Source organism: Paenibacillus monticola (assembly GCF_009664975.1).
In the GTDB taxonomy this organism is placed as follows: domain Bacteria; phylum Bacillota; class Bacilli; order Paenibacillales; family Paenibacillaceae; genus Paenibacillus_AQ; species Paenibacillus_AQ monticola.
This window is the reverse complement of record NZ_WJXB01000020.1, coordinates 1-55,683: the sequence shown is the minus strand read 5'-3', so window position 1 is coordinate 55,683 and position 55,683 is coordinate 1. Positions and strand designations below refer to the sequence as shown.

Annotated in this window: 73 protein-coding genes and 1 other annotated feature (1 of these 74 only partly in view); of the genes, 70 read left to right on the top strand and 3 right to left on the bottom strand. The window is 44.8% G+C overall.

Features of this window, described 5'->3' with window-relative positions; all coding sequences use genetic code 11:
* Positions 1-785 carry the 3' portion of a DNA integrity scanning diadenylate cyclase DisA gene (disA, locus tag GJB61_RS29670; RefSeq protein ID WP_154122629.1) on the top strand. It extends 292 nt beyond the left edge of the window, so the window shows 785 of its 1,077 coding nt (coding positions 293-1,077); its start codon lies beyond the left edge, outside the window; it ends in the stop codon at positions 783-785.
* A 65-nt stretch (positions 786-850) separates the two neighbouring features.
* Entirely contained in the window at positions 851-1,588 is a 738-nt protein-coding gene (gene pssA, locus GJB61_RS29665; RefSeq protein ID WP_154122628.1) for a CDP-diacylglycerol--serine O-phosphatidyltransferase, read from the top strand.
* Between the two features lie 85 nt (positions 1,589-1,673).
* Here the strand turns inward: pssA and GJB61_RS29660 are convergent, their stop codons facing one another.
* Positions 1,674-2,069 carry a nucleoside triphosphate pyrophosphohydrolase family protein gene (locus tag GJB61_RS29660; protein WP_154122627.1) on the bottom strand — a complete coding sequence of 132 codons (396 nt, stop codon included), beginning with the start codon at positions 2,067-2,069 and terminating at the stop codon, positions 1,674-1,676.
* A 211-nt stretch (positions 2,070-2,280) separates the two neighbouring features.
* Here GJB61_RS29660 and GJB61_RS29655 point away from each other — a divergent pair, with 211 nt between their 5' ends.
* The 64 genes from GJB61_RS29655 to GJB61_RS29340 all read left to right on the top strand — a co-directional run bounded on the left by GJB61_RS29655 (position 2,281) and on the right by GJB61_RS29340 (position 50,853).
* Positions 2,281-3,369 (top strand): PIN/TRAM domain-containing protein, encoded by a 1,089-nt coding sequence (locus GJB61_RS29655; protein WP_154122626.1) that lies wholly within the window; start codon positions 2,281-2,283, stop codon positions 3,367-3,369.
* Positions 3,370-3,462: 93 nt separating this feature from the next.
* The gene (ispD, locus tag GJB61_RS29650; protein ID WP_154122625.1) at positions 3,463-4,161 is read left to right on the top strand and encodes a 2-C-methyl-D-erythritol 4-phosphate cytidylyltransferase; all 699 of its coding nucleotides are present in this window, start codon (positions 3,463-3,465) and stop codon (positions 4,159-4,161) included.
* On the top strand, positions 4,158-4,646 hold the full coding sequence (gene ispF / locus GJB61_RS29645) for a 2-C-methyl-D-erythritol 2,4-cyclodiphosphate synthase (RefSeq protein ID WP_154122624.1): 489 nt from the start codon (positions 4,158-4,160) through the stop codon (positions 4,644-4,646). Before ispD ends, ispF begins: the two co-directional genes overlap by 4 nt.
* Before the next feature lie 51 nt (positions 4,647-4,697).
* Positions 4,698-6,161, top strand: a complete 1,464-nt coding sequence (gene gltX, locus GJB61_RS29640; protein ID WP_154122623.1) for a glutamate--tRNA ligase — start codon at positions 4,698-4,700, stop codon at positions 6,159-6,161.
* Positions 6,162-6,666: 505 nt separating this feature from the next.
* A complete protein-coding gene (gene cysE / locus GJB61_RS29635; protein ID WP_154122622.1) occupies positions 6,667-7,359 on the top strand; it encodes a serine O-acetyltransferase in 693 nt (230 codons plus the stop codon).
* Between the two features lie 51 nt (positions 7,360-7,410).
* A complete protein-coding gene (gene cysS / locus GJB61_RS29630) occupies positions 7,411-8,817 on the top strand; it encodes a cysteine--tRNA ligase (RefSeq protein WP_154122621.1) in 1,407 nt (468 codons plus the stop codon).
* The gene (locus GJB61_RS29625) at positions 8,814-9,251 is read left to right on the top strand and encodes a Mini-ribonuclease 3 (RefSeq protein WP_154122620.1); all 438 of its coding nucleotides are present in this window, start codon (positions 8,814-8,816) and stop codon (positions 9,249-9,251) included. Before cysS ends, GJB61_RS29625 begins: the two co-directional genes overlap by 4 nt.
* Positions 9,252-9,283: 32 nt before the next feature.
* A complete protein-coding gene (rlmB, locus tag GJB61_RS29620) occupies positions 9,284-10,048 on the top strand; it encodes a 23S rRNA (guanosine(2251)-2'-O)-methyltransferase RlmB (protein WP_154122619.1) in 765 nt (254 codons plus the stop codon).
* A 2-nt stretch (positions 10,049-10,050) separates the two neighbouring features.
* Positions 10,051-10,569: an NYN domain-containing protein gene (locus GJB61_RS29615; protein WP_154122618.1), complete on the top strand. Its 519-nt coding sequence runs from the start codon at positions 10,051-10,053 to the stop codon at positions 10,567-10,569.
* A gap of 161 nt (positions 10,570-10,730) precedes the next feature.
* Positions 10,731-11,375 (top strand): RNA polymerase sporulation sigma factor SigH, encoded by a 645-nt coding sequence (gene sigH / locus GJB61_RS29610; protein WP_239714392.1) that lies wholly within the window; start codon positions 10,731-10,733, stop codon positions 11,373-11,375.
* 354 nt (positions 11,376-11,729) lie between these two features.
* On the top strand, positions 11,730-11,879 hold the full coding sequence (gene rpmG, locus GJB61_RS29605; protein WP_154122616.1) for a 50S ribosomal protein L33: 150 nt from the start codon (positions 11,730-11,732) through the stop codon (positions 11,877-11,879).
* Between the two features lie 20 nt (positions 11,880-11,899).
* A complete protein-coding gene (secE, locus tag GJB61_RS29600) occupies positions 11,900-12,091 on the top strand; it encodes a preprotein translocase subunit SecE (RefSeq protein WP_239714393.1) in 192 nt (63 codons plus the stop codon).
* 27 nt (positions 12,092-12,118) lie between these two features.
* Positions 12,119-12,652, top strand: a complete 534-nt coding sequence (nusG, locus tag GJB61_RS29595) for a transcription termination/antitermination protein NusG (RefSeq protein WP_154122641.1) — start codon at positions 12,119-12,121, stop codon at positions 12,650-12,652.
* 74 nt (positions 12,653-12,726) lie between these two features.
* The gene (gene rplK, locus GJB61_RS29590) at positions 12,727-13,152 is read left to right on the top strand and encodes a 50S ribosomal protein L11 (protein ID WP_154122615.1); all 426 of its coding nucleotides are present in this window, start codon (positions 12,727-12,729) and stop codon (positions 13,150-13,152) included.
* 78 nt (positions 13,153-13,230) lie between these two features.
* A complete protein-coding gene (gene rplA / locus GJB61_RS29585) occupies positions 13,231-13,923 on the top strand; it encodes a 50S ribosomal protein L1 (RefSeq protein ID WP_154122614.1) in 693 nt (230 codons plus the stop codon).
* Positions 13,924-13,990: 67 nt separating this feature from the next.
* Positions 13,991-14,144 (top strand) — a sequence feature (ribosomal protein L10 leader region).
* Between the two features lie 61 nt (positions 14,145-14,205).
* The gene (gene rplJ, locus GJB61_RS29580) at positions 14,206-14,709 is read left to right on the top strand and encodes a 50S ribosomal protein L10 (RefSeq protein ID WP_154122613.1); all 504 of its coding nucleotides are present in this window, start codon (positions 14,206-14,208) and stop codon (positions 14,707-14,709) included.
* A gap of 66 nt (positions 14,710-14,775) precedes the next feature.
* Positions 14,776-15,135, top strand: a complete 360-nt coding sequence (rplL, locus tag GJB61_RS29575; protein WP_154122612.1) for a 50S ribosomal protein L7/L12 — start codon at positions 14,776-14,778, stop codon at positions 15,133-15,135.
* 148 nt (positions 15,136-15,283) lie between these two features.
* Entirely contained in the window at positions 15,284-15,880 is a 597-nt protein-coding gene (locus tag GJB61_RS29570; protein WP_154122611.1) for a class I SAM-dependent methyltransferase, read from the top strand.
* A 425-nt stretch (positions 15,881-16,305) separates the two neighbouring features.
* Positions 16,306-19,851, top strand: coding sequence for a DNA-directed RNA polymerase subunit beta (gene rpoB, locus GJB61_RS29565; protein ID WP_154122610.1), 3,546 nt, complete (start codon positions 16,306-16,308; stop codon positions 19,849-19,851).
* Positions 19,852-19,965: 114 nt separating this feature from the next.
* On the top strand, positions 19,966-23,577 hold the full coding sequence (rpoC, locus tag GJB61_RS29560) for a DNA-directed RNA polymerase subunit beta' (RefSeq protein WP_154122609.1): 3,612 nt from the start codon (positions 19,966-19,968) through the stop codon (positions 23,575-23,577).
* 180 nt (positions 23,578-23,757) lie between these two features.
* The gene (locus GJB61_RS29555) at positions 23,758-24,009 is read left to right on the top strand and encodes a ribosomal L7Ae/L30e/S12e/Gadd45 family protein (RefSeq protein WP_154122608.1); all 252 of its coding nucleotides are present in this window, start codon (positions 23,758-23,760) and stop codon (positions 24,007-24,009) included.
* Positions 24,010-24,148: 139 nt separating this feature from the next.
* Positions 24,149-24,568 carry a 30S ribosomal protein S12 gene (rpsL, locus tag GJB61_RS29550; protein ID WP_154122607.1) on the top strand — a complete coding sequence of 140 codons (420 nt, stop codon included), beginning with the start codon at positions 24,149-24,151 and terminating at the stop codon, positions 24,566-24,568.
* 44 nt (positions 24,569-24,612) lie between these two features.
* A complete protein-coding gene (rpsG, locus tag GJB61_RS29545) occupies positions 24,613-25,083 on the top strand; it encodes a 30S ribosomal protein S7 (RefSeq protein ID WP_154122606.1) in 471 nt (156 codons plus the stop codon).
* A 39-nt stretch (positions 25,084-25,122) separates the two neighbouring features.
* Entirely contained in the window at positions 25,123-27,201 is a 2,079-nt protein-coding gene (fusA, locus tag GJB61_RS29540; RefSeq protein ID WP_154122605.1) for an elongation factor G, read from the top strand.
* Between the two features lie 107 nt (positions 27,202-27,308).
* Positions 27,309-28,499, top strand: a complete 1,191-nt coding sequence (gene tuf, locus GJB61_RS29535; protein WP_154122604.1) for an elongation factor Tu — start codon at positions 27,309-27,311, stop codon at positions 28,497-28,499.
* 295 nt (positions 28,500-28,794) lie between these two features.
* A complete protein-coding gene (locus GJB61_RS32655) occupies positions 28,795-28,965 on the top strand; it encodes a methyl-accepting chemotaxis protein (protein WP_154122603.1) in 171 nt (56 codons plus the stop codon).
* A gap of 538 nt (positions 28,966-29,503) precedes the next feature.
* On the top strand, positions 29,504-29,812 hold the full coding sequence (gene rpsJ / locus GJB61_RS29525; protein ID WP_036652923.1) for a 30S ribosomal protein S10: 309 nt from the start codon (positions 29,504-29,506) through the stop codon (positions 29,810-29,812).
* A 43-nt stretch (positions 29,813-29,855) separates the two neighbouring features.
* On the top strand, positions 29,856-30,479 hold the full coding sequence (gene rplC, locus GJB61_RS29520) for a 50S ribosomal protein L3 (RefSeq protein ID WP_154122602.1): 624 nt from the start codon (positions 29,856-29,858) through the stop codon (positions 30,477-30,479).
* Positions 30,480-30,504: 25 nt separating this feature from the next.
* Positions 30,505-31,128: a 50S ribosomal protein L4 gene (rplD, locus tag GJB61_RS29515; RefSeq protein WP_154122601.1), complete on the top strand. Its 624-nt coding sequence runs from the start codon at positions 30,505-30,507 to the stop codon at positions 31,126-31,128.
* Positions 31,128-31,421: a 50S ribosomal protein L23 gene (gene rplW / locus GJB61_RS29510; RefSeq protein WP_154122600.1), complete on the top strand. Its 294-nt coding sequence runs from the start codon at positions 31,128-31,130 to the stop codon at positions 31,419-31,421. The genes rplD and rplW overlap by 1 nt, the downstream gene beginning before the upstream one ends.
* Before the next feature lie 27 nt (positions 31,422-31,448).
* A complete protein-coding gene (gene rplB, locus GJB61_RS29505) occupies positions 31,449-32,279 on the top strand; it encodes a 50S ribosomal protein L2 (RefSeq protein WP_239714401.1) in 831 nt (276 codons plus the stop codon).
* A gap of 76 nt (positions 32,280-32,355) precedes the next feature.
* Entirely contained in the window at positions 32,356-32,634 is a 279-nt protein-coding gene (gene rpsS, locus GJB61_RS29500; RefSeq protein WP_154122598.1) for a 30S ribosomal protein S19, read from the top strand.
* A gap of 33 nt (positions 32,635-32,667) precedes the next feature.
* Positions 32,668-33,000 (top strand): 50S ribosomal protein L22, encoded by a 333-nt coding sequence (rplV, locus tag GJB61_RS29495; RefSeq protein WP_036680546.1) that lies wholly within the window; start codon positions 32,668-32,670, stop codon positions 32,998-33,000.
* A gap of 14 nt (positions 33,001-33,014) precedes the next feature.
* Positions 33,015-33,680 carry a 30S ribosomal protein S3 gene (gene rpsC / locus GJB61_RS29490; RefSeq protein ID WP_239714402.1) on the top strand — a complete coding sequence of 222 codons (666 nt, stop codon included), beginning with the start codon at positions 33,015-33,017 and terminating at the stop codon, positions 33,678-33,680.
* 2 nt (positions 33,681-33,682) lie between these two features.
* Positions 33,683-34,117, top strand: a complete 435-nt coding sequence (gene rplP / locus GJB61_RS29485; RefSeq protein WP_087918342.1) for a 50S ribosomal protein L16 — start codon at positions 33,683-33,685, stop codon at positions 34,115-34,117.
* The gene (rpmC, locus tag GJB61_RS29480) at positions 34,107-34,304 is read left to right on the top strand and encodes a 50S ribosomal protein L29 (RefSeq protein WP_019908232.1); all 198 of its coding nucleotides are present in this window, start codon (positions 34,107-34,109) and stop codon (positions 34,302-34,304) included. The genes rplP and rpmC overlap by 11 nt, the downstream gene beginning before the upstream one ends.
* A gap of 43 nt (positions 34,305-34,347) precedes the next feature.
* Complete coding sequence (rpsQ, locus tag GJB61_RS29475; RefSeq protein WP_154122597.1) at positions 34,348-34,614, top strand: 30S ribosomal protein S17; 267 nt, start codon at positions 34,348-34,350, stop codon at positions 34,612-34,614.
* Positions 34,615-34,653: 39 nt separating this feature from the next.
* Positions 34,654-35,022: a 50S ribosomal protein L14 gene (gene rplN / locus GJB61_RS29470; RefSeq protein ID WP_036680556.1), complete on the top strand. Its 369-nt coding sequence runs from the start codon at positions 34,654-34,656 to the stop codon at positions 35,020-35,022.
* 50 nt (positions 35,023-35,072) lie between these two features.
* Entirely contained in the window at positions 35,073-35,426 is a 354-nt protein-coding gene (rplX, locus tag GJB61_RS29465) for a 50S ribosomal protein L24 (RefSeq protein ID WP_229522524.1), read from the top strand.
* A 31-nt stretch (positions 35,427-35,457) separates the two neighbouring features.
* Complete coding sequence (rplE, locus tag GJB61_RS29460; protein WP_154122596.1) at positions 35,458-36,000, top strand: 50S ribosomal protein L5; 543 nt, start codon at positions 35,458-35,460, stop codon at positions 35,998-36,000.
* A gap of 51 nt (positions 36,001-36,051) precedes the next feature.
* Positions 36,052-36,237 (top strand): type Z 30S ribosomal protein S14, encoded by a 186-nt coding sequence (locus GJB61_RS29455; protein WP_154122595.1) that lies wholly within the window; start codon positions 36,052-36,054, stop codon positions 36,235-36,237.
* A gap of 32 nt (positions 36,238-36,269) precedes the next feature.
* On the top strand, positions 36,270-36,668 hold the full coding sequence (gene rpsH / locus GJB61_RS29450) for a 30S ribosomal protein S8 (protein WP_036652964.1): 399 nt from the start codon (positions 36,270-36,272) through the stop codon (positions 36,666-36,668).
* 30 nt (positions 36,669-36,698) lie between these two features.
* Positions 36,699-37,241: a 50S ribosomal protein L6 gene (gene rplF / locus GJB61_RS29445; RefSeq protein ID WP_154122594.1), complete on the top strand. Its 543-nt coding sequence runs from the start codon at positions 36,699-36,701 to the stop codon at positions 37,239-37,241.
* A gap of 84 nt (positions 37,242-37,325) precedes the next feature.
* Entirely contained in the window at positions 37,326-37,694 is a 369-nt protein-coding gene (gene rplR, locus GJB61_RS29440; protein ID WP_154122593.1) for a 50S ribosomal protein L18, read from the top strand.
* A 27-nt stretch (positions 37,695-37,721) separates the two neighbouring features.
* Positions 37,722-38,219 carry a 30S ribosomal protein S5 gene (gene rpsE / locus GJB61_RS29435; protein ID WP_154122592.1) on the top strand — a complete coding sequence of 166 codons (498 nt, stop codon included), beginning with the start codon at positions 37,722-37,724 and terminating at the stop codon, positions 38,217-38,219.
* Between the two features lie 14 nt (positions 38,220-38,233).
* Complete coding sequence (rpmD, locus tag GJB61_RS29430; protein ID WP_154122591.1) at positions 38,234-38,419, top strand: 50S ribosomal protein L30; 186 nt, start codon at positions 38,234-38,236, stop codon at positions 38,417-38,419.
* Positions 38,420-38,460: 41 nt separating this feature from the next.
* Entirely contained in the window at positions 38,461-38,901 is a 441-nt protein-coding gene (gene rplO, locus GJB61_RS29425; protein ID WP_154122590.1) for a 50S ribosomal protein L15, read from the top strand.
* Entirely contained in the window at positions 38,901-40,199 is a 1,299-nt protein-coding gene (gene secY, locus GJB61_RS29420; protein WP_154122589.1) for a preprotein translocase subunit SecY, read from the top strand. Before rplO ends, secY begins: the two co-directional genes overlap by 1 nt.
* A 95-nt stretch (positions 40,200-40,294) precedes the next feature.
* Complete coding sequence (locus tag GJB61_RS29415) at positions 40,295-40,939, top strand: adenylate kinase (protein WP_239714407.1); 645 nt, start codon at positions 40,295-40,297, stop codon at positions 40,937-40,939.
* 4 nt (positions 40,940-40,943) lie between these two features.
* Complete coding sequence (map, locus tag GJB61_RS29410; RefSeq protein WP_154122588.1) at positions 40,944-41,696, top strand: type I methionyl aminopeptidase; 753 nt, start codon at positions 40,944-40,946, stop codon at positions 41,694-41,696.
* 11 nt (positions 41,697-41,707) lie between these two features.
* Positions 41,708-42,016, top strand: a complete 309-nt coding sequence (locus GJB61_RS29405) for a KOW motif-containing protein (protein ID WP_338116195.1) — start codon at positions 41,708-41,710, stop codon at positions 42,014-42,016.
* Between the two features lie 2 nt (positions 42,017-42,018).
* Complete coding sequence (gene infA, locus GJB61_RS29400; RefSeq protein WP_036652996.1) at positions 42,019-42,234, top strand: translation initiation factor IF-1; 216 nt, start codon at positions 42,019-42,021, stop codon at positions 42,232-42,234.
* 53 nt (positions 42,235-42,287) lie between these two features.
* On the top strand, positions 42,288-42,401 hold the full coding sequence (gene rpmJ / locus GJB61_RS29395; RefSeq protein WP_026688601.1) for a 50S ribosomal protein L36: 114 nt from the start codon (positions 42,288-42,290) through the stop codon (positions 42,399-42,401).
* 19 nt (positions 42,402-42,420) lie between these two features.
* Positions 42,421-42,789, top strand: coding sequence for a 30S ribosomal protein S13 (gene rpsM / locus GJB61_RS29390; RefSeq protein WP_154122587.1), 369 nt, complete (start codon positions 42,421-42,423; stop codon positions 42,787-42,789).
* A gap of 19 nt (positions 42,790-42,808) precedes the next feature.
* Complete coding sequence (gene rpsK, locus GJB61_RS29385; RefSeq protein ID WP_154122586.1) at positions 42,809-43,204, top strand: 30S ribosomal protein S11; 396 nt, start codon at positions 42,809-42,811, stop codon at positions 43,202-43,204.
* A 131-nt stretch (positions 43,205-43,335) separates the two neighbouring features.
* Positions 43,336-44,280, top strand: a complete 945-nt coding sequence (locus GJB61_RS29380; protein ID WP_239714411.1) for a DNA-directed RNA polymerase subunit alpha — start codon at positions 43,336-43,338, stop codon at positions 44,278-44,280.
* Positions 44,281-44,313: 33 nt separating this feature from the next.
* Positions 44,314-44,679, top strand: a complete 366-nt coding sequence (gene rplQ, locus GJB61_RS29375; protein WP_154122585.1) for a 50S ribosomal protein L17 — start codon at positions 44,314-44,316, stop codon at positions 44,677-44,679.
* Between the two features lie 214 nt (positions 44,680-44,893).
* Positions 44,894-45,676, top strand: coding sequence for a tRNA pseudouridine(38-40) synthase TruA (gene truA, locus GJB61_RS29370; protein ID WP_154122584.1), 783 nt, complete (start codon positions 44,894-44,896; stop codon positions 45,674-45,676).
* Between the two features lie 220 nt (positions 45,677-45,896).
* A complete protein-coding gene (gene rplM / locus GJB61_RS29365; RefSeq protein ID WP_154122583.1) occupies positions 45,897-46,334 on the top strand; it encodes a 50S ribosomal protein L13 in 438 nt (145 codons plus the stop codon).
* A 20-nt stretch (positions 46,335-46,354) separates the two neighbouring features.
* On the top strand, positions 46,355-46,747 hold the full coding sequence (gene rpsI, locus GJB61_RS29360; protein ID WP_154122582.1) for a 30S ribosomal protein S9: 393 nt from the start codon (positions 46,355-46,357) through the stop codon (positions 46,745-46,747).
* 180 nt (positions 46,748-46,927) lie between these two features.
* Entirely contained in the window at positions 46,928-47,620 is a 693-nt protein-coding gene (locus tag GJB61_RS29355) for a phosphoadenylyl-sulfate reductase (RefSeq protein ID WP_154122581.1), read from the top strand.
* A 38-nt stretch (positions 47,621-47,658) separates the two neighbouring features.
* Complete coding sequence (gene sat / locus GJB61_RS29350; protein ID WP_154122580.1) at positions 47,659-48,828, top strand: sulfate adenylyltransferase; 1,170 nt, start codon at positions 47,659-47,661, stop codon at positions 48,826-48,828.
* Positions 48,829-48,904: 76 nt separating this feature from the next.
* Positions 48,905-49,645: an N-acetylmuramoyl-L-alanine amidase CwlD gene (gene cwlD / locus GJB61_RS29345; RefSeq protein ID WP_154122579.1), complete on the top strand. Its 741-nt coding sequence runs from the start codon at positions 48,905-48,907 to the stop codon at positions 49,643-49,645.
* Positions 49,646-49,740: 95 nt separating this feature from the next.
* Entirely contained in the window at positions 49,741-50,853 is a 1,113-nt protein-coding gene (locus GJB61_RS29340; RefSeq protein ID WP_154122578.1) for an Mrp/NBP35 family ATP-binding protein, read from the top strand.
* A gap of 76 nt (positions 50,854-50,929) precedes the next feature.
* Here the strand turns inward: GJB61_RS29340 and gerD are convergent, their stop codons facing one another.
* Entirely contained in the window at positions 50,930-51,619 is a 690-nt protein-coding gene (gene gerD, locus GJB61_RS29335; protein WP_154122577.1) for a spore germination lipoprotein GerD, read from the bottom strand.
* 125 nt (positions 51,620-51,744) lie between these two features.
* Between gerD and GJB61_RS29330 the strand changes: the two genes are divergently transcribed.
* Both GJB61_RS29330 and GJB61_RS29325 read left to right on the top strand, forming a co-directional pair.
* Positions 51,745-52,335, top strand: coding sequence for a KinB-signaling pathway activation protein (locus GJB61_RS29330; RefSeq protein ID WP_154122636.1), 591 nt, complete (start codon positions 51,745-51,747; stop codon positions 52,333-52,335).
* Between the two features lie 178 nt (positions 52,336-52,513).
* A complete protein-coding gene (locus GJB61_RS29325) occupies positions 52,514-53,335 on the top strand; it encodes a PPK2 family polyphosphate kinase (RefSeq protein WP_154122576.1) in 822 nt (273 codons plus the stop codon).
* Between the two features lie 57 nt (positions 53,336-53,392).
* Here GJB61_RS29325 and pdaB read toward each other — a convergent pair whose 3' ends face one another.
* Positions 53,393-54,196, bottom strand: a complete 804-nt coding sequence (pdaB, locus tag GJB61_RS29320; protein WP_154122575.1) for a polysaccharide deacetylase family sporulation protein PdaB — start codon at positions 54,194-54,196, stop codon at positions 53,393-53,395.
* A gap of 114 nt (positions 54,197-54,310) precedes the next feature.
* Between pdaB and GJB61_RS29315 the strand changes: the two genes are divergently transcribed.
* Together GJB61_RS29315 and GJB61_RS29310 are read left to right on the top strand one after the other, a co-directional pair.
* Positions 54,311-54,922: a stage II sporulation protein M gene (locus GJB61_RS29315; RefSeq protein WP_154122574.1), complete on the top strand. Its 612-nt coding sequence runs from the start codon at positions 54,311-54,313 to the stop codon at positions 54,920-54,922.
* 171 nt (positions 54,923-55,093) lie between these two features.
* Entirely contained in the window at positions 55,094-55,324 is a 231-nt protein-coding gene (locus GJB61_RS29310; protein ID WP_154122573.1) for a hypothetical protein, read from the top strand.
* Positions 55,325-55,683: the final 359 nt, after the last annotated feature.

Genomic DNA, 55,683 nt, shown 5'->3' with positions numbered 1-55,683 from the left:
TCTCTTCGATTGAGACAGGTATTCGCCATCGTACGGCGGAGCGCGTTGCCAAGCAGACTGGAAAGTTGGTTGTTTCTATTTCCCAGCGCCGCAATATTATCACCCTATATCAAGGGACGATCCGGTATGCTTTGAAGGAAATTGGTGCTATTCTAGCTAAGGCGAATCAGGCGATTCAAATGCTTGAGAAATACAAAGCAGTACTTAATCAGGGATTGACCAATCTCTCTGCTTCCGAATATGAGGGGATTGTAACTGTAGCTGAAGTGGTCGGTGTTATCCAACGTGTGGAAATGGTGCTGCGCATCAAGATGGAGATTAAACGTTATATTAATGAACTAGGCAATGAAGGACGACTAATCAGCATGCAGATGGAAGAACTGGTCGGAAATACAGAGGAAGAAGCATGGCTTTTATACAGAGACTATGCAAGGGAAGAAGACGAGGACAAAATTCGCGATATTATTGCAGGGCTTAAACGGACGAGTGATGATGATCTGATGGATGATAATCATATTGCCCGTCTGCTAGGATTTTCCGCTACAGCCATTGTTTCCGAAGAAGTGGTAACACCGCGTGGCTATCGCCTGCTCAACAAAATTCCGCGGCTCCCGAATGTTATTATTCACAATTTAGTAGAGCGTTTCGAAATATTGCCTAATTTATTACGGGCGACTATAGCTGAATTGGATGAAGTGGACGGAATAGGTGAGGTACGGGCTCGCAATATCCAGGATGGACTTAAACGTCTGCAGAAGCAAGTTCTTATTGACAGACAAATGTAAATATCATACAATCACGTAATATTGGAGAACATTAAAGGCCAAAGTGAAGATATAGAGGTGAAGAAATGATACAAAAATCAATTCCAAGTCTGTTTACAATAGGTAACCTGATGCTTGGAATGTTTGGTATCATGCTGGCGTTTGATGGAAAGCTTAACATGGCCGCCATCATGGTTATTATTGCGATGCTGTTAGACGGGCTTGATGGTCGTGTGGCACGTGCCCTTAAATGTGAGAGTGAATTTGGTAAAGAACTGGACTCGTTGTCGGATGTCGTTTCTTTTGGAGTAGCGCCAGCTTTAATTATGTACATTACAAGCCTTCATGATCTAAATTCTGCGCTGGGAATGACCGTAACTGCAATTTTCCCTGTGTTTGGAGCACTTCGCTTAGCCCGTTTCAATGTTCGTCCAGGAATTCCTGGCTATTTCGTTGGATTGCCAATCCCTGCAGCTGGTGGTGTTTTGGCCACATTGGCTCTTTTTCATAAAGATGTTTCTGCACCTTTCATGATAGTTGCTACATTGCTCTTGTCTTATCTGATGGTCAGCACCGTTAAATATCCTAATTTCAAAAAGATTGGTTTGCCGAAGAAAGCAGTTATAGGAGCGCCGATTGTTATTATAGTTGCCGTAGCTTTGGCTGTTGTATTTCCTGAACAGATTGCTAAACTGATCTTTGCTTTACTGGCACTCTATGCTTTATATGGCTTTAAGCAAAATATTGACCGATTAACGGCCAGACGCCGTCATCGTCGCAGAAGACGTTCTGAGGAGAAAATTTATCACTCAAAGAACGGATGAATTTTAATCATCATCATAGAAAAGGCTTTGTCGCCCCTCCTGGGCAGCAAAGCCTTTTTTTGCATTTGGGAACTTTATTAGTTATTTAGGATAAGTTAAACAAACCGAGTGTAGCGCATTTCTGAGACTCTTTGACCACGACCTCGTCCATATTAATGTCAAGCAGGTTGCAGAGTGCGGACATATAGAATAGTTCACGGCCCAGTTCGGAGCCGATTACCTCGCGGCAGTTCTCGCATAGCTGACCTTCTACATGAGTTCCTGCAAGTTCCTTAGCATGTTCGAGACCTGCACCGGGCTCGAATACTTGCTTGGTTGCATGAAGCTGAATACAACCACATTCAGTGATTGATTTGACGACGGCACGATTAACAGATGCACTGCTCTGTCCATTCTTAGACAGTACATCCAGAAGACTACGGTGACGGAGCAGCAGGTCGGAGACTTGATCCTGAAAGGCCTGTAAACTTGGTGCGCTCATTTTCCATTCACCCCTAGGTTCGTAATTGAGTTCATTATATGTTACGCATTACCTATTTTCAACCGCTAAAGGGATATACATATAGCTTTTTGCTCCATTAGGACTCCTCGTTTCCGAAAAAATAACTTCACCGACGATTATCGTCAAGAAAATTGGAACATACTGGTGAGGAATAGATCAATTTAGATGAATAAAGGGAGGTGTGTAAGTTATGTGGAGAAAAATAATTTTGGGCTTTGCTTTAATTTGTGGAGCCTGGTCAGGTTATTCGTTATACTTTGCGGCTGAGAGAGGATTTCCTATAGGAATGGGGAAATTAGGAGATAACTTACCCGTGGAAGGAAGCATTTTGTTTGCGGTACTGGGAGCCATTATTTTTTTGTTTGCGGGAACTTTATGCGCGGAATGGGCAAGTGCAAAACTGCGTGAGGTGGTCCTGTTCTGTTCACGTATACCGATGAATGAATTGGCTGCAGGTGCTGCTGGGCTTACAGGTGGGCTGTTACTGTCTCTATTGCTATATCCAACCATGAGTTGGATGGGGAAGGCAGGACAGCTGCTACAGGTAGCTGTTACGATAGCCTTAGGGTATACCGGACTACGGATTAGTTTGGAGAAGAAAGCGGAGCTGGCTTCACTATGGACAACCGGGCGCTTTGGACAACCAGCAGAACCGGAAGGACGTGGGCTGGAGGAGCATAAGATTCTCGATACGAGCGTCATCATTGACGGACGGATTGCTGATATTTGCAAGACCGGATTTATTGAAGGGACTATTGTTATTCCGGAGTTTGTATTGGAGGAGCTCCAGCATATTGCAGACTCTTCAGACTTGCTGAAGAGAAATCGTGGGCGGCGCGGTCTTGATATTCTCAACAAAATCCAGAAAGAACTTGATGTAAAAGTACTGATATACGAAGGAGATTTCGAGGAAATCTCCGAGGTGGATAGTAAACTAGTCAAGTTGGCTAAAGTTCTACACGGTAAAGTCGTTACCAATGATTTTAATTTGAATAAGGTATGTGAACTGCAGGGTGTGTCAGTACTTAATATTAACGATTTGGCGAATGCTGTTAAGCCGGTTGTGCTACCTGGAGAAGAGATCATTGTTCAGGTTATTAAGGATGGTAAGGAACATGGACAAGGTGTCGCTTATCTCGATGATGGAACAATGATTGTTGTAGAGGGCGGACGTGAATATATCGGCACAACGATGGAAGTTCTGGTAACAAGCGTTCTGCAGACATCAGCTGGACGGATGATATTTGCCAAACCGAAGCTATTGGAAAAAGCACAATAAGGATTTTAAATATCTTGAAGCTGTCCTACGGGTTGGAAATGCCCGCCAAACACGTTATGATGGGTTTATACGTGAAGGACAGGAGTCTGAAGAATGTCAAACAGTGTGGGCGTCGTCATAGTGGCGGCAGGCAGAGGGACAAGAATGGGAACCACAGAGAGCAAACAATATTTGCTGCTGCAGGGCAAACCGATTATCGTTCATACGCTAGAGGTATTTCAGCAGCACGAACTTATCTCTGAAATCGTGCTGGTAACCGGCGAAGAGGATTTAGAGCGCTGCCGGGAATGGATACAGGTCTACAAGCTCGATAAAGTTAAGGCTATTGTTCCTGGGGGTACTGAGCGCCAGCATTCGGTGTATAGTGGACTGATCAAGCTGCACACACAGTGGGTAATGGTACATGACGGTGTTCGTCCGTTCGTACAGTCTTTCGAAATCGCGGCTTGTTATGAACGGGCCAGGGAGATCGGAGCAGCAGTGCTTGCTGTACCCGTTAAGGATACGATTAAGCAGGTAGACGGTGGAGGCAAGGTACTGTCTACGCCGGATCGGCGAAGTCTGTGGGCGATTCAAACCCCGCAGACTTTTCGTCTTTCTGATCTGCTTGAGGCCTATGAAGCGGCGGAGAGGGACGGTATTCTCGGAACTGACGACTCCAGTTTAGCTGAGCGAGCGGGTATTCCGGTTTCTGTGGTAGAGGGAAGCTACAGGAATATTAAGATTACGACACCAGACGATCTGGATTTTGCAGAATTCACAGTAAGAAATAGGGGAGAGAGACAATCATGATTGCTGTAGGACAGGGATTCGACGTACATCAGCTCGTAGAGGGAAGGCCATGTATTATTGGTGGTGTCACTATTCCGTATGAGAAGGGATTACTGGGGCACTCCGATGCAGATGTGCTTCTGCATGCTATAAGTGATGCTATTCTGGGTGCCCTAGGATTAGGTGATATCGGCAGGCATTTTCCGGACACCGATCCGACCTTCAAGGACGCAGACAGTCTGAAGCTATTGGAGCAGGTCTGGGCGCTTGCCCGTGAGCGGGGTTATAAGCTTGGAAATATTGACTCTACCATAATTGCCCAGAAACCCAAAATGGCGCCGTATATTCCACAAATGACGGAGATTATCGCCCGTGCTTTGGGAGCGGAGACATCGAAGGTTAATGTGAAGGCAACCACAACAGAGCAGCTTGGTTTTGCGGGACGCGGCGAAGGAATTGCGGCACAATCTATTGTCTGTCTACTCCAAGATGTGATATCATCTTGAGATGGCTTTAAGTAGAAACTAATTATAATCATATGAAGCGGAGGGAATGAAATGGCGGATGAAGTCCGGGTGCGTTACGCACCGAGCCCTACGGGACACTTACATATCGGAAATGCCAGAACGGCGCTATTTAACTATCTTTTTGCCCGCAACTTGGGTGGTAAATTCATTATCCGGATAGAAGATACAGACGTAAAACGTAATGTCGCCGGAGGCGAAGAAAGTCAGCTTAAATATTTGAAATGGTTGGGTATGGATTGGGATGAGAGCGTTGATGTTGGTGGAGAATATGGACCGTACCGCCAGACAGAGCGGTTGGATCTATATCGTATATATTGGCAGGATTTGCTGGACCGTGGTCTGGCTTATCGCTGTTATTGTACGGAAGAAGAACTGGAGGCAGAACGTGAAGAACAGACTGCCCGCGGAGAGACCCCTCATTATTCAGGCAAACATCGTAATTTGACCGAGGAGCAACGGTTGGCCTTTGAAGAAGAAGGTCGAGTGGCGAGTATTCGCTTTCTAGTACCGGAGGACCGCACGTTTACGTTCGATGATATCGTAAAGGGCGACATTTCTTTTACTACCAAGGATATGGGTGATTTTGTTATTGTAAAGAAGGATGGGATTCCGACTTATAACTTTGCGGTAGCTGTTGATGATCATCTAATGGATATTACACATGTATTGCGTGGGGAAGATCATATTTCCAATACACCACGTCAGTTGATGATTTATGAGGCTCTTGACTGGACACCACCTTTATTTGGCCATATGACGCTGATTGTTGGGGATAACCACAAAAAGCTTAGCAAGCGCGATGAATCCGTTATTCAGTTTATTGAGCAATATGACGATTTGGGGTATTTACCGGAGGCTATGCTCAATTTCATTTCTCTACTCGGCTGGTCGCCTGAGGGAGAAGAGGAAATATTCAGCAAGGAAGAACTTATCTCTATTTTCACAGCCGACCGTTTATCCAAGAGTCCTGCTGTATTTGATAAGAATAAACTGGCACATCTGAATAATCACTATATTAAACTTGCTGATCCTAAGCGGATTACTGCCTTGGCCATACCGCATCTGCAGCAAGCGGGAAGATTGCCAGCAGAACTGAGTGAAGAACAGCAGGCGTGGACGGAAAGCCTTGTTACCTTGTATCAAGAGCAAATGACGGCAGTCTTTGACATCGTGGAATTATCTGAATTGTTCTTCCGCAGTCACCTTGAGCTGGAGACGGAAGGCTCATTGATTCTGGCCGAGAGCTCCGTATCGGAGGTCTTATCTGCATTTCTTGCTAAGGTTGAAGCCTGCGAGGAGTTCACTGCAAGTAATATGGCAGTCCTAATCAAGGAAGTACAGAAAGAAACTGGACATAAAGGCAAGGCATTGTTCATGCCGATTCGTGTTGCTTTGACTGGACAAACTCATGGACGTGATCTTAATGCGACGATTGCTCTGCTTGGCCGCAGTCGTGTCATTGAACGCTTGAAATCGCAGATTAAAGGGGCCTAACTCTTTATTTTCTGGTGTTGAACCCTCTTGTCAGTCTCTAATCTTTTCGCTAAGATAGAAGAATACTAATAACAGCTGTGATCAGGAAAAGTACGTGTATAAGACAATTGCCAGAGAGAATAACCACGGAAGGGTCTACCCTTTCAGGCTGGGAGTTATTCATTTGTCTGCCGCGGAACATGCGCCTGTGAGCTGCACGGTTGAGCGCTCCTTCTAAGGTTCGTTAGGCCGCGCCGGGAACGTCGCCGTTAAAGATGCCAAGTGGGACAAGCATAATTTGTAGTTAGTAATAATTGCAAAGATAAGATGACTTGTCCAAGCAGAGTGGAACCGCGGTTAAACGTCTCTGCAGCTTTATGCTGCAGGGGCGTTTTTTGTTGAAATTTAGCAAAATATAACTTTCACGAGATCCTATTCTGTAGAATAGGATGATGGGCTGGAGACAATACCTTCCTTGCATTACCTGTAAACAGGAGGCAAAGAAGTCAAGAAGAGGGGAACCGCAATGTTCAAGCATATCAAATCAGACATTCGGGTAGTATTCGATAACGATCCCGCAGCCCGCAGCTGGTTCGAGGTTGTCTTCACCTATGCCGGGCTACATGCCATTTGGGGACATCGGATCGCCCACTCTTTTTTTAAACATCGCTGGTATACACTGGCTCGTATTGTTTCGCAGCTCAGTAGATTCATGACTGGTATTGAAATACATCCCGGTGCGGTCATCGGCAATAGACTGTTTATTGATCATGGTATGGGGATCGTTATAGGTGAGACCTGTGAAATCGGTGATGATGTTATCATCTATCAAGGAGTTACACTCGGGGGAACGGGTAAGGAAAAAGGGAAACGCCATCCCACAGTTGGCAATAATGTTGTTATTGGCTCAGGTGCTAAGGTATTGGGATCGTTTCGTATTGGCGACAATTCCAATATAGGCTCAAATGCGGTTGTCCTGCGCGAAGTGCCGAATAATAGCACTGTTGTGGGTAACCCCGGCCGTGTCGTGAAACGTAATGGGGAGCGGGTATCTGACCGTTTGAATCATTCACAGATGCCTGATCCGCTTGTCGATTCACTCCGCTTTTTGCAGAAAGAGATCGAAGAGATTAGAGAGAAGCTGGGTACGGAAGACAAACAAAAGATGGAGCAGCGACGGATAGAAAGTCAGCAGTATATTGGTGACTACGAGATATAAGCATTCCGGGATTTCAGGGAATCCGGGCTAAGAGAAAGGATTGGGAACAACATGGCTTTGCAAATATATAATACTATGACACGCAGTAAGGAACAGTTCGTACCTCTGGAGTCGGGCAAGGTGAAAATGTATGTATGCGGTCCGACGGTATACGGATATATGCATATCGGGAATGCCAGACCTGTCATTGTCTTTGACATGATCCGTACCTATTTGGAGCAGCTTGGCAATGAAGTGCGTTATATTACTAATTTCACAGATGTGGATGACAAATTAATTCGTAAAGCAGAAGAAATGAAGACTACAGTGGCAAAGGTGTCTGAAATATTCATTAATGCCTACCGCGAAGATATTGAAGGTCTTGGGGTAAAGCCGGCAACGATGAATCCACGGGTGACAGAAAGCATGGATCTCATCATCGAGTTCATTAAGGAGCTTGTGGATAAGGGTTTTGCTTACGAGAGTGGTGGGGATGTGTATTTCCATACTTCCAAATTTCCGGAGTATGGCAAGCTCTCTGGTCAGAATTTGGAGGAGCTGCAGTTCGGCATTCGTATTGACGTTGATTCGCGAAAAGAAAAGCCGGAGGATTTTGTACTATGGAAAGCGGCCAAACCGGGCGAAATTCATTGGCACAGTCCTTGGGGAGAAGGGCGTCCAGGATGGCATATCGAATGCTCAGCTATGGTTCGTGAGTTTTTGGGAGAAACAATCGATATTCATGGTGGTGGACAGGATCTGCAGTTCCCGCATCATGAATGCGAATGTGCACAGACAGAGGTACTGACTGGCAAGCCAATGTCGAACTATTGGATGCATAATGGATTTATCAACATCGGGGACGAAAAGATGTCGAAATCGCTTGGTAATGGCCTGCTGGTTAAGGACATCCGCCAGCGCTTTAAAGCCGGCACGATCCGGTATTTTATGCTCTCAACGCATTATCGCAACCCGCTGAACTTTAGTCAGGATTCGCTGATCTCGGCGGAGAAAAGTGTAGAGCGCATCTCAATGGCTGAGAGTAATGTAAAGCACCGCCTTGAACTTACGGAAGCGGGACCTCAAGGAGATGTCAGTCCGCAGATAGAGGGAAAGTTATCGGCAATAGTGGCTAATTTCCATGCCAAAATGCAAGACGACTTTAACACTCCTGATGCGATTACAGCCGTGTTCGATTGGGTGAGTCTGACAAACTTGACACTTACGGATAATGCAGCGGCTCCAGCAGATCTTGCAGCTCTGCTCGTAGCTTATGACGAAATGAATGCGTTGCTTCGTTTGACTGATGAACAAGAAAAGGAAGTTGCAAGTGAAGAAGTCGAACGGCTGATTGCGGAGAGAGTTGAGGCACGGACGAATAAGAACTGGAGCCGCTCCGATGAGATTCGCGATGAATTGAGCGCTATGGGCATATTGCTCGAGGACACTCCGCAAGGAATGCGGTGGCGGCGGAAATGAGTGGAGATTCCAAAATAGACAGTCCGTGGTTTCCGTATGAACCCTCCAAGCCGATAAAGCTTCTTTCGCCGATAGTGCTTGCCTATGTGGGGGATGCTGTTTATGAAGTAGCTGTCCGCCAGTACATGGTGTCGTTGCCGAATCTGCGCCCGAATCATTTGCATCGTTCGGCAACGGGGCTCGTATCCGCAAAAGCGCAGAGTAAGATTCTTAGCTTTCTGGAGCCAGTACTCACTGAAGAAGAAAAAGATATTGCCCGTCAGGGGCGCAATGCAAAATCGGGTTCGGTACCTAAAAATGCAGATGTGCTGGAATATCGTCATGCTACCGCATTTGAATGTCTGATCGGGTATCTTTATTACACAGGACAACAAGCCAGAATGCAGGAACTTGTGCACAACAGTATTGAGTTTATGATGAATCGGCCTTCATAAGGCTTTAAGAATATAGAACAGGAGGCATGAACATGGAAGAAGAATTGCAGACAGAAGAGGAAATATTGGCTGGAAAGCACTCCGTGCTGGAAGCGCTTCGTGCCGGCCGGACTATTAATAAAATATGGATTGCTGAAACAGCGCAAAAACACCTAACAGCACCGATCGTGGCTGAAGCTCGTAAAGCAGGTATTGTCATCCAGCATGTAGACAAGCGTAAGCTTGATCAGCTAGCACCGGGAATTCAGCACCAAGGGGTTGTCGCTCAGGCAGCACCCTATGCCTATGCCGAGGTAGACGATCTACTGGCTGCAGCGGAAGCCAAAGGAGAAACACCCTTTCTACTTTTGCTAGATGAGATCGAGGATCCGCACAATCTGGGTTCCATCCTACGGACTGCCGATTGTACAGGAGTACACGGGGTAATTATACCTAAGCGCCGCTCTGCACAGATTACTGCTGTCGTATCCAAAACTTCAGCCGGTGCTGTAGAATATGTTCCAGTAGCAAGGGTTACGAATCTGGGCCAGACGATTGACCGTCTGAAAGAGCTAGGCATTTGGGTAGTTGGAACAGACGTTGATACGGATCAAGATTTGTATCAATCGGATATTTTCACAGGACCGGTAGCTGTTGTAATTGGTAATGAGAATAAAGGAATGGGTCGGCTGATTCGGGAAAAATGCGATGTGTTGCTCAAACTTCCCATGCATGGGAAGATTAATTCGCTTAATGCCTCTGTAGCTGCCGGCGTTATAATGTATGAAGTGCTGCGCCGCCGGCGTCAGCAGGGATAGATATGACCGATGGGCGCGATCTGCTGCTAGTAGACGGATATAACATGATCGGTGGCTGGCCGGAACTCGCGGCGTTGTCATTGACCGGAATGCAGGGAGCCCGAGACCGGCTGTTAGATTTGCTGGCTGATTATCAGGCTTATTCAGGACGGCGTGTAATTACCGTTTTTGATGCATATCGTGTTCCAGGACTGGGGCGGTCGTTTGATCAAGGTAAGGTGCAGGTTTTTTTCACGAAGGAAAAAGAAACAGCCGATGAGTGTATTGAAAGACTGGTACGAGAATTAAGCCAGCGTCGTCGTCAAATATATGTGGCTACTAGTGACTCTATAGAGCAGCATGTTATTTTTGCACAAGGGGCGCTGAGAATTTCGGCTAGAGAATTGCGGTTGGAAGTTGAAGAGAATCAGAAACAAGTTAAAAAGGCTATTGAACCGAACAGTATATCCTCACGCCACTCGTTAGAGGATAAACTGCCACGTGATGTGCGTAACAAGTTGGAAGACTGGCGTCGGCAATGATTTAACAGAAACGTCTAAAGATTAGTGGTAAATACCATATTATGCTATTGATGATTTTTTTTGGACAAACTTCGGTTGACGGTGTAAGGTAACATAATATATACTAATCCTATATTTCGCAAGTAACGATGTGTCTAGCGTTGCAGCCGGGGGGATTCTTGGTGAGTGTCGACCTCAAGCAATTAATGCTGTCAGAGTATGATTTCCTAAGCGATGAAGATATTGTCGAGGTTTTCCGTGGTGGCGACAGTGGCGCATTGGAGTACTTGATTAACAAATACCGTAATTTTGTACGTGCTAAGGCTCGTTCTTATTTTTTGATTGGGGCGGATCGGGAAGATATTGTGCAGGAAGGCATGATTGGCCTATATAAGGCTATTCGTGACTTTAAAGGGGACAAGCTTTCTTCTTTCAAGGCATTTGCCGAACTGTGCATTACACGCCAGATCATTACTGCCATTAAGACGGCTACACGCCAGAAGCATATTCCGCTTAATTCTTACGTTTCATTGGATAAGCCCATTTATGATGAAGATTCCGACCGGACGCTTATGGATGTCATTTGCGGAACTCAGGTGCTTGACCCGGAAGAACTGATTATTAATCAGGAGGAATTCATTGGACTTGAAGACAAAATGGCTGAGATCCTAAGCGATTTGGAACGCAAGGTTCTGATGCTGTATTTGGACGGACGATCCTATCAAGAAATTGCAGAAGACTTGAAGCGGCATGTGAAGTCGATCGATAATGCTCTTCAGCGAGTGAAACGTAAATTGGAAAGATATCTGGAAGTGCGTGACAATTGATGATATAATGAACAGGAGAGACTCGGACAACGAGTCTTTTTTTAGTGAGTTTATGGCTCTGTAAATTACTTTTTAGTGTTTGCGAAGACGTTAGGTTTATACACAGTCGGAATGTTCCATAATGATAAGTAAGACAGCGCAGTGTGAGGAAGAACAAGATACAAGCCAAGACACGGGACACGGATATACTGAAATCCGGAATTACCTATTGCTGAAGCGAATTCTTTCGTTGACACAGACCTTGACACTATGCTAAAGTGTTTTAGGTAGGCCTAAATTCACGGCTTTTTTTAGTATTTAATATTGCGTCTTCTAATTTTACCGTTAGAAGGACGTCCTCGGGAGGTGCAGATCATGCGGGTAATTATCACTTTGGCTTGTACTAGTTGTAAACAAAGAAACTATGCTACAACCAAGAATAAACGAAATCACCCCGACCGCATGGAGATGAAGAAATTTTGCAAGTATTGTAACGAGCAAACTCCTCATCGCGAAACCAGATAGTCTTTGGAGGTGTAGTCGGCGTGAAACGTAGTTTCAAGTCCTTGTTTTCCTTTTTCACTGAGAGCTGGAGTGAACTCAAAAAAGTTCGCTGGCCTAGTCGGAAGGAATTGCGGAACTATACATTGATCGTTCTCGGTACAATTATAGTTATCGCTCTTTACTTCTGGGTTCTGGACATCGGTATTTCCGCTGTGATCGAAAGGATTATTTAGAGAGGTCCCAGGTGGCTTGGTATGGATATGGAAAAAAGATGGTATGTCGTTCATACCTATTCAGGGTATGAGAATAAGGTCAAAGCCAATTTGGAAAAGCGTGTTGAGTCCATGGGCATGGAAGACAAAATATTCCGCGTTCTTGTTCCTATGGAAGAAGAAATTGTAAACAAGGATGGCAAGAAAAAAATTGTCATGCGTAAAGTTTACCCGGGTTATGTTTTGGTGGAAATGGTTCAGACTGATGATTCCTGGTATGTTGTTCGCAATACACCGGGTGTTACTGGGTTTGTTGGCTCAACAGGTTCGGGATCAAAGCCTACTGCTCTGCTTCCTGAAGAAGTAGAACAAATTCTGAAGCATATGGGTATGGTTGAACCTAAGACGAAAATTGATTTCGAAATCAAGGAATCAGTACGTATTATGGTAGGTCCATTTGCGAATTTTGTAGGCTCCGTCGAAGAAATTTTGGTGGACAAGAGTAAGATTAAGGTTCATGTTAACATGTTTGGACGGGAAACCCCGCTGGAGTTGGATTTCACTCAAGTGGAGAAGATATAACAAATGCAAGGGTTTCTTGTGGGAGAGCGCTAATGGCGTTCGAAGACCACTATTGATGCAAGGAGGTGTCACTCATGGCTAAAAAAGTTATTAAAATGGTGAAATTGCAGATTTCTGCAGGGAAAGCGAATCCAGCGCCTCCAGTAGGTCCGGCGTTAGGTCAAGCAGGTGTCAACATTATGGCATTCTGTAAGGAATTTAATGCTCGTACTGCCGACCAGGCTGGTCTGATCATTCCGGTTGAAATTACAGTATTTGAAGACCGTTCCTTTACATTCATCACTAAAACTCCACCGGCTGCTGTTCTGCTTCGCATTGCTGCTAAAGTAGAAAAAGGATCCGGAGAACCAAACAAGAAGAAAGTAGCAAAGCTCGGCCGCGCAGCGGTTCGTGAAATTGCTGAACAAAAAATGCCCGATCTAAACGCTGCTTCTATCGAAGCTGCTATGCGTATGGTTGAAGGTACTGCTCGCAGTATGGGTATCACAATCGAAGATTAATACTTTTCGATGAATCGGTTATTTATGACCGTAATATGTGGGAGGAATTTCCGCTAATACCACAAAGGAGGAACATTCATGGCTAAACATGGTAAGAAATACCAAGATGCTGCTAAACTGATTAACAGTGAAGCAACTTATGAGCCTTCAGAAGCTGTAGAGCTTGTGAAAAAGGCAGCAACTGCAAAATTCGACGAAACCGTTGAAGCAGCAGTTCGTTTGGGTGTAGACCCACGTAAACAAGACCAAGCAGTTCGCGGTGTAGTTGTCCTGCCTCACGGCACAGGCAAAACGCAACGTGTGCTTGTATTTGCAAAAGGTGAAAAAGCGAAAGAGGCTGAAGCTGCTGGAGCGGATTTTGTCGGTGATGCTGACATGATTAACAAAATCCAACAAGGCTGGTTCGATTTTGACGTCTGCGTAGCTACACCTGATATGATGAGTGAAGTCGGTAAACTGGGTCGTCTGCTCGGTGGTAAAGGTCTTATGCCTAACCCTAAAGCTGGCACAGTTACATTTGATGTTACTAAGGCTGTGAACGAAATCAAAGCCGGTAAAATCGAATATCGTCTTGACAAAGCAGGTCAAATTCATGCGCCAATCGGCAAAGTGTCATTTGATGCTGTCAAATTGAACGAAAACCTTAAATCTCTGATCGACGCTCTTAACCGTGCGAAACCGGCTGCTGCTAAAGGTATCTACCTTAAAGGCATCTCGATTTCCTCAACTATGGGACCGAGCGCACGTGTGAACACAACCGTCTTCAAATAATTAGGGATTGACTCGATGAGTCATCTTTGATACTCTGTAACAGTTGTGATCTTAAGGTTCTAATTCTCGAACTTGAATATGCTTACCGTAGACAGTAGGTGCCGTAGGGCTTAATTTCCTACCGAGGTGTTATGATAGAAACAAGAAGTGCCGGGCCTTGCCTGTGTAACTAGCGTTTTATCAAGCCTTCGTGATTCTGCGGAGGCTTTTCTAATGCCTGCGTAGGAACGGTGTGGAATCCTCGGAGAGATCACCGTCACATAAAATTAGGAGGTGTATACATTGGCAAATACAAAACTAATCCAAGCTAAACAGGATGCAGTTGATGTCGTTACCGGCAAATTGCAAAACAGTATTTCTACTGTTGTTGCAGATTACCGTGGATTGAACGTTGCCCAAGTGACCGAACTGCGCAAGCAGCTTCGTGAAGCTGGTGTTGATTTTCAAGTCTTGAAGAACACATTGCTTCGTCGTGCAACTGCTGCGGCTGAATTGACTGAGTTGGACTCTGTTCTGACAGGTCCTACTGCGATCGCATTCAGTGCAACTGATGCAGTAGTAGCAGCTAAAATTTTGAATGATTTCGCCAAAAAGAACGACGCTTTGAAATTAAAAGGCGGCGTTGTAGAAGGTCGTGTCATTGACGCGGATCAGTTGAAAGCATTGGCTGAGCTTCCATCCCGCGATGGATTGCTGTCCATGTTGCTTAGCGTGCTTCAAGCTCCAATGCGCAACTTTGCGCTTGTTGTTAAAGCAATTGCTGAAAAAGAAGAACAAAGCGCGTAAGCCTTTGATTTTCGCGATGTAATGAATAACACAAAAACAATTTAAATATAAAATGGAGGTTCAATCATGAGCAAAGAAACAATCTTGGAAGAAATTAAAGGCATGAGCGTATTGGAACTGAACGACTTGGTTAAAGCAATCGAAGAAGAATTTGGCGTAACTGCAGCAGCTCCAGTAGCAGCTGGCGGCGCAGTAGCAGCAGTAGAAGAAGAACAAACTGAATTTGACGTAATTTTGACAGGCGCTGGCGCTTCCAAAATCAACGTTATCAAAATCGTTCGCGAAATCACAGGTCTTGGCTTGAAAGAAGCTAAAGATGTAGTAGATAACGCACCAAAAGCAATCAAAGAAAAAGTGAGCAAAGAAGAAGCTGACGCTACTAAAGAAAAATTAGAAGCAGCAGGCGCAGCAGTAGAAGTGAAGTAATTCCCTTCTATTTTGACAAACCCCTTGAACTTGTTCAAGGGGTTTGTTTTATAAAGTCAAACCGTAAAATAATTATCTGACAAAGACGGTCTAGCTATTTGTAGATTTTTTCGATCGAATAGTATGACTTATGAAAGGGAGAATAGGGATGTCGCAGCATTATTACTCGCAGCAGCCGGATGCTCGTCATGACAGACGTACTATCAACACAGTTCTAAGAGGAAAGGATCTTCGCTTTACGAGCGATGCTGGTGTTTTCTCTAAGGGGGATATCGACTATGGGAGTCGAGTTCTGATTGAAGCTATGATCATTCCAGAGGGTTCGGATGTGCTAGATGTGGGTTGCGGTTACGGGCCAATTGGAATTAGCGCAGCTCTTCTTGCTCCCAAGGGACATGTAACGATGCTTGATATCAATAGCCGTGCGGTAGAACTGGCTCGTGAAAATGCGCTGCATAACGGAATTCGGAATGTTACAGTAATGGAAAGCGATGTGCTCAGTGCATTGGAAGGGCAGAAATTTGATGTGATCCTTACCAATCCTCCGATTCGTGCAGGTAAAGCTATTGTGCATCAGATTTTTGAAGAAGCCTATGAGCATTTAAAAGAGGGTGGAACGCTGTGGGTTGTTATTCAGAAGAAGCAAGGTGCTCCCTCTGCTGCAGCTAAATTGGAAAGCTTGTTCCCGATTGTGGAAGAAGCGGGGAAAGACAAAGGCTATCGTATAATGAGAGCAAGAAAATAAAAATCAATTAATCATTGACATGCGATATTGATAGTGGTATTATTATAAAATGTCAGAATTAAGATAGGCTCCATGTCTTTAGTTTGCTGAAATGTCAAGTGATATATTGTCGCCCGGTACGCGCATGCCGTATGGCAAGTTTTTGCGAATTTGGTTTCTAGTACTCTGCCGCGACAAAGTTCGCCGGAGTAATAGTCATAGCGCATAAACTATTGCTTGCTGACGTATAATATGTACGTTTTGGGCAAATCTATTGGATAAGGAGTATTTTGGCCGTGGATAAGTGCGCTCTTTTTTCGAAAGACTTCGATCAAGGGCTTTTCTTTATTTATGGCTGAATCCTTGTGGTATGGTTCCATTATACGGGTCCAAACAAGGGTTCGCAATCAAATTTTTAAGTGAGTAGACATGAGGGGTGAGTAAAGTTGGCAGGACATCTTGTTCAGTATGGTCGACGCACTCGGCGAAGCTATGCGAGAATTAACGAGGTACTCGAGGTCCCGAACCTGATCGAGATCCAACAAAAATCTTATGACTGGTTTTTGGAGGAAGGATTACGGGAAATGTTTCAGGACATCTCGCCGATCCAGGATTTCACAGGTAATTTGGTACTAGAGTTCATTGACTACAGCCTGGGTGAACCGAAATATACGGTTGACGACGCTAAAGAGCGGGACGTAACGTATGCGGCTCCTCTGCGTGTGAAGGTGCGGCTCATCAATAAAGAGACCGGCGAGGTCAAAGAGCAGGAAGTGTTCATGGGAGATTTCCCTCTGATGACGGAAACCGGCACTTTTATTATCAATGGTGCAGAACGGGTTATTGTCAGCCAGTTGGTTCGCTCTCCAAGCGTCTATTTCAGCACAAAAGTGGATAAGAACGGCAAAAAAACCTACACCGCCACAGTAATTCCGAATCGCGGAGCATGGTTGGAACTTGAGACCGACGCTAAGGACATCATGTATGTTCGTATCGACCGGACTCGTAAGATCCCAGTTACCGTACTTCTGCGTGCTCTCGGTTTCGGTAGTGATGCCGAAATTTTGGAATTGCTTGGCAATGATGAATATATTCGCAATACGCTGGATAAAGACAACACGGACTCTACGGAGAAGGCGCTTATTGAAATTTACGAGCGTCTGAGACCAGGCGAACCGCCGACACTAGACAATGCTAAGAGTTTGCTAGTCGCGCGCTTCTTTGATCCAAAACGTTACGATCTGGCTAATGTAGGTCGTTACAAAATCAACAAAAAGCTTCACATTAAGAATCGTCTGTTTAATCAACGTCTTGCCCAACCTTTGATTGATGACTCTACAGGAGAAATCCTGGCAGAATCCGGTCAAATGGTTGACCGTCGTTTGCTTGACGAATTGATTCCTTATTTCGAAAAGAATGTAGCCTTCAAGAGTTATCGTGTTAATGCTGGTGTACTGGATAGCGATGATATTCCACTGCAAGCAATTGATGTGTTCTCACCAATTGAAGAAGGACGGATTATTAAGCTGATTGCCAATGGCAACATCGATAAGTCAGTGAAACATATTACCCAGGCTGATATTATATCCTCAATCAGCTACTTTATTAATTTGCTGCACGGTATTGGCAACACGGATGATATCGATCACTTGGGTAACCGTCGTCTGCGTTCTGTAGGTGAACTTCTGCAGAATCAGTTCCGTATTGGCTTATCCCGTATGGAGCGCGTTGTGCGTGAAAGAATGTCTATTCAGGATGCCAACGCGATTACGCCGCAGGCGCTGATCAATATTCGTCCCGTTATCGCATCCATTAAAGAGTTCTTCGGTAGCTCTCAGCTGTCCCAGTTTATGGATCAGACGAACCCGCTGGCTGAATTGACGCATAAACGTCGTCTGTCTGCACTAGGACCCGGTGGTTTGACTCGGGAACGTGCTGGCTTTGAAGTTCGTGACGTTCATCACAGTCACTATGGTCGGATGTGTCCAATCGAAACGCCGGAAGGTCCGAATATCGGTTTGATCAACTCCTTGTCTACTTTTGCTCGCATCAATGAATACGGCTTTATTGAAGCACCGTACCGTTGGGTGGATCCAAAGACAGGTAAAGTGACTGAACAGATTGATTACCTGACAGCGGATGAAGAAGATAACTATGTAGTAGCGCAAGCTAACGTCAAGCTGGAAGAAGACGGCTCCTTTAAGGAAGACATGGTTATCGTTCGTTACAACAAAGACTCGGATAACATTACAACGATGCCAAGTAATCGGGTCGATTACATGGACGTATCACCGAAGCAGGTCGTATCTGTTGCGACGGCGCTCATCCCGTTCCTTGAGAACGATGACTCCAACCGTGCACTGATGGGATCTAACATGCAGCGTCAAGCCGTTCCACTTCTTATTCCGAAAGCTCCGCTAGTTGGAACAGGAATGGAACACAAGTCTGCTAAAGACTCTGGCGTATGTATTGTTTCCAAGTACGACGGAATTATCGAACGCTCGTCTGCCAATGAAATTTGGTTGCGACGCGTCGAAACTGTCGAAGGCAAGGAAGTTAAAGGCGACATCGTTAAATATAAATTACACAAATTTATGCGTTCGAATCAAGGTACCTGTATTAATCAGCGCCCGATTGCAAAAAGAGGCGAAGTAGTTAAGAAAGGTGATATTCTTGCAGATGGTCCTTCCACGGAATTGGGCGAATTGGCTCTTGGTCGCAATGTAGTTGTTGCGTTCATGACTTGGGAAGGTTACAACTATGAAGATGCGATCCTGCTTAGTGAAAAATTGGTTAAAGAGGATGTATACACTTCGATTCATATCGAGGAGTACGAATCCGAGGCTCGTGATACGAAGCTGGGACCTGAAGAGATTACACGTGATATTCCAAACGTAGGTGAAGAGGCACTGCGCAATCTTGATGAGCGCGGTATCATCCGCATCGGTGCGGAAATTAGTGCTGGCGATATTCTCGTTGGTAAAGTTACTCCGAAGGGTGTAACTGAATTGACAGCTGAAGAACGCTTGCTGCACGCAATCTTTGGAGAAAAAGCTCGTGAAGTTCGCGATACCTCTTTACGCGTACCTCATGGTAGTGATGGAATTATCGTTGACGTTAAAGTATTTACACGCGAGAACGGTGATGAACTGCCACCGGGTGTAAATCAACTAGTTCGTGTCTACATCGCTCAGAAACGTAAGATTTCTGAAGGTGACAAAATGGCCGGACGTCACGGTAACAAGGGTGTCGTTGCCCGCATCCTGCCTGAAGAAGATATGCCGTTCCTTCCTGATGGTACACCAGTACAGGTTGTACTCAACCCGCTGGGCGTTCCTTCACGTATGAACATCGGACAGGTGCTTGAGGTTCATATCGGCATGGCCGCTATGCGTCTTGGTATTCATGTAGCAACGCCAGTATTTGATGGAGCGCGTGAGTATGACGTATTTGATACGATGGAAGAAGCAGGAATGCAGCGTAATGGTAAGACCATATTGTACGATGGCCGGACAGGTGAACGCTTCGAACGTGAAGTTACTGTTGGTGTCATGCACATGATCAAACTGGCGCACATGGTTGACGATAAGATTCATGCTCGTTCTACAGGACCTTACTCACTCGTTACGCAGCAGCCACTCGGCGGTAAAGCTCAGTTTGGTGGACAGCGCTTCGGGGAAATGGAAGTGTGGGCGCTTGAAGCTTACGGTGCTGCATATACATTGCAAGAAATTTTGACTGTTAAATCCGATGACGTGGTTGGTCGCGTGAAGACGTACGAATCCATTGTCAAAGGTGAGAATGTACCAGAACCGGGTGTACCGGAATCGTTCAAGGTACTGATCAAGGAACTGCAGTCACTCGGTATGGATGTTAAGATCCTTGCGGGAGACGAGCAGGAGATTGAGATGAAAGAATTGGACGATGAGGATGAGACGTCAGGCGACAAACTAAGCCTCAATCTTGAAGGCTCAGAAGTCGGAGTGGAATAAACACCCAAGAACACATTAATATCATTTAAAAAGGACCGTGCCCTCTTTTAATCTAACGATTGAAGGAGGGCAAATGCGGTACTAAATCAGGATTAGGTTAAGGAGGGTTGCTCCTTGTTGGACGTTAACAATTTTGAATTTATGAAAATCGGACTTGCTTCTCCGGAAAAAATTCGTTCTTGGTCCCGCGGAGAAGTTAAGAAGCCGGAAACCATTAACTATCGTACTTTGAAACCGGAAAAAGAAGGTCTTTTTTGTGAGCGTATCTTCGGACCGCAGAAAGACTGGGAATGCCATTGCGGTAAATACAAACGCGTCCGTTATAAGGGTGTTGTCTGTGATCGTTGCGGCGTGGAAGTTACACGTGCTAAGGTTCGTCGTGAACGTATGGGTCACATCGAGCTGGCAGCTCCAGTATCACATATCTGGTATTTCAAGGGTATTCCGAGCCGTATGGGTCTAGCACTAGACATGTCTCCAAGATCTTTGGAAGAGATTATTTACTTCGCGTCTTATGTTGTAACTGATCCGGGCGAAACGCCTCTTGAGAAGAAACAACTTTTGTCTGAAAAAGAATACCGCAGTTACCGTGAAAAATATGGCTACGGATTTCAAGCTGGCATGGGTGCTGAAGCAGTCAAAAAGTTACTTCAGGATATCGACATTGATAAAGAGTTAGAATTCCTCAAGGAAGAACTGCGTACAGCCCAAGGCCAACGCCGTAACCGGGCTATCAAACGCTTGGAAGTCATTGAAGCATTCCGCAACTCCGGTAACAAGCCTGATTGGATGATCATGGATGTACTCCCTGTTATTCCTCCTGAGCTTCGTCCAATGGTTCAATTGGATGGCGGACGTTTTGCTACGTCTGACTTGAATGACCTGTATCGCCGTGTTATCAACCGCAACAACCGTCTGAAAAGACTGCTTGATCTTGGCGCACCTGATATTATCGTGCAGAACGAAAAACGGATGCTGCAGGAAGCTGTCGATGCATTGATCGATAACGGCCGTCGAGGTCGTCCGGTAACCGGTCCTGGTAATCGTCCATTAAAATCGCTCAGCCATATGCTGAAGGGTAAACAAGGACGTTTCCGCCAGAACTTGCTCGGTAAACGTGTCGATTACTCCGGACGTTCCGTTATCGTCGTAGGCCCGTACCTTAAAATGTACCAGTGCGGATTGCCGAAGAAAATGGCTCTGGAATTGTTCAAGCCGTTTGTCATGAAGGAATTGGTCAATAAAGGGCTTGCCCACAACATAAAGAGCGCGAAACGTAAAGTAGAGCGCGTAAGTCCTGAAGTATGGGATGTACTTGAAGAAGTTATTAGAGAGCACCCAGTTCTGTTGAACCGCGCTCCAACACTTCACCGTCTCGGTATTCAAGCATTCGAACCTATTTTGGTGGAAGGTCACGCTATCCGTCTTCACCCACTCGTATGTACGGCATATAATGCCGACTTTGATGGTGACCAAATGGCGGTACACGTACCTCTATCAGCAGAGGCGCAAGCAGAGGCTCGTATTCTCATGCTGGCATCCGGTAACATCTTGAATCCTAAGGATGGTAAACCGGTTGTTACCCCTTCACAGGATATGGTTCTGGGTACTTTCTACCTAACCATGGACAACAATGAAGAAAAGGGAACAGGTATGATTCTGCGTACTGTGAATGAAGCTGTTTCAGCTTACCAACGCGGAACTGCAGGTCTGCATGCACGTGTGGCTATTCCAGTTAAAGCACTTGGTAAAACCTGCTTTACAGAAGCACAACAGGGAGCCTTATTGATTACAACAGTCGGTAAGATTATCTTTAACGAAATCTACCCGAGCAGTTTCCCGTATATCAACGAAGCGACCAAAACAAACCTGTTGCAGGGCACACCGGAGAAATACTTTATCTATGAAAAGGGTGCGGACATCCGTGCACTGATCATGGCTGCTCCGGAAGCGAGTGCTGTAGGTAAGGAATATCTGGGTCTGATTATCGCTCGTTGTTTCGAAACCTATCACACGACCAAAACATCTGTGATTTTGGATAAAATTAAACAACTCGGATTCACCTATTCCACACGTTCCGGTGTAACGGTTGCCGTATCGGACGTAATTGTACCTGAAGAAAAGGTCGCAATTTTGAAAGAGTCAGAAGATAAGGTCGATGTGGTTGCTAACCAATACCGTCGTGGACTGATCACTAATGAAGAACGGTACGACCGTGTCATTGAGATTTGGTCAAAGACTAAAGATGATCTTACTAATGTCCTTTTGAAATCGATGGACCGATTCAATTCCATCATGCTTATGGTAGATTCCAAAGCGCGTGGTAATAAATCGCAGATCACTCAGTTAGGTGGCATGCGCGGTTTGATGGCGACACCATCCGGCCGAATTTTCGAACTGCCGATTAAGGCGAATTTCCGTGAAGGACTAACTGTCCTCGAATACTTTATCTCCACTCACGGAGCGCGTAAAGGTCTTGCCGATACAGCGTTGCGTACAGCTGACTCTGGTTACTTGACACGACGTCTAGTCGACGTGGCACAGGATGTCATTGTCCGCGAAGAAGATTGTGGAACAGATAAGGGATTCATGGTTAGCCGTATTCAGGATGGTAAAGAAGTTATCGAGGACTTGTACGACCGGATTGAAGGTCGCTATTGCTTCGAAACTGTTCGCCATCCAGAGACTGGTGAAATCCTTGTTCATCGTAACGACTTGATTGATTCTGACAAGGCGGAAGCGATTGTTGAATCCGGAATAACTAAATTGCAAATCCGTTCTGTACTGAGCTGCCGTGCCCGTCACGGTGTCTGCAAGAAGTGCTACGGACGTAATTTGGCTACTGGTAAATATGTTGAGATCGGTGAAGCTGTTGGTATTATAGCTGCCCAATCCATCGGAGAACCAGGAACCCAGCTTACCATGCGTACGTTCCATACCGGGGGCGTTGCGGGTGATGATATCACCCAAGGTTTACCGCGTATTCAAGAGCTGTTTGAAGCCCGTAACCCAAAAGGTCAGGCAACAATCAGTGAAATTGATGGTGTAATCAAGGAAATTCGTGAAACTAAGGACCGTCGAGAAATTGAGGTACAAGGTGAAGCTGAATCCAAGACTTACTCCATCACTTACGGATCACGGTTGCGTGTTACTGAAGGTCAAGAGATCGAAGCTGGCGATGAGCTGACTGATGGTTCTATTGATCCTAAAGAAATGCTGCGTATTAAAGGGATCCGCGGGGTACAGAACTACATTCTGCAAGAAGTGCAGCGTGTATATCGTAACCAAGGCGTTGAAATCAATGATAAGCACATTGAAGTAATGATTAAGCAAATGTTGCGCAAGATTCGTATCATTGACGCTGGTGACACTAGTCTCCTGCCAGGTGCATTTGCGGACATTCATGAATATGAAGCAGCTAACAAGGAAGCTATCCTTTCCGGTAAAGAGCCTGCAGTTGCCAAACCGGTACTGCTTGGTATTACCAAAGCTTCTCTTGAGACAGATTCATTCCTGTCTGCTGCATCTTTCCAAGAAACTACGCGTGTTTTGACTGATGCTGCTATTAAAGGTAAAGTCGATAAGTTGCTTGGTCTGAAAGAAAATGTTATTATCGGTAAGTTGATTCCTGCAGGAACAGGCATGAATCGTTACCGTACTGTTAAGCTAAGTGATCCAAATGCTGAAAGCAAAAGAGAGTCTTTAGAGACTGTCCCTGCTGAGTAGTTTAATTATCATTGTCAAGTAGCTAATCGCGTCACATCTACTTAGTAGTTGTGACGCGACTGCTTGCAGTGAATTATTATATTTTATTGCTTAAATTCTTGACATAATCCGATGATAATGCTAAAATATCTAAGGTGCGTGAGTAGCCATGCTATTCCTTGTTCATTGGAGGTATTGATAATGACTGATGATAGAGGACTACAGGATGCTCAGGTCAAGATCGGTACCAAGCAAACCGTCAAGGCGGTAGAGTTGGGCCATGCCGCAGAAGTCTATGTGGCGGAAGACGGAGATCAACGGCTTACTTCCAGGATTGTTATGCTTTGTAGCAAACATGGTGTCAAGGTCACATACGTAGATACGATGCTAAATTTGGGCAAGGCCTGCGGAATAGAAGTGGGCGCTGCGATGGCAGCCGTCTTAAAACAATAGCTAGAGAAATGTTTTTGTACCGGGGGTACACTTCGGAGGCAAGAACTTTTCATTTGTCTTTTTATGAACCACCTGGGTCTGTGGACTTAATAATGGTGTTTGTAAATGGATTATTATATCAGGAAGGGGGTGGCACAACATGCCAACAATTAACCAATTGGTTCGTAAAGGCCGTCAAGCCAAAATCGAAAAATCTAAATCTCCCGCTCTTCAAAAAGGGTTCAACGCCCTTAAGCGTGAGGCTACAAATTTGAGCGCTCCGCAGAAACGCGGCGTGTGCACTCGTGTAGGCACAATGACTCCACGTAAACCAAACTCAGCACTTCGTAAATATGCTCGTGTTCGTTTGACTAACCGTCTGGAAGTTACAGCTTACATCCCGGGTATTGGACACAATCTTCAAGAGCACAGTGTAGTATTGATTCGCGGAGGTAAAGTAAAGGACCTTGCAGGGGTTCGTTACCATATCGTTCGTGGAGCGCTTGATACTGCAGGTGTAGCTAACCGTATGCAATCTCGTTCTAAATACGGTGCGAAACGTCCTAAAGTGAAGAAGTAAGATAACGTATGCGAATAATAACAATATAAGAAAGGGGGATATCCATGCCACGCAAAGGTCCAGTTACTAAGAGAGACGTTTTGCCAGATCCATTGTATAATAGCAAGTTGGTTACTCGTTTGATCAACCGCATTATGCTGGGTGGTAAAAGAGGTGTCGCTCAAAGCATTTTGTACAATTCATTCAAGCTTATTGCAGAACGTACAGGTAAAGAACCGATGGAAGTTTTCGAAGCTGCCATCAAGAATATCATGCCAGTCTTGGAAGTTAAAGCCCGCCGTGTCGGCGGTGCCAACTACCAGGTACCTATTGAAGTTAAACCTGAAAGACGTACTGCTTTAGGATTACGTTGGCTTGTAAACTACTCACGCAACCGCGGTGAGAAGACTATGGAAGAACGTTTGGCTGCTGAAATCATCGACGCTTCCAACAACACAGGCGCTTCTGTCAAGAAACGTGAAGATACACACAAAATGGCTGAAGCAAACAAAGCGTTTGCTCACTACCGTTGGTAGGATTTTAAATAACTTATATTTTGAAGGGAGATCCATTTCATGGCTAGAGAGTTCTCCTTATTTAATACACGTAATATCGGGATCATGGCACATATTGACGCTGGTAAAACTACAACCACGGAGCGGATTCTTTTCTACTCAGGCCGTACGCACAAAATCGGTGAAGTTCACGAGGGTGCTGCTACAATGGACTGGATGGAGCAAGAACAGGAGCGCGGAATTACCATTACTTCCGCTGCTACAACTGCTGCTTGGAAGGGCCACCGCATCAATATTATTGATACCCCGGGCCACGTTGACTTTACTGTTGAAGTTGAACGTTCCCTTCGTGTATTGGATGGAGCAGTAGGCGTTTTCAGTGCAAAAGAGGGCGTTGAACCTCAATCCGAAACTGTTTGGAGACAAGCTGACCGTTATAGTGTACCGCGGATCGCTTATGTCAACAAAATGGATATCATCGGTGCTGATTTTCTTAATGTAATTCAAGCTATGCGTGAGCGTCTAATGGCGAATGCTGTTGCTATTCAAATACCAATGGGCGCAGAGAATGACTTCATTGGTATTATTGACCTGGTTGAGGAAAAAGCTCATATTTTCAAAGATGAAATGGGTCAGAATATTGAAGTGACAGAAATTCCTGCTGAATATTTGGCACAAGTTGAAGAGCTGCGTCTCGAGTTGATCGAGAAGGTTGCGGAACTTGACGAAGATCTCACTATGAAGTATCTGGAAGGTGAAGAAATTACAGTTGCGGAAATCAAAGCAGCATTGCGCAAAGGCGTATGTGAAGTTAAGATTTTCCCTGTAATTGTTGGATCTTCCTATCGTAATAAAGGGGTTCAGCTTATGCTGGATGCTGTTGTCGATTACTTGCCTTCACCTCTTGATGTACCAGCTATTATTGGTCATCTTGATGATGGTACAGAAGGAGTTCGTCATTCTTCTGATGAGGAACCATTCTCTGCTTTGGCATTTAAGATCATGACTGACCCTTATGTCGGTAAACTTACGTTCTTCCGTGTATACTCGGGTGTTCTGGAGTCTGGATCATACGTTGTAAATGCTACTAAGAACAAACGTGAGCGTATTGGACGTATTCTACAAATGCATGCGAACAGCCGCCAAGAGATTTCTATTGTATACTCTGGTGACATCGCGGCAGCTGTAGGATTGAAAGATACAAGCACTGGTGATACATTGTGTGATGAGAAGAATCCAATTATATTGGAATCAATGAACTTCCCTGATCCAGTTATCGAAATCGCAGTGGAACCTAAAACCAAAGCTGACCAAGATAAATTGGGCGTTGCTCTCGGTAAGTTGACCGAAGAAGATCCAACTCTTCGTGCTCATACTGATGAAGAAACAGGCCAAACAATTCTGGCAGGTATGGGCGAACTTCACTTGGATATTATCATTGATCGTATGCGCCGTGAATTCCATGTTGAAACTAACGTTGGTAAACCACAGGTTGCATATCGTGAAACTTTCAAACAAGCTGCTCGTGTCGAAGGTAAATTCGTTCGTCAATCAGGCGGACGTGGTCAGTATGGTCACGTATGGGTGGAATTTGAACCCCTTGAGGCTGGTACTGGCAACCAATTCGAAAGTAAAGTAGTCGGCGGTTCTGTTCCTAGAGAATATGTCGCTCCTGCACTTGCGGGTATTGAAGAGGCTATGAAAAATGGTGTCATCGCAGGCTTCCCGCTTGTTGATGTTAAAGCCACTGTAGTAGATGGTTCTTATCATGATGTTGACTCCAATGAAATGGCATTTAAAGTTGCCGGATCTTTGGCGCTCAAGGCTGCTAAAGACAAGTGTAAACCTGTCCTTCTTGAGCCAATCATGAAAGTAGAAGTAACTGTTCCTGAGGAATACATGGGTGATGTAATGGGGATGCTTAGTTCCCGTCGCGGTAAGATTGAAGGAATGGATTCTCGTGGTGGAGCTCAAATTATTCGGTCTAAGGTACCTCTTTCCGAAATGTTTGGTTATTCTACTACACTTCGTTCCGGTACTCAAGGACGCGGCGTATTCTCAATGGAACTTTCTCATTATGAAGAAGTTCCGAAATCCATTGCAGAAGAAATCTCTGCCAAGAATAAAGGCGGAGAATAATTATTGTTTTAACTCGTCGTCCGGGTATAACCGGTCAGTCATCTAAGATAACATACAACGGACGGCTCAAAATATTAGGAACCCCACATTAAGGAGGAACTGTTCAAATGGCAAAGGCAAAGTTTGAACGTAACAAACCGCACGTTAACATTGGTACTATTGGTCACGTCGATCATGGTAAAACAACTCTGACTGCTGCAATCACTACTGTATTGTCCAAAAAATACGGTGGCGCTGCTGTAGCATTCGACCAAATCGATAAGGCTCCTGAAGAACGCGAACGTGGTATCACTATCTCCACAGCTCACGTTGAGTACGAAACTCCTAACCGTCACTATGCACACGTAGACTGCCCTGGACATGCCGACTATGTTAAGAACATGATCACTGGCGCAGCACAAATGGATGGAGCAATCCTGGTTGTATCCGCAGCTGATGGCCCTATGCCACAAACTCGCGAACACATCCTTCTGTCCCGTCAAGTAGGCGTTCCTTACATCGTTGTATTTTTGAACAAATGCGACACTGTAGAAGACGAAGAGCTTTTGGAATTGGTTGAAATGGAAGTTCGCGATCTGCTGAACGAATATGATTTCCCAGGTGACGATACTCCAATCATCCGTGGATCTGCTCGTGAAGCTCTTGCAAATCCTGATGGCGAATATGCACAAAACATCATTGATATGTTTGAAACCATTGATGTATATATTCCGCTTCCAGAACGCGATACTGAAAAACCTTTCTTGATGCCTGTAGAGGATGTATTCTCCATCACTGGCCGCGGTACTGTGGCAACTGGTCGCGTTGAACGCGGAAAAGTTAAAATTGGTGAAGAAATCGAAATCGTTGGTATTCATGAAGAAAGCAGAAAATCAGTTGTTACGGGCGTTGAAATGTTCCGTAAATTGCTTGATTCTGCTCAAGCTGGCGATAACATCGGAGCATTGCTTCGTGGTGTAGACCGTACTATGGTTGAACGTGGCCAAGTATTGGCTAAACCGGGTTCCGTTAAACCACACACAGAATTCACTGCTCAAATCTACGTTCTGACTAAAGAAGAAGGCGGACGTCACAAACCATTTTTCACTGGTTACCGTCCACAGTTCTACTTCCGTACAACTGACGTAACTGGCATCATCAATCTGCCAGAAGGTACTGAAATGGTTATGCCTGGTGACAACATCACTGTAACTGTTTCCCTGATCTCCCCAATCGCTATTGAAGAAGGCACTCGCTTCTCCATTCGTGAAGGCGGACGTACAGTTGGAGCCGGTACTGTAGCATCTATCCAAAAATAATTTTGGTTCTATCCTTAATGGATAGATACTGAAACAATAAAGCAGGAGTACTTCTTATGAAGTGCTCCTGTTTTTTTTTTGTTTTGTATACGATGAATCTTAAAATGAAGAGCGTCTTCAAATAGTACTAACTGTAACAGCTGTAGAGCAACTGGTGGCGAGCGGTAACGAAGTGAAGAATACTTTAAACGCATAGCTTCCTCTGTTCTAGTGTCTCAAGGGATGGCCAAGAATGGACGTGAACATCTCGAGAATCTGACAGGGTGAAATAATCGATTTATGAGAGCACAATGAATTGGAGCGTTCAGTTAATGAGCTAAGTAGCTCATCTTCACAAATTCAGAAAATAGTTGCTGCAGTACAGTATATTGCCGATCAGACGAAGATTCTATCATTAAACGCTACATTAAAGGTAGCAAGACAGGAAAACATGGAAGAGGCTTCATTGAAGTGGAAAAGGAGGTAAGCAGGCTCACTGAGGACTCCAAAAGTAGAGTAGTCCGCATTGGATTGTGAACCCGAAAATCAGGTGATCTTACAGGCCAGATCGTCGAAGAGATCCGTAAAGTTCAGGAATAAATAAGGAGTGGCAAATATCAATTCGTTGAGACTAGCAGACTGTCACTGATATTGTGGATTCCATACAGAGCAGCACACAGGAGATTGTTACTGTAGGAAGAGATCAATACTTCAAACATACTATTGAGAGAATAGGATCGACTACAGCTCAAACAGCAGCTTCAGCAAGCTCCTCAAAGTAGCTACAGACAGTCTTTAAGGCTATATAATAGGAAGAAGAAGCGCATGAAATAAATTATGCGTTCTTTTATGTTTTCACTTGCAATTCCGCCGGATAAAATATATAATAATAAATGTTGTTCTGAGACGTTGCGATGATGTGAGAGGTTACTGACACACCCGGCCCCTTTGCCATGGGGACGAGGTCAGAAAATTTTCACGGAGTATGTCCGATACCAAATTGGGCGATAGAAGGAGGGACTAAAATGGCAAAGCAAAAAATTCGTATTCGCTTGAAAGCATACGACCACAGAATTCTTGATCAATCCGCAGAGAAAATCGTTGAAACAGCAAAACGTTCGGGTGCAAGTGTATCCGGGCCGATCCCGCTGCCAACTGAAAAACAAATCATTACTATTCTCCGTGCGGTACACAAGTACAAGGATTCCCGTGAGCAGTTTGAACAACGGACTCACAAACGTCTAATCGACATAGTGAATCCAACACCACAAACTGTGGATGCCTTGATGCGCTTGGACCTGCCGTCCGGTGTAGATATCGAAATCAAATTGTAATTCTATTATTAAGTAATTTAGGAAAAGAAAAGAGGTGTCAACATTGAAGGGTATCTTAGGAAAAAAACTCGGTATGACTCAAGTATTTACTCCAGAAGGTAACGTAATCGCGGTTACGGTTATCGAAGCTGGCCCTTGTGTCGTTCTGCAAAAGAAAGACCTGAATATCGACGGATATGAAGCAGTGCAGTTGGGCTTTTCCGATAAGAAGGAAAGTCGCTCTAACAAGCCTGAACAAGGTCACGCCAAAAAGGCAAATGCAACACCTAAGCGCTACGTTCGAGAAATTCGCGGTATTGACCTCGCTTCATTCGAGGTTGGACAAGAGTTGAAGGCTGATGTCTTCGCTGCAGGCGAATTTGTTGACGTGACTGGTACATCAAAGGGTAAAGGTTTCCAAGGTGTTATCAAACGTTGGGGACAAAGCCGCGGACCAATGGCACACGGATCGCGTTACCATAGAAGACCGGGTTCCATGGGTTCTATCCAAGCTAACCGTGTTCCTAAAGGCAAACGCCTTCCAGGACATATGGGCCATCATGCTGTAACGGTTCAAAAGCTTGAAATTATCAGAGTAGACGTAGAACGTAACGTGTTGCTGATTAAAGGCGCTATTCCAGGTCCTAAAAACAGCTACGTGAAAGTTAAACAAACCGTTAAGAAATAATTCCTGAAGAAAGGAGGAACATGAAATGCCAAAAGTAACACTTTTTAATATCAGTGGCAACGAAGTGGGTGAAGTTGAGCTGAGCGACTCTGTATTCGGTATTGAACCGAATGAGCACGTTCTGCACGAAGCTGCACTTATGCAGAGAGCTTCCCTTCGTCGTGGTACACACAAAGTAAAAGGACGTTCTGAAGTGCGTGGCGGCGGACGTAAGCCTTGGAAACAAAAAGGTACAGGTCGTGCTCGTCAAGGCTCCATTCGTTCTCCACAATGGAAAGGCGGCGGCGTTGTCTTCGGACCAACACCACGCAGCTATTCTTGGAAATTGCCTAAGAAGGTTCGTCGTTTGGCCATCAAATCCGCGTTGTCATCGAAAGTACTCGATAATGACATTATCGTATTGGATAGCTTGACAATGAACGCTCCGAAAACGAAAGAATTCGCGGCAATCTTGAACAACCTGAAAGTTGATCGCAAAGCGTTGATCGTTTCTACAAGTTATGACGATAACGTTGCACTATCTGCTCGCAACATCCCTGGGGTGAAGTTCGTAGTAGCTGACGGCATTAATGTTCTTGACGTACTGACGTACGACAAACTGATTATCACTAAAGAAGCAGTTCTGAAGGTAGAGGAGGTGTTCGCGTAATGAAAGATCCTCGTGATATTATTAAACGCCCGGTGATTACGGAACGCACATCCGAATACATGAGCGAATTGAAATACGCTTTTGAAGTCGATATCCGTGCTAATAAAACCGAAATCAAAAAAGCTGTCGAGGCTATTTTTAAAGTTAAAGTAATCAATGTGAACACAATGCGCGTACCTGGCAAATTGAAACGTTATGGTAAATATTCTGGTTATACTCCAGAGTGGAAAAAAGCCATCGTTAAACTTAGCCCGGACAGCAAACCGCTCGAATTCTTTGAAGCGGTAGAATAATACTCTTAAAGTAAGGAGGAAACTATAGTGCCAATTAAAAAGTACAAACCGACCTCTCCGGCAAGACGCAACATGTCTGTGTCTACGTTTGAAGAAATCACAACAAACCAGCCTGAGAAATCGTTGCTGTCGCCGCTATTTAAACATGCGGGACGCAACAACCAAGGTAAAATCACGGTTCGTCACCATGGCGGCGGACACAAACGTAAATACCGTATCATCGATTTCAAGCGGACTAAAGACGGCATACCAGGTAGCGTTGCTACAATTGAGTATGACCCGAACCGTACTTCTAATATTGCTTTGATCCACTATGCTGATGGAGAGAAACGTTATATTATCGCTCCTAAGGGCCTTAAAGTTGGGGATAAGATTGAGTCCGGTCCTGCTGCGGACATCAAAATTGGTAACAGCCTTCCGCTGATCAATATCCCGGTAGGTACAGTTATCCACAATATCGAGTTGAAACCAGGCAAAGGCGGACAACTTGTACGCGCTGCTGGTACAGAAGCTCAATTACTTGGTAAAGAAGATAAATACGTTTCCGTTCGCTTAACATCTGGTGAAGTTCGTAGAATTCTTAGCGTGTGCCGTGCAACAATCGGTTCCGTTGGGAATGAAGATCACGAATTGATCAAGATCGGTAAAGCTGGACGTAGTCGCTGGCTTGGCCGTCGTCCTGAAGTACGCGGCGTAGTTATGAACCCGAACGATCACCCACATGGTGGTGGTGAAGGCCGTGCTCCAATCGGACGGAAATCGCCTATGTCTCCTTGGGGCAAACCAACCCTTGGTTACAAAACGCGTAAGAAAAACAAGGCTTCTGATAAATATATCGTTCGTCGCCGCACGAAATAAGACGCTTCTGGCATGTTAGCTTAGCGCGAAGCGTCGATTCGCGGTTTAAAGAACTGAATGAAGGGAGGATTCACACATGGGTCGCAGTTTAAAAAAGGGGCCGTTTATTGATGGCTACCTGCTGAAAAAAGTTGAGGATTTGAACGAGACAGAAAAGAAAGTTGTAGTTAAGACTTGGTCCCGTCGCTCAACCATTTTCCCTCAGTTTATCGGACATACGTTTGGTGTATATGACGGACGCAAACACGTGCCTGTATACGTAACAGAAGATATGGTAGGTCACAAGTTGGGCGAGTTCGCGCCAACACGTACTTACAAAGGCCACGCGGGTGACGATAAGAAAACAAGAAGATAATTAAAAGGTCTTCGTTTGAGAGGAGGGAAAACAATGGAAGCAAAAGCACATGCAAGATCAGTGCGGATTTCCGCTCGTAAAGCGAAACTGGTTGTTGACTTGATTCGCGGAAAGCAAGTGGGGGAAGCAATTGCAATTCTTCGCCACACTCCGAAATCCGCTTCTCCGGTAGTTGAGAAGCTGCTTAACTCAGCGATTGCGAATGCTGAGCATAACTATTCTTTGGACGTGAACAGCTTGTTCGTTAGCGAAGTTTTCGTTAACCAAGGTCCAACGATGAAACGTTTCCGTCCGCGCGCCATGGGCCGCGCAAGCCGGATCAACAAACGCACCAGCCACATTACTTTGGTGGTATCTGAGAAATAAAGGAGGGATAACACGTGGGTCAAAAGGTAAATCCAGTCGGACTCCGAATCGGTATTATTCGCGATTGGGAATCTAAATGGTATGCAGGCAAAGATTTCGGGACTCTTTTAATGGAAGACGTTAAAATCCGGGAATACCTTAAAGGCAAATTGAAGGATTCCGCTGTTTCCCATATTGAAATTGAAAGAGCAGCAAGCCGCGTGAATGTTACAATTCACACAGCTAAGCCAGGTATGGTTATTGGTAAAGGCGGAGCAGAAGTAGAAGTACTTCGCAGCGCAGTTACTGCAATTGCCAAAGGCAAAAAAGTGCACATCAACATCAATGAAATCAAACACCCTGAACTGGATGCAATTCTTGTTGCTGAAAGCATTGCACAACAATTGGAACGTCGTGTATCGTTCCGTCGTGCGTTGAAACAAGCGATTCAAAGAACTATGCGCTCTGGTGCTAAAGGGATTAAAACTCAAGTAGGCGGTCGTCTTGGCGGCGCTGAGATAGCTCGTTCAGAAGGTTATAGCGAAGGAACAGTTCCACTTCATACGCTTCGTGCCGATATCGATTACGGTACAGCAGAAGCACATACAACTTATGGCCTTATCGGCGTAAAAGTATGGATCTATCGTGGAGAAGTTCTTCCCCCAGCTAAGAAACAAGCTGCTCAGGAAGGAGGCAACTAATCATGTTGGTACCAAAACGCGTTAAACACCGCAAGCAACAGCGCGGTCACATGAGGGGTATGGCAAAAGGCGGTACGGAACTAAACTTCGGCGAATTCGGCCTACAAGCATTGGAACCGTCATGGATCACTAACCGTCAGATTGAAGCTGCCCGTATTGCAATGACACGTTATATCAAACGTGGAGGTCAAGTTTGGATCAAGATATTCCCTGATAAGCCAGTTACTCAGAAGCCTCTTGAGGTTCGTATGGGTAGTGGTAAAGGTAATGTTGAGAAATGGGTTGCTGTAGTTAAACCGGGCAAGATTATGTTCGAACTCGGAGGCGTGTCGGAAGAAATCGCGCGTGAAGCGATGCGTCTTGCCGCTCACAAGCTGCCTGTAAAAACTAAGTTTGTGAAACGTGAAGAATTGGGTGGTGAAGCAAATGAAAGCTAATGAACTTCGCAACTTAACCACTGCTGAGATTGAACAAAAGATCGCTGGTTTTAAAGAAGAACTTTTCAATCTCCGTTTTCAATTGGCAACTGGCCAACTGGACAACCCGACTCGGATACGTGACGTGCGCAAGGAAATAGCTCGTGCTAAAACCGTTATCCATCAAAGAGTACTTGGGATCAGTTAAGTGAGACGGATCTAATCATCCGTATTCAGGAAGGAGGCTAACTATGAGCGAAGAACGCAATGCACGTAAAGTGCTAGTCGGTAAAGTAGTCAGTGACAAAATGGATAAAACCATTGTAATCGCTGTTGAAACCTATAAGAAGCATAACCTGTACCATAAACGCATCAAGTCTACGAAGAAATTCAAAGCACATGATGAAGAAAATGTTGCAAAAATCGGTGATGTTGTAAAAGTCATGGAGACTCGTCCGTTGTCCAAGGATAAACGTTGGAGACTAATTGAAGTGATTGAAGCAGCGGTTATCCTTTAAGATAATCACAAGAGTCCTGATCGGAAGGAGGAAATTAAAATGATTCAACCATTTACACGTTTACATGTGGCTGACAACTCTGGTGCGAAGGAACTGATGTGTATCCGCGTACTGGGTGGTACTGGACGCCGTACAGCAGCAATCGGTGATCTGATCGTTTGTTCCGTTAAACAAGCAACACCAGGCGGCGTTGTCAAAAAGGGTGATGTTGTTAGAGCGGTTGTTGTTCGTACTAAACGTTCTGTCCGCCGTAAAGATGGATCTTACATCGCATTCGACGAAAATGCAGCTGTTGTTGTTAAAGACGACAGAAGCCCACGCGGAACACGTATCTTCGGACCAGTTGCTCGCGAACTTCGCGATAAAGACTACATGAAGATCGTTTCCTTGGCACCGGAAGTTATCTAATAAAAAAACGGCGATAATAAGCTGAAGGTTAGTCATAGGAGGTGTAATAAATGCCTAGAGTGAAAAAAGTTTTAGAATCCCACAACAATAAACTGCATGTAAAGAAAGATGACGTAGTTCTTGTGATCAGTGGTAAAGACAAAGGTAAGAAAGGCCGCGTTATCGCAGCTTATCCTCGTCAAAACCGCGTTCTTATAGAAGGCGTCAACATGATGAAAAAACACCAAAAGCCGAACCAGCTGAATCCACAGGGTGGAATCATTGAGCAGGAAGCTTCGATTCATGTGTCCAACGTAATGCACATTGATCCGAAGAGCGGTAAAGTAACCCGTATCGGTTACAAGGTATTGGAAAACGGTAAAAAGGTACGGATAGCTAAAAGATCCGGAGAGATTATCGACTAATATAGCCTTAAAGAAAGGAGGTTAATTCCTCATGGCAGCAAGAATGAAAGAACGTTTTCTTAATGAAATCACACCTGCTTTGATGCAGAAGTTTAACTATACTACTGTTATGCAAGTACCGAAAATCGAGAAAATCGTTATCAACATGGGTGTTGGTGATGCAGTGCAAAACTCGAAGGTAATTGATTCCGCAGTTAGCGACATGCAATTGATTGCCGGTCAAAAGCCAGTTATCACTAAAGCAAAAAAATCTATCGCCGGTTTCAAACTGCGCGAAAACATGCCGATCGGGGTTAAAGTAACACTACGCGGCGAGCGTATGTATTACTTCTTGGATAAATTGATCAACGTAACACTTCCACGTGTGCGTGACTTCCGTGGTATTTCCGCTAATTCATTTGATGGACGCGGCAACTACACACTTGGTCTTAAAGAACAATTGATTTTCCCTGAAATCGAGTATGATAAAGTAGATAAAGTCCGCGGTATGGATATTGTTATCGTAACAACTGCAAAGACGGACGAGGAATCCCGTGAGCTGCTAGGTCAGCTGGGAATGCCTTTCGTGAAATAAATTACGTTTCATCCTTTTCTTTTGAAAATGTTTGGGAGGTGTCAGGCAAAAATGGCAAAGACTTCGATGGTAGTAAAACAACAACGCACACCTAAGTTTAAAGTGCGTGCATATACTCGTTGCGAGCGTTGTGGTCGTCCACATTCCGTATTGCAAAAGTTTAAAATTTGCAGAATTTGTTTCCGCGAATTAGCTTACAAAGGCCAGATCCCTGGCGTGAAAAAAGCAAGTTGGTAAGAAGTTTATAAACGGGAAGGAGGTTTACACACATGACTATGTCTGATCCTATTGCAGATATGCTTACACGTATTCGTAACGCCAATACTGTGCGTCACGAAACGGTAGAAATGCCTGCTTCGACAATGAAAAAACAAATCGCTGATATCTTGAAGCGTGAAGGTTTCATCCGTGATGCGGAATATGTTGAAGATAGTAAACAAGGGATTATCCGTATCTTCTTGAAATACGGCCCTAATCAAGAGCGTGTTATTACAGGCTTGAAAAGAATTAGTAAACCAGGCCTTCGCGTTTACACGAAGAGCAACGAAGTTCCTCGTGTACTCGGTGGCCTAGGTATCGCGATTGTCTCCACATCTAAGGGAGTAATGACCGATAAAGAAGCTCGTCAATCAAAATCGGGCGGAGAAGTTGTCTGCTACATTTGGTAATAAACGTCACAAGATAAGGAGGTGCAATACATGTCTCGTATTGGTCGCAAACCAATCGCAGTACCTAGTGGTGTAGATGTCACTTTGGACAACACTACTATTACAGTAAAAGGTCCTAAAGGCTCTTTGACTCGTGAGCTTCATAAAGACATGAAGGTTACAGTTGAAAATAACGAAATTACCGTTGTTCGTCCTTCGGACAATAAAATGCATCGTTCACTTCACGGTACTACTCGCTCGGTTGTCAACAACATGGTGAGTGGCGTAACTGAAGGGTTCACTAAGTCTCTGGAACTAGTTGGGGTTGGATATCGTGCAAGTAAAAACGGTGATAAAATCGTTTTGAACGTTGGTTTCTCACACCCGGTTGAAATTTCACCAGAAGCAGGTATCGAGTTCGATGTTCCAGCTAACACGAAGATCATCGTTAGAGGGATTGACAAAGAACGCGTTGGCGCTTATGCTGCTAAAATTCGTTCCGTACGTGAACCAGAACCATATAAAGGTAAAGGTATCAAATATGAAGGCGAGCGTATCATCCGCAAAGAAGGTAAAGCCGGTAAGAAGAAATAACCGGTTTGAACTTAATTGTAAGATACCCCGTGCATCTTAAAGTGAAGCTGTTTACGGCAAACTGAAGGGAGTGAAAGGGAAGTCATGATTACAAAAGAAGATAAAAACAAGGCTCGTCTCAAAAGACACCTGCGTGTTCGTAAAAAGATCCAGGGAACTACTGAGCGTCCCCGTTTGAACGTATTCCGTTCATCCAAACACATCTATGCTCAATTGATCGATGACGTGACAGGCGTTACTATCGTAGCTGCCTCGACACTAGATAAAGGTCTGAGTGCTGATATCGGTAATGGCGGCAGCGTTGAAGCTGCTCGCAAAGTAGGCCAATTGGTTGCTGAGCGTGCCAAAGAAAAAGGTTATGCTGTGGTTGTTTTTGACCGCGGTGGATACTTGTACCATGGACGAATTCAAGCATTGGCTGATGCAGCTCGCGAAGCTGGTCTTGAATTCTAGAATATTTCTAAAAAGGAGGTTAACGACTTGCGTGTAGATCCGAACAGTTTAGAGCTGACAGAAAGAGTTGTGCACATTAACCGTGTTGCTAAAGTTGTAAAAGGCGGACGCCGTTTCAGCTTTAGTGCACTTGTTGTTGTGGGCGATGGCAATGGCTACGTCGGTGCTGGTATCGGTAAAGCCGGAGAAGTTCCGGATGCCATCCGTAAAGGCATTGAAGACGCTAAGAAAAACCTGATTCACATTCCAATCGTAGGAACTTCGATTCCTCATCTGGTTACTGGTCATTTCGGCGCAGGACTCGTCCTGCTGAAACCAGCATCAGAAGGTACTGGCGTTATCGCTGGTGGTCCAGTTCGTGCAGTATTGGAATTGGCAGGCGTTGGCGACATTTTGACAAAATCTCTGGGTTCTTCGAATTCCATGAATATGGTCAATGCAACTTTGGAGGGTCTATCCCGTCTGAAACGCATTGAAGAGGTCGCGAAACTTCGCGGCAAATCTGTCGAAGAATTGCGCGGTTAAGGAGGGGAATGTCAATGGCAAAATTGCAAATTACCCTCGTACGCAGCATAATTGGACGTCCAGAAACACAACGTGTTACTGTTAAGACGCTCGGCTTGCGTAAACTCAACTCGTCCGTAACTCACAATGACAATCCTGCGATTCGCGGAATGATCAATAAAGTGAGTCACTTGATATCTGTAACAGAAATCGAAGGCTAAAACGCCTCGTATAAATTAACAAACATAAGGAGGTGCAAACGATGAAGTTACATGAACTTGCTCCGGCACCTGGTTCCCGCAAAGAACGCAATCGCGTTGGTCGTGGTCCTAGTAGTGGGAACGGTAAAACTTCCGGCCGCGGTCATAAGGGTCAAAACTCCCGTTCCGGTGGTGGTGTTCGTCTAGGCTTCGAGGGTGGACAAAATCCACTCTATCGTCGTCTGCCTAAACGTGGTTTTGTCAATCCTACCCGTAAAGAGTATGCGATTCTGAACCTAGATGATCTGAACAGCTTTGCAGAAGGAACTGAAATAACTCCTCAGCTGTTGCTTGAAACTGGTGTAGTCAAAAACTCCAAGAGTGGTATTAAGATTCTTGGTAACGGTGAATTAACCGTTAAATTGACTGTACAAGCAAATAAGTTTTCTCAATCTGCGGTAGAGAAAATCGAGGCTGCCGGCGGTAAAACCGAGGTGATCTAATGTTCAAGACGCTTAAGAATATATGGCATATTGAAGATTTGCGCAAAAAGATCCTGTTTACTCTTTTCGTTCTGTTTATCTATCGTATCGGTTCATTTGTGCCGGTACCTGGCGTAAACAAGGCTGTTTTGGAATCAACGAATCAAAGCGGAGACGCTTTGATGGGTCTTTTAAACACCTTCTCGGGCGGAGCGCTCAAAAACTTCTCTATCTTTGCGATCAGTATTTACCCGTATATTACCGCATCCATCATCGTACAATTACTTTCGATGGATGTAGTACCCAAGTTTGCTGAATGGGCTAAACAAGGGGAACATGGTAAAAAGCAACTGGCGCAAATCACACGATATGGCACTGTAATATTAGGTATGATTCAGGCTTTTGCCACTTCAATCGGGTTTAACCGAATTTATGGTACTGAAATGATTCCTAATGCGACATTTGCAGATTACCTGTTAATAGCCATCATTTTGACGGCAGGTACATCATTCCTGATGTGGCTTGGTGAACAGATCACAGAAAAGGGAATTGGTAACGGGATTTCGATCCTGATTTTTGCAGGTATCGTCGCTGCCATCCCGGGATATATCACGACTACGGCACAATCGAGCTTCATTCAGCCGGATCAGGTTTTCCTGAATATTCTTAAAGTTGTTATTGTAATGATAGTGATTGCAGCGATTATTACAGGAGTTATCTTCGTACAGCAAGGTATTCGAAAGATTCCTGTACAATATGCCAAGCGCGTAGTCGGTAACAAAATGTATGGTGGACAGAATACGCACATTCCGATGAAAATCAATTCGGCTGGTGTAATTCCGGTTATCTTCGCCGTATCGCTGCTTCAATTTCCAATTGTAATATCAAGCTTCTGGGCTAGTCACGAATGGGCTAAATGGGTCACTACTAATCTTTATTATGACAAGCCGCTCGGCATGCTCCTTTATGTGATCATGATCATCGGATTCACGTTTTTCTATACGTTTGTTCAGATGAACCCGCAGCAAATGGCTGAGAACATGAAGAAAAATGGTGGTTACATTCCAGGTATTCGTCCAGGTAAAGCTACAGAGAAATATTTGACTCGGGTGATGTCTCGTCTGACGATGTCCGGCGCGATATTCCTAGCACTTATTTCTGTACTGCCTGTATTCTTTGGTAATCTTTCTGGTCTGCCCCGGTCTGTAAAGATTGGTGGTACTTCACTGCTAATCGTAATCGGTGTAGCATTGGATACAATGAAGCAGATCGAGAGCCAATTGATTAAACGCCATTACAAAGGCTTCATCAATAAATAGGCGATAGGTTCCGGCGAAGAATGACATTCAGACTTCCCGGCACCTATTGTGCTGTTTCTTGCTTGGTGGCGAATTTTTGGGGGTAGAGAAGAAACGTGAACATTTTATTCATGGGCCCTCCTGGGGCAGGCAAGGGAACACAAGCTGCTGTGATAGTGAAAGAACTGGGTATTCCTCATATTTCTACTGGAGATGCATTCCGCTTGGCAATCAAGCAGGAGACACCAGTTGGGTTAAAGGCCAAATCATTCATCGATCAAGGTTTGCTTGTACCGGATGATGTGACCATCGGAATTGTAGAAGAACGGCTGCAGCAGTCCGATTGCGAAAAAGGTTTTTTATTGGACGGCTTTCCAAGAACTCTTTCGCAAGCGGAAGCGCTGGAAGAAATTCTAAGCCGCTTAAACACTTCATTGGATCATGTGATCAACTTGAATGTAGACCGTGGCCTTCTGATGGCGCGTCTTACCGGACGTCGTATCTGTAGTGTTTGCGGAGCATCCTACCATTTAATATTCAACCCGCCGAAGCAAGAAGGAATTTGCGACATTGATGGCGGTGAATTGTATCAGCGTCCAGATGACAACGAAGAAAGTGTTGGCAAACGTCTGGATGAGTATGATAATAAGACAGCGCCTTTGCTTGCGTTTTATGATGAAAAAGGTATTTTGCATCAGATAAACGGAGAAAACGAAATCAATGTCGTTTCTTCCGAAATAGTATCTTTACTGCGAGGTTAATGTAATGATCATTTGTAAGTCCGAACAGGAACTCTCCTTTATGAGGGAAGCTGGTCGAATTGTTGCCGAGAGTCACCGTCTTATCAATCAGGCCATTGAGCCTGGTGTTACTACTGGTGAACTCGACAAAATCGCCGATCGATACATTCGCAGTCAAGGTGCTGTGCCATCTTTCAAAGGCTACAACGGTTTTCCTGCCAGCATTTGCGCTTCAGTTAACGAACAATTGGTGCATGGATTTCCAGGTAAACGCAAACTGATGGAAGGCGATATTATTACGCTGGACATTGGTGCAGAATACCGCGGTTATCACGGCGATTCCGCCTGGACCTACGGTGTGGGCAGCATTTCCGAAGAGGCTCAGCACTTGCTGGACGTTACGGAAGGCTCCTTATTCGCAGGACTGGCTTTGGTTAAGCCGGATGTGCGCTTGTTTACAATCTCCCATGCTATTCAGAAGTACATCGAGGAGGCTGGTTTCTCAGTCGTACGCGAGTATGTTGGTCATGGCATTGGGGCAGAACTGCATGAAGAACCGCAAATTCCGAATTATGGCATAGCAGATCGCGGACCACGTCTAAAGCCGGGCATGGTGCTTGCGATTGAGCCGATGGTAAACGTCGGGAGTAGGTATGTCAGAACGCTGGAAGATAACTGGACAGTCGTTACGGTAGACGGCTCATTATGTGCTCACTTTGAGCATACAGTAGCAGTTACTCCGGACGGCATGGAAATTTTCACAAAATTGAATGCGTAGGTGATCTTCACGTGAGTACAGAGAGCAGCCCGCAGGTTGGTCAATTGGTGAGAATTCTCAAAGGCAAGGATGCCGGAGAGGCTGCCGTTGTTATCGCAGTTATTGATAGCAGATTTGTATTCATTGCGGATGGGGACAAACGTAAGTTTGATGGGCCGAAGAAGAAGAATGTTCTTCATCTGGAGTTCATACCCTTTATCAGTAGTGAGGTTGTAAACAGTTTGGAAGAATGCGGTCGGGTTACAAACGGAAAGCTGCGTTTTGCAGTGATGAAGTTTTTGGAATCTGCCGACAAAAGCGCTGGTGAGAAAGGAGATTAACTGTGGCTAAAGAAGATGTTATTGAGGTAGAAGGTACGGTCCTTGAACCGTTGCCAAATGCAACGTTTAAGGTTGAACTAGAGAATGGTCATCAAATACTTGCCCATGTATCCGGTAAATTGCGGATGCACTTTATCCGTATATTGACCGGAGACAAAGTGGTCGTGCAGTTATCGCCTTATGATTTATCTAAAGGTCGTATAACTTACCGTAAATAGATGGGAACTACGAAGAAAGTTTTGCTCTGCAAAACTTTGAGGAGGTAATTAACATGAAGGTAAGACCTTCTGTAAAGCCCATGTGCGAAAAGTGTAAAGTAATCCGTCGCAAAGGGACTGTTATGGTGATTTGCGAAAATCCGAAACACAAACAAAAACAAGGTTAAGAAGGGGGTGTAGCGTAAAATGGCACGTATAGCTGGAGTAGATTTGCCACGTGATAAACGCGTTGAGATCGCCTTGACTTATATTTTCGGAATCGGTAAAACGACTTCCCAGAAAATTCTTAAAGATACAGGCATTGACGTTAACACACGTGTCCGTGATTTGACGGAAGATGAAGTCAGCAAACTGCGTGAAACAATCGACAAGTCGGTCAAGGTTGAAGGCGACCTTCGTCGTGAAGTTTCATTGAATATTAAACGTCTAACTGAGATCGGTTGTTACCGCGGTGTTCGTCACCGTCGTGGATTGCCTGTTCGCGGTCAACGTACTAAAACGAATGCCCGTACCCGTAAAGGCCCGCGCCGTACGGTAGCTAACAAGAAGAAATAATAAGGGGGGATAAGAGACAATGGCTAAACCGAAAAAAGTCGTACGTACCAAACGTCGCGACCGTAAAAATATCGAGACTGGCGTGGCACATATTCGTTCCACGTTCAATAACACTATCGTTACGATCACAGATCCTCACGGAAATGCAATTTCCTGGGCAAGCTCAGGCGGCCAAGGATTTAAGGGTTCCCGTAAATCGACCCCATTTGCAGCGCAATTGGCAGCTGAATCAGCAGCAAAAGCAGCTATGGAGCACGGCATGAAGTCTGTTGAAGTTATGGTTAAAGGACCAGGCGCGGGCCGCGAAGCAGCCATCCGTTCCCTTCAAGCCGCTGGCTTGGAAGTTAACCTCATTAAAGACGTAACTCCGGTTCCTCATAATGGATGCCGTCCACCGAAACGTCGTCGCGTATAGTGAAATCAGTATTGTAAATGTGGTATAATTCTGACGCATCTGCTAATAATAGGTGTTTAGGCATACTACATGATGCACCTGATGGGGTGACAGTTTCATATAGGAGCGACGTTTGAAGGAGGGGTACACTCGTGATAGAAATCGAAAAGCCGAAGATTGAGACCGTAGAAGCCAATGATGAAGGAACCTATGGGAAATTCGTAGTTGAACCGCTGGAACGTGGATATGGCACGACTCTGGGGAACTCGCTTCGCCGGATACTGCTTTCTTCCCTTCCGGGAGCCGCAGTAACATCGGTCCAAATTGACGGCGTTCTGCATGAGTTCTCAACCGTTCCTGGCGTAATGGAAGATGTGACCGAAATCATTTTGAACCTGAAAGCTCTCTCTCTGAAGATTCATTCAGACGAGGAGAAAGTGTTTGAGATTGATGCTGAAGGAGAAGGCGTCGTAACCGCAGGTGATATCCGTGCGGACAGCGACGTTGAAATTCTGAACCCGGATCTTCATATTGCAACGCTAGGACCTGGTGCGAGACTTCATATGCGTATTTTTGCAGGCCGTGGTCGTGGCTACGTCCAAGCGGACCGAAACAAACGCGACGACCAACCAATTGGTGTTATTCCGGTTGATTCCATCTACACTCCCATTTCACGCGTTAATTACGGCATAGACAACACACGTGTGGGTCAAGTGACCAACTATGACAAGTTAACAATGGAAATTTGGACAGATGGAAGTATCAGACCAGAAGAGGCTGTAAGCCTCGGAGCCAAAATTTTGAACGAGCACCTCGTATTATTCGTAGGACTTACGGATGAAGCGAAAGACGCCGAAATTATGGTTGAAAAAGAAGAAGACAAAAAAGAAAAAGTGCTTGAGATGACAATCGAAGAACTTGATCTTTCTGTTCGTTCTTATAACTGCCTCAAACGTGCCGGTATTAATACCGTGCAGGAGCTTACCACTAAAACTGAAGAGGATATGATGAAGGTGCGTAACCTTGGTCGTAAATCTTTGGAAGAGGTTCAGGAAAAGCTTGAGGAACTTGGTTTGGGACTTCGCACAGAAGAATAGTGTTCAGATTGCTAGAGTAAAGGAGGGAATAACATGGCATACCAAAAATTGGGCCGTGATTCCAGTGCGCGTAAAGCATTATTTCGCGACTTGGTGACGGATCTGTTCTTATATGAACGCATCCAGACAACGGAAGCCAAGGCGAAGGAAGTTCGTTCCATCGCTGAGAAATTGATTACAAAAGCAAAAAAAGGCGATCTTCATGCTCGTCGTCAAGTAGCAGCATTCGTTCGTCGTGAGACAATTGATGGTGAGCAAGATGCAATCCAAAAATTGTTCGCTGACATTGCTCCTCGTTACACAGAACGTCCAGGCGGATACACTCGTATCCTGAAGCTCGGACCTCGCCGTGGCGACGCTGCACCGATGGTTTATCTTGAATTGGTAGACCGCGCGTAGTAACACTAGTGATTTCCGATGGTCTCCTTAAATTCCATTCTCTGAACAGGATGGATGAGGGTAAGATCAGCGTGATTGTGCTGTAGTGGCGTAAGCTCTGCCGTATAATTTGCGTGGGGATCACCTGGCTTCAATAGAAGGAGCTCCCGCAGGGGCTCTTTTTTTTTGAAGTATAAGTCTTCATAAGCTTTGAAGGTTTGAAAAGGAGATCAGAATGCGTAATCTATTGATGAAGGTCAATTATGACGGAACAAATTATGATGGCTTTCAGACCCAGCCTAAGGGCAATACGATTCAGGACCGGCTGGAACAAGCCATATTCCATTTAACGGGCGAAGAGCTTAAGATCATAGCTTCAGGCCGGACGGATGCAGGAGTACATGCTTATGGCCAGCCGTTTAACTTTGTGACCTCCTCTCAAATCCCGCTTGAACGCTGGTGTTTAGCGCTTAATGCAAGGCTTCCGCAGGACATCGTGGTTACAGAGGCAAGAGAGGTACCGCTTTCGTTCCACTCTAGAAGAGGAGCTAAGCGCAAAACTTACCGATACACGATTAGTGCAAACAGATTTCCAGATCCATTCCAGCGGCGCTGGCAGCTGCATCATCCGGTGAAGCTTGATATATCTGCAATGCAACAAGGGTTAATTCATATTTTGGGTACCCATGATTTCACTTCATTCGCATCACGTAAATCTACGAAAACCTCACACGTTCGAACGATCTTTGAAGCCCATATGGAGATAGACCGCACCATGTGCCGATCTGATTCTACTGATCAAGGAGTTATTCATACTTATATAACTGGCAGTGGATTTCTTCAGCATATGGTTCGCATAATTATGGGTACTTTGATTAATGTGGGTGAAGGTAAGTTTCAGGCGGATGAGGTTGCAGGAATATTGGCGGCATGTGATCGTGCAGCAGCTGGACCAACTGCAATGGCTAGTGGGCTGGCCCTGTGGAGCGTAGAATATGATGATCAGACGAATGGATGACAGCACTCTAGGAGTATCATAAAAAAAACAGAGTGAAAGTCTAAAAATCACTTGCACTTGTCATGTTTATACTGTAATATAAAAATTGTGTTTTCTTAATGGCTATCCCACAGCCCCGATTAAGGAAATGCCAAAAAATGCTTTACCTAACACACATAATCGTAATTCAATGAGAAACTAGATATACGAAACATCGTACGAGAACAAGGAGGAAACATTCATGCGTACCACTTATATGGCTAAGCCGAACGAAGTTGCTCGCAATTGGCACATTATTGATGCCGAAGGCAAAACACTTGGTCGTTTGGCCAGCGAAGCCGCAGCATTGATCCGTGGCAAGCACAAGGTTCAATTCACACCACATGTTGATACAGGGGATTTCGTAATTGTTATCAACGCTGAGAAGATTCACTTGACCGGTAAGAAAATGCAAAACAAGAAATACTACCGTCACTCCATGCACCCAGGTGGTTTGAAAGTTATTGTTGCTGAAGATTTGATCAAAACTAGACCTGAACGCATGATTGAATTTGCTGTTCATGGTATGATTCCTAAGACTCGTCAAGGCGATCATATGAAGCTGAGATTGAAAGTCTATGCGGGCGCTGAGCATCCACATGAAGCACAAAAACCTGAAGTTTACGAACTTCGCGGATAAGAATAGAGGAGGACAGTTTCATGGCACAAGTACAATACTATGGGACAGGTCGTCGTAAACATTCGGTAGCACGTGTTCGCCTTATACCGGGTGAAGGACGCATTGTCATTAACAAACGTGAGATGGATGAATATTTTGGTGTGGAAACACTCAAGATGATTGTTAGACAGCCATTAACACTGACTGAAACTTTAGGAAACTACGATGTACTCGTTATCGCCCATGGCGGCGGAACATCTGGTCAAGCTGGAGCAATTCGTCACGGTATCTCCCGTGCATTGCTGAAAGTTGATCCAGAATACCGTGGTTCATTGAAAAAAGCTGGATTCCTGACTCGTGACCCACGCATGAAGGAACGTAAGAAATACGGCCTGAAAGCAGCACGTCGTGCTCCCCAGTTCTCGAAACGTTAAGATCCACTATATTCACGAATTCAACCCTTGGCCTTCATTGGTCAAGGGTTTTATTTATTTTGTCAAGTCTGCCGAGATTGAAATGGATTGACTTCCTCTGTGAAAGTATTATACTATTCCATATAAGATTAGTTGGAATTATACTATTTAATTATGTGTATGAGGATGGGGGACAATATAATGAATTTGCTTGACAAAGAAAACCTGATAAAGATTAAAGCGGAGGAATTAGAAAATGCTGCACCGGAGGAAATTATTCGCTGGGCAGTTGAAACATTTCCTAATATAACATTTGCCTGCAGCTTCGGTGCTGAAGATGTAGTATTGGTTGATATGCTTCACAAAGTCAGTCCGTCTACTGATGTATTTTATTTGGATACGGACTTCCACTTTAAAGAGACCTATGAAACAAGAGATATGATGTCTGAGAAATATGGTTTGGAATTTGTGCGGGTGTCACCGCAAATCACTCCGCAGGAACAAGCACTTCAATACGGTGATGCGTTATGGACAGTGGACCCTAACCAATGCTGTGGCATTCGTAAAGTAGAGCCACTTACGCGTATTTTGTCTCAATACGATGCTTGGATTACCGGAATTCGTCGTGATCAGGCACCTACCCGTGCCAACTCGAAAAAGGTAGAGTATGATAATAAATTTGGTCTGGTTAAGTTTAATCCGATCGCGCATTGGACAACAGAAGATGTTTGGAACTATATCCGCGAGAATGATGTTATATATAATCCGCTACATGATCGTAACTTCCCAAGTATCGGCTGCGAACAATGTACACGTGCGGTTATGCCTGGCGAAGATCCACGTGCCGGACGTTGGGCGGGATCGGAAAAAACGGAGTGCGGACTGCACAAATAAAGTGTAATACTGCGACTACACAGAAGGAGAGAATAGAAATGACGTCAATACTCCCACATGGAGGTACATTGGTTAATCGCGTATTAGGTGGGGAAGAGCGGGAACAATTGTTGCTGGACTCCAAGAATAATAAGTCATTAGCTATTAATACTTGGATATTATCTGACTTAGATCTTATTGCGGTTGGGGCATTTTCTCCACTTAGCGGTTTCTTGAATGAAAAAGACTATCACTCTGTGGTCAAGGATATGCGCTTATCTGATGGCACAGTCTGGAGTATACCTATTACACTTGCCGTGGAAGATGAAATTGTGTCGGGTCTTGCCGTTGGTGATAGAGTATCATTGATTGGCGAAGAAGATGGTGTCGTGTACGGACTACTGGATATTGAGAGTATCTATACTGTTGATCAAACACTGGAAGCACAGAATGTATTCGGAACTACTGATCCTGAGCACCCTGGGGTAAGTAAACTTCTGGCGCGCCCTACAACATATGTTGGGGGTCCTATAACAGTACTTAATCGTCCCCAGCCTGAGAAGTTTGGAGAATTTTACTTTGATCCTTCCGAGACACGCAAGATCTTTGCTGATAAGGGGTGGAGAACGGTTGTAGGCTTTCAGACGCGTAATCCTGTCCATCGGGCTCATGAATATATTCAGAAGTGTGCTATGGAGGTTGTAGACGCTCTTTTTCTGAATCCCTTAGTAGGTGAGACCAAGTCGGATGATGTTCCAGCCAATGTACGCATGAAGAGCTATCTTGCTCTATTAGAGAACTACTATCCAGAAGACCGGGCGTTTCTGGGAGTTTTTCCGGCTGCAATGAGATATGCTGGACCTAGAGAAGCGATATTCCATGCCATGGTCCGTAAAAATTACGGTTGTACCCACTTTATTGTAGGGCGTGATCATGCAGGTGTGGGTGATTATTATGGCACCTATGAGGCGCAAGAGATTTTCAGCAATTTTACTGCAGAGGAAATTGGCATTACTCCATTATTTTTTGAACATAGCTTCTTCTGTAAGAAATGTGGGAATATGGCTTCCAGCAAAACATGCCCTCACCCAAGCGAACATCATATGGCATTGTCCGGTACAAAAGTTCGGGCCTTGCTGCGTGACGGAAAATGTCCGCCTCCAGAATTTACGCGTCCTGAAGTTGCTCAAATTCTGATTGAAGGAATGTCGCAGGAAGTAACCGCCTAAGATAAGATCTTGTACTATTTGACCCTCTTGTCCCATATAGATGAGTAGAATCTATCGGGACGAGGGGGTCTTTGTTATGTCTGGCCGTAAGCAGAGTGAAGTCTCGGTCTGGATCTCATGGAGCAGCATCAAAAAGGGAATTCTGGGCATTGCGTTACTGGCATTAATGATCGGTGTTATAGCGTATGATATGCCTACTGCTAAAACGTTGAACTACTGGAGTCTACCCCTGTCCGGTCAAATCATCGCTATTGATGCCGGTCACGGAGGACCCGATGGGGGAGCGGTCAGCCGTGAGGGCTTAATAGAGAAGGATATTAATCTGGCAGTATCTCTTTATCTGCGCGATTATTTACAGCAGGCGGGGGCAATTGTAGTCATGACTCGTGAAGCTGATAATGATCTGGCTCAGGCCGACACAAAGGGTTACTCCAAACGTAAGACAGAGGATCTGAAGCAGAGGGTTAGAAGCATTGAAGAGAAAGGTGCCGACTTATTTGTGAGCGTGCATATGAACAGCGTTCCCTCCAATCGCTGGAGTGGGGCGCAGACCTTTTATTATCCGAATAACGAACATAATAAAGCGCTGGCAGGATATGTGCAGGGAGAGCTAAAGACCACATTGGAGAATACAGACCGTGTCGCCAAGACGGTAAATACAGTATATCTGCTAAAGGCACTGAAAATGCCTGCTGTACTAGTAGAAGTAGGGTTTCTATCGCATCCCCAGGAATCGCTTCTACTGGGAGATGACGTTTATCAGCGCAAGGTTGCGACAAGTATTTACCGTGGCATTCTTAGATATGCCTCAGAGTAGTGGACGCAGGACTATTCATCCGCAGAAAGGGAATGCTATAATAGACGGAAATACCGGAGGTTTGCCCGTCCGGAACGGAAAAAGAGGTGCTTTCCATGCTGACCAGGGAACAAATTCAGAACTTATTGCAGTCGATCACAGACCCGGAATCGGGAAAAAGCCTAGTTGAGTTACAACTGATTCGTGACATTATGATTAAAGAAGATCGTATATCATTGTCTATAGTTTGTCTTGATACGGATGAGCAGCAACGCATGGATCTGGAGCAACGAGTGCGTGAACTTCTAGAGAAGGGTGGAGCCGGAAATGTACACATCCGGTTGCGCGATGCAACGGAGCATGAACGTTCTCTTATACGCGGAGAGGGCGCTCGGGATGAGCAGCAAGCAGAACAAGGGTCGAAGCTTAAAGGACACGCAGCGGGCCTTGAGGGCATTGATTTGATCAATGGGAGCTCTGGGGTCAACTTCATTGCTGTGGCCAGTGGTAAGGGTGGAGTTGGGAAGTCGACGGTCACCGTTAATCTGGCGGTAGCTCTTGCTAGAAAAGGTAAAAAAGTTGGACTAATTGATGCAGATATTTATGGTTTCAGCATACCCGATATGATGGGGATCGAGGAAGGACCGATTGTGGAAGAAGGAACAATAATCCCTGTAGAACGTTTCGGGGTGAAGGTCATGTCCATGGGTTTCTTTATTCGTGAAAATAGTCCTGTCATTTGGCGTGGTCCAATGCTTGGCAAAATGCTGCGACAATTTTTCAGTGATGTAGGCTGGGGAGAACTTGATTATATGCTGCTGGACCTACCACCTGGTACAGGTGACGTGGCCCTGGATTTGCATCAGATGTTGCCGCATAGTAAAGAAATCATCGTCACGACACCTCATGCTACCGCAGCTTTTGTAGCTGCCAGAGCGGGTTCTATGGCTCTGCAGACAGACCATGAGATTATAGGGGTCATTGAGAATATGGCCTATTACGAATGTTCTGCATGCGGTAAAAAGGACTATATATTTGGCCGTGGAGGCGGAGCAAGGTTGGCGGAAACGCTTCATACGGAATTGTTAGCTCAGATTCCCCTTGGAGCACCGGATAATCATATTTCCGAAGCGGATTTTTCACCTTCAGTATACAAAGCGGAAACGCCAACAGCACTTTTGTTTGCTGAAATCGCTGATAAGCTGATTACTAAATACGAGCAGAACTAAAAAAATCTAGTAAAGAGGCCATCCTGCACCTGTTAGTGGGATAAGGCCTCTTTTGTTTATAAAAGGATGTATTATATTAAGAACCGGAGTCGTCTTCACCGCCACTGCCTTCTTGTTTCTGACTATCTCCGCCGCTACCCTGATCCTTCCCCCCTGTCTTCTGAACTTTGGGCTGAAGTTCCTCCTGCACAACCGTTTTTAGCAAGTCCAATACCTCCATGCGGAATAAGGGATTTTGCATGGCTTCTTGCATTATGGTCATTGTCTGTTTTCGATAGTCTGATGATTTAGTAAGATCTAGGAACATTTTCATCATTTCTGGTGATTTCATAATTTCTTCAACTGATTTTTGGTAAGAAGGATCTTTGATTAATTGAAGGTGGAGCTCCTTACTCTGCGAATTGATCGCTTTAGCGAAATCTCCTGCAAATTTAGGGTCTGTCATTATCTTTTCGATTTCTTTCTGATATTCCGGAGCGGTGAGCGTATCCTTGACCGCCACTTTTATTTGTTCAGTGGTCTGGAGCGGCATCATTTTCATGCTAATACCACTGCTGCTAACGCCGCCTTCAGAGCTGGGAGTTGATAATGCTTCTTCTACAGCTTTCTTTCCTTCTTCACTTTTCAATATATCTACAACCATGGTCTTCATTTCCTTATATCCACCTTGCCCGGAAGAAGAACTGCTCTGTTCGCCACCGCAGGCCGTTAAGGCTAAAACAAAGCTTAATGCTAATCCGCCTGACCTCAAAACCCTCCATTTCATTGGCACTGCCCTCCTTTTATGATTCCTGCTATGTAGTATGCCGCTTAAGAATACATTTATGTTGCTGCAGAATGGTTTTTTGCCGGTAACCTTGGTAAAATAAATCTGACACGGGGGTGGATGAGCTGAGTATAAGAAAATGGTTTTATTTATTTTGGACCACGCTTTTGATCGGTGCAGGAGGTGCGGTTATTGCCGGGCTTGCGCTACAAACGGTGAATGGACGAATCGATTTCAAAAGCGTTGCTGATTTTTGGCTGTATCCACTTATTTTATTTGGTTACGGTGTACTCGTTAGCGTTTATGCTCAACTTGGATTTTTCGCCTATCTGATTCTGAATTATATGGGGATTGGAGTGTTTCCGCGAAAGATTTGGCAGTACATTCAACTGGTGCTCGCCGTGCTCGCTTTGCTTGAATTAATTTTTTTGCGCACTTTTGTGGGAGGAGACAGAGATGTCATATCCGATCTAGTCTTGGGGATTTCCATCTTGCTTACCGCTCTAATTGTGACCTATTTTAAAGTGAAAAGTACGAATGCGTCTGCCTGGATTCCTACCTTTTTCTTTATGTCAGCAATCTCAATTGTCGAGATCATCGGCGTGCTTCGTATTGGCGTAGATAGTGCCACCGTATTTATTGTTGTTCCACTCGTTGCTTGCAATGCATTCCAAATTTTGATGCTGCACCGTGTTTTGAAGCCGGCAGCCGGCTGAGAGAAGGGACCAGCAACAGAAATAAACCCCGGTCATCTGATAAATTCAGAAATGAACGGGGTTATTTATTAGGTATGGACTGCCGAAAAAAGATTAAAATCCGTCAAAGGAGGTTAATCCTAAGAGCAGCATACATATTATGGACCTATAAGAAGCCAATATTTTAGGAGGAGAATATATGAACATCAAGCGTTATATGATAAAAGACACAAATGAAACTGAACTCAAGCATCTAGATCCGGATGAAAAAGGTGAATTTAAATCCAAAGAAGAAGCCAATGCAAAAATGGAGCAGCTTAAGGAGCGGCTTATCGAGCTACAGGATATTTTGTTTGCCCAGAAAAAGCACTCACTGCTTGTTATCCTTCAAGGGATGGACTCGAGTGGTAAAGATGGTACGGTTAAACATATATTTTCAGGTATTAATCCACAAGGATTCATGGTCACCAGCTTTAAGAAACCGTCTCTTGAGGAGGAAGCTCACGAATTTTTGTGGAGAGTTCACCAGAAGACACCACCTAAGGGTTATATCGCCGCATTCAACCGTTCCCACTATGAAGATGTATTGGTACCTCGCGTGCATGGTGGCCTGAAAAAGGACGATATGAAGCGCCGCTTTCGATATATCCGCCAGTTTGAGGAAATGATGGTAGAAGAGGGCACCACGATCATTAAGCTCTTCTTGCATATCTCCAAGGAGAAGCAACTCAAGAAAATCCAGGAGCGCTTGGAAGATCCTAAGAAGCATTGGAAATTTGATGCCAGTGATCTTCAGGAGCGGGAATATTGGGACCAATATCAAGAAGCCTATGAAGATGTTTTTAAGGAAACTAGCTTTGAAAAAGCGCCCTGGTACTGGATCCCTGCCAATCACCAGTGGTACCGCAACTATTTGGCTCTAGCCATTGTTGTAAAGACATTGGAGGGTCTAGATCTGAGTTATCCGAAGCTGGATACCCCCACACCCGACATTTCGGAGCTCATTACTCCACGCCATTAATACTTTCAATAGCCTATAAAGCTTGTATGTTTGCGGTACCGGAGACTGAAGGGGCCATTACAATCCGGCCGCATCCTCTAAGCTGTCGTTCAGCCATGCAGAATCACGGACTTCCTTGCCGTCGGCACTGCTTTGGCTGAGCAATTCGGATACCGTTACAAATTCATAACCCTGCTTGCGAAGCTCATCAATGATGAGTGGAAGTGCCTCATGAGTCTGTTTACAGGAATCGCTGGCATGCAGAAGGACAATGTCTCCGGGGTGAGCTTTGGTCGTAACCCGTTTCACAATATTATCAACCCCAATATTTTTCCAGTCCAAGGAATCCGTATCCCACTGAATAACCTTATATCCGAGATCATTGGCAATTTGGAGCACTCTTTTGTCAAAATCGCCATTAGGCATACGAATTAAATTCGGCGCTTTCCCGGTTAATTCGGTTAGTACGGTGTGTGCGGTTGTAATTTGGGTACGGATTTCCTCATTGCTGAGTGTGCTGTAATTGACATGCTTATGACCATGGCTACCGATTTCAAAGCCTGCATTTTTAATGTTTGTTACTATTTCTGGATGGGTTTTGCTCCAGGGTGAAGAGAGGAAGAAGGTGGCTTTATCCACTTTTTTGTCTTCAAGTACCTTTAGAATCGGTTCTGGCCGTTTTTCTCCCCAGCTAATATCGAATGTCAGGGCAATAAGCTTCTTCTCCGTCGGCACACTGTAAATCGCAGAAGGGGCGGCTTCAGAAAATACAGTAATGTTCCCCCTCTCGACATAGACAACTCCGGCGGCCAGAAGCGCAGCGGCAAAGATATAGATAAACCGTTTTATTTTTTTGCCACTGAATACATAAAAAGAATTCATAAATGAATGTGCTCCTCTCCCATGCTAATGCTTGTTTGTTCTAAATGTATGCTCGTACCGGCCGCTTATGACCCAAGATTAAGATAAGGCAGATATCAATATCGGGAGGTATATATGTTATCGTTCTTCACTTTTATTAAGGATCTATCAACAATTCGCAAGGCGCTGCTAATCTCACTTATTCTGTTTGCAGGAGGGGGAGTCATCGGTTGGATTGGAACGAATTCTCTGGAAAAATTGCTTGTGCAACAACTTCAGGGGCTAAGCAAAATAAGCGGTGACCTCAGAGAGTCGGCCCATCCACAATGGAGCTTCTTTGTATTTATATTTATGAACAACAGTATCAAAGGCGTACTCATTCTCTTTTTAGGGGCGTTGTTTGGGATACTGCCTGCTATATTTTTATTGATAAATGGAGCGGTTATCGGATATTTGATTCATTATTCAGCCTTACAAGGACAGGATTTGTTTGCTTTGATAGTAAAAGGGCTGCTACCACACGGAATTATTGAGATCCCGGCTATCATTATAGCTTGTGCCTTTGGACTGAAGTTCGGCAGTAATGTTGCTTCAAGCCTATTTAGCTCGGCAGCCCGAAAGAAGGCAAGAGGAACCGATTGGTCTCTCTTTATGCGCCAGACTCTCACTGCATCTATTTGGATTGTTCTGCTGCTATTTATTGCTGCCATTATCGAAAGCACAATTACATTTTCTCTTTTATCATAAAATTTGGGGGAATTGAGCATAACATTAAAGTCGTGGTTATAGAGGCGATCCTTCGGTTAATTTATTTAGACAGAGCAAACGCAGCTTTCCCCATTTGGACTAACTTCTTTTGCACAAGAATCAGTAGTTGGAGCATTAGATCATTTTAATTTGATGAAGGAGGCCAAGCATATGCTGGGAATGTTGTTTAATGATAAGGAATGTAAAGAACTAGACTATGTTTTGCGTAAAGAGCTTGATGAAATGCTGTTAGACTTGAGTGATCAACGCTTGGACCAAAATATTAGACATGCTATCGCCAACAGATATAAAACCGTATTTCGTATGTATGCACGCTTCGCTCCCCAGAAAGAGCTTTCCAAGTATGCATGGGGAGGGCGTACCTCTCAGATCAAGCATTAATGCCACGGTAATAGGCCAAGGTCTTATGAGATTTACAATTACTTAACAAAATAGGTTGACTAAAAAGGTGGCGTCGTGATACATTATATCTCGCGCCCCTTTTCGTTGTATGAAAGTCGGATGCGAGCAAGAAGTTTTAATGAAATATTGTTCGAAAAAAAAGCTTGCCAAATTATGATATGCTATGATATATTATAAAGGTCGCCGCTGAGACGCGGTGCAGAGCTAAAATGAGAACTTGATCTTTGAAAACTGAACAACGAGTGAGTGGGATTTTACGAAAGTAAAATCCAAAAGAAGATGAGTTTCACGGCATTTATGCTGAGTGAACTTGTCGGTTAGAGAATGTAAATTCTCGT

Coding starts and splice junctions, on each gene's coding strand:
- pssA (WP_154122628.1), top strand. CDS start 851: ATGATACAAAAATCAATTCCAAGTCTGTTTACAATAGGTAACCTGATG.
- GJB61_RS29660 (WP_154122627.1), bottom strand. CDS start 2,069: ATGAGCGCACCAAGTTTACAGGCCTTTCAGGATCAAGTCTCCGACCTG.
- GJB61_RS29655 (WP_154122626.1), top strand. CDS start 2,281: ATGTGGAGAAAAATAATTTTGGGCTTTGCTTTAATTTGTGGAGCCTGG.
- ispD (WP_154122625.1), top strand. CDS start 3,463: ATGTCAAACAGTGTGGGCGTCGTCATAGTGGCGGCAGGCAGAGGGACA.
- ispF (WP_154122624.1), top strand. CDS start 4,158: ATGATTGCTGTAGGACAGGGATTCGACGTACATCAGCTCGTAGAGGGA.
- gltX (WP_154122623.1), top strand. CDS start 4,698: ATGGCGGATGAAGTCCGGGTGCGTTACGCACCGAGCCCTACGGGACAC.
- cysE (WP_154122622.1), top strand. CDS start 6,667: ATGTTCAAGCATATCAAATCAGACATTCGGGTAGTATTCGATAACGAT.
- cysS (WP_154122621.1), top strand. CDS start 7,411: ATGGCTTTGCAAATATATAATACTATGACACGCAGTAAGGAACAGTTC.
- GJB61_RS29625 (WP_154122620.1), top strand. CDS start 8,814: ATGAGTGGAGATTCCAAAATAGACAGTCCGTGGTTTCCGTATGAACCC.
- rlmB (WP_154122619.1), top strand. CDS start 9,284: ATGGAAGAAGAATTGCAGACAGAAGAGGAAATATTGGCTGGAAAGCAC.
- GJB61_RS29615 (WP_154122618.1), top strand. CDS start 10,051: ATGACCGATGGGCGCGATCTGCTGCTAGTAGACGGATATAACATGATC.
- rpmG (WP_154122616.1), top strand. CDS start 11,730: ATGCGGGTAATTATCACTTTGGCTTGTACTAGTTGTAAACAAAGAAAC.
- nusG (WP_154122641.1), top strand. CDS start 12,119: ATGGAAAAAAGATGGTATGTCGTTCATACCTATTCAGGGTATGAGAAT.
- rplK (WP_154122615.1), top strand. CDS start 12,727: ATGGCTAAAAAAGTTATTAAAATGGTGAAATTGCAGATTTCTGCAGGG.
- rplA (WP_154122614.1), top strand. CDS start 13,231: ATGGCTAAACATGGTAAGAAATACCAAGATGCTGCTAAACTGATTAAC.
- rplL (WP_154122612.1), top strand. CDS start 14,776: ATGAGCAAAGAAACAATCTTGGAAGAAATTAAAGGCATGAGCGTATTG.
- GJB61_RS29570 (WP_154122611.1), top strand. CDS start 15,284: ATGTCGCAGCATTATTACTCGCAGCAGCCGGATGCTCGTCATGACAGA.
- GJB61_RS29555 (WP_154122608.1), top strand. CDS start 23,758: ATGACTGATGATAGAGGACTACAGGATGCTCAGGTCAAGATCGGTACC.
- rpsL (WP_154122607.1), top strand. CDS start 24,149: ATGCCAACAATTAACCAATTGGTTCGTAAAGGCCGTCAAGCCAAAATC.
- rpsG (WP_154122606.1), top strand. CDS start 24,613: ATGCCACGCAAAGGTCCAGTTACTAAGAGAGACGTTTTGCCAGATCCA.
- fusA (WP_154122605.1), top strand. CDS start 25,123: ATGGCTAGAGAGTTCTCCTTATTTAATACACGTAATATCGGGATCATG.
- tuf (WP_154122604.1), top strand. CDS start 27,309: ATGGCAAAGGCAAAGTTTGAACGTAACAAACCGCACGTTAACATTGGT.
- rpsJ (WP_036652923.1), top strand. CDS start 29,504: ATGGCAAAGCAAAAAATTCGTATTCGCTTGAAAGCATACGACCACAGA.
- rplD (WP_154122601.1), top strand. CDS start 30,505: ATGCCAAAAGTAACACTTTTTAATATCAGTGGCAACGAAGTGGGTGAA.
- rplW (WP_154122600.1), top strand. CDS start 31,128: ATGAAAGATCCTCGTGATATTATTAAACGCCCGGTGATTACGGAACGC.
- rpsS (WP_154122598.1), top strand. CDS start 32,356: ATGGGTCGCAGTTTAAAAAAGGGGCCGTTTATTGATGGCTACCTGCTG.
- rplV (WP_036680546.1), top strand. CDS start 32,668: ATGGAAGCAAAAGCACATGCAAGATCAGTGCGGATTTCCGCTCGTAAA.
- rplP (WP_087918342.1), top strand. CDS start 33,683: ATGTTGGTACCAAAACGCGTTAAACACCGCAAGCAACAGCGCGGTCAC.
- rpmC (WP_019908232.1), top strand. CDS start 34,107: ATGAAAGCTAATGAACTTCGCAACTTAACCACTGCTGAGATTGAACAA.
- rpsQ (WP_154122597.1), top strand. CDS start 34,348: ATGAGCGAAGAACGCAATGCACGTAAAGTGCTAGTCGGTAAAGTAGTC.
- rplN (WP_036680556.1), top strand. CDS start 34,654: ATGATTCAACCATTTACACGTTTACATGTGGCTGACAACTCTGGTGCG.
- rplX (WP_229522524.1), top strand. CDS start 35,073: ATGCCTAGAGTGAAAAAAGTTTTAGAATCCCACAACAATAAACTGCAT.
- rplE (WP_154122596.1), top strand. CDS start 35,458: ATGGCAGCAAGAATGAAAGAACGTTTTCTTAATGAAATCACACCTGCT.
- GJB61_RS29455 (WP_154122595.1), top strand. CDS start 36,052: ATGGCAAAGACTTCGATGGTAGTAAAACAACAACGCACACCTAAGTTT.
- rpsH (WP_036652964.1), top strand. CDS start 36,270: ATGACTATGTCTGATCCTATTGCAGATATGCTTACACGTATTCGTAAC.
- rplF (WP_154122594.1), top strand. CDS start 36,699: ATGTCTCGTATTGGTCGCAAACCAATCGCAGTACCTAGTGGTGTAGAT.
- rplR (WP_154122593.1), top strand. CDS start 37,326: ATGATTACAAAAGAAGATAAAAACAAGGCTCGTCTCAAAAGACACCTG.
- rpmD (WP_154122591.1), top strand. CDS start 38,234: ATGGCAAAATTGCAAATTACCCTCGTACGCAGCATAATTGGACGTCCA.
- rplO (WP_154122590.1), top strand. CDS start 38,461: ATGAAGTTACATGAACTTGCTCCGGCACCTGGTTCCCGCAAAGAACGC.
- secY (WP_154122589.1), top strand. CDS start 38,901: ATGTTCAAGACGCTTAAGAATATATGGCATATTGAAGATTTGCGCAAA.
- map (WP_154122588.1), top strand. CDS start 40,944: ATGATCATTTGTAAGTCCGAACAGGAACTCTCCTTTATGAGGGAAGCT.
- rpmJ (WP_026688601.1), top strand. CDS start 42,288: ATGAAGGTAAGACCTTCTGTAAAGCCCATGTGCGAAAAGTGTAAAGTA.
- rpsM (WP_154122587.1), top strand. CDS start 42,421: ATGGCACGTATAGCTGGAGTAGATTTGCCACGTGATAAACGCGTTGAG.
- rpsK (WP_154122586.1), top strand. CDS start 42,809: ATGGCTAAACCGAAAAAAGTCGTACGTACCAAACGTCGCGACCGTAAA.
- rplQ (WP_154122585.1), top strand. CDS start 44,314: ATGGCATACCAAAAATTGGGCCGTGATTCCAGTGCGCGTAAAGCATTA.
- truA (WP_154122584.1), top strand. CDS start 44,894: ATGCGTAATCTATTGATGAAGGTCAATTATGACGGAACAAATTATGAT.
- rplM (WP_154122583.1), top strand. CDS start 45,897: ATGCGTACCACTTATATGGCTAAGCCGAACGAAGTTGCTCGCAATTGG.
- rpsI (WP_154122582.1), top strand. CDS start 46,355: ATGGCACAAGTACAATACTATGGGACAGGTCGTCGTAAACATTCGGTA.
- GJB61_RS29355 (WP_154122581.1), top strand. CDS start 46,928: ATGAATTTGCTTGACAAAGAAAACCTGATAAAGATTAAAGCGGAGGAA.
- sat (WP_154122580.1), top strand. CDS start 47,659: ATGACGTCAATACTCCCACATGGAGGTACATTGGTTAATCGCGTATTA.
- cwlD (WP_154122579.1), top strand. CDS start 48,905: ATGTCTGGCCGTAAGCAGAGTGAAGTCTCGGTCTGGATCTCATGGAGC.
- GJB61_RS29340 (WP_154122578.1), top strand. CDS start 49,741: ATGCTGACCAGGGAACAAATTCAGAACTTATTGCAGTCGATCACAGAC.
- gerD (WP_154122577.1), bottom strand. CDS start 51,619: ATGAAATGGAGGGTTTTGAGGTCAGGCGGATTAGCATTAAGCTTTGTT.
- GJB61_RS29325 (WP_154122576.1), top strand. CDS start 52,514: ATGAACATCAAGCGTTATATGATAAAAGACACAAATGAAACTGAACTC.
- pdaB (WP_154122575.1), bottom strand. CDS start 54,196: ATGAATTCTTTTTATGTATTCAGTGGCAAAAAAATAAAACGGTTTATC.
- GJB61_RS29315 (WP_154122574.1), top strand. CDS start 54,311: ATGTTATCGTTCTTCACTTTTATTAAGGATCTATCAACAATTCGCAAG.
- GJB61_RS29310 (WP_154122573.1), top strand. CDS start 55,094: ATGCTGGGAATGTTGTTTAATGATAAGGAATGTAAAGAACTAGACTAT.